Below are 57,671 nucleotides of genomic sequence, written 5' to 3' on the forward strand. Positions count from 1 at the left end.
CCATCAATACTGGACACTGAGTTAAGGGAGTTGAGCAACCCATACTTGCTTGAAGTGATTTGTTAATTTCTAATTTAGCAAAGTTGTTGACACATTATTGTCCAAAAATTTGTTACACACGTCCACAATGTATGTGATCACCAAGCGATTCTGTCGTACCTTAATTACTAGGTTCTGCTTATAGCAAATTGTGGTCGCTTCTGGTGTTATGTAACTTTCTTACACTTAACTCTAGTATTTTTGTTGAAGCTGATTGAAAGGACATCTTATGGTTTCAAGTTTGGACGTGTTATTGTTTTAGGTAGTATGTAACTTGTTGAAATTCAATTAGGTGGTTGGACGCCTTATGGTTTCAGCGACATTAAAAACGCCGCTTTTATTAGCGGCGTTTTGCTATCTAAATGTTATTAAATCAAAACTTTATCTCTATCAATAACGTAATTTCCTGCTTGGTACTAAAAGTTTGTACTAAAATACGTCATCTCTCATTAAAAACGGAAACTGGTATTTTCGTTATCAAATTCCCCAACAGTTCAGATATCTTTTTGCAATCACTTGCCAGCCTTTTGGTTTCCATTATCAATTTAATAATCGTAAGTGCCGAGATACCTCCCGACTTTAAGCGATAGGTCACAATGAACAGTCAACATTCTTCGAGATTAAATACTCCAGTCAGATCATCAAAACCGACTTCAGATAGCGATTCCAATAAAAACAGAGAGTGACATTTAATGAGCTCAACAGGCGCTTAGTTTTGGTTACTGAAAACAAATGAGCTTAAAGCTTTAGTATTACTTTTCTCCGTTCAGGTTCTCCAACACCACCACTTTTTCCTCATCACTGACCTTATCAATTGCACACGCTAACTCAGCGCTCAATTCACTCCTACAAAAAAAAGTAGTTTAGTGGCACATCTAACTCTTCAGCCATACGCTCAAGCGTACCAATATCAGGTACATGCCTGCCTTTCTCGTAATGATTCATGCGAGCGCTAGCAGAACTTTGCTCCATACCAATTTTCACCCCTAAATCTTTTTGGGTTATCTTGGCTTTTTTACGCGCAGCTTTGAGCCTCGCTGGGATTGGATTGTTTTTTTGCACTTACACATCTCTTTTCAATTTTTAGATAGCTTAGATTGTCTAAGTTTTACTGATGCCTTTACACTTAGCAATCCTAAGTTGGATTTAGATTATCTGATTTGGAGGTAATCATGATACGGCTAAGTTCTTTGGGTGATTAGTGGGAGCAGGGGAACCAACAAACTCATTATTATCAAGCTGGTAGTATGACGAGCTCCATGCACTTTCTAATCCGAGGCGTTTATCTACGTAGAACTGACTTAGAGCCAGATGATTTTTAACTGGAAAAATTAAAATCTGATTTTGATGGTGATATTTATTTAAGCATCAGAGGCTTATTCCGTTGTCCTCATTAGTTTCACCTTTAAGTTGGCTTGTACAAATTTAAAATAGCGCAGTGTTTACCTGCGCTATTTTATTATTTGATTAGCGACATCGGCTAAAGATTAGTGCTGATGTTCACTTTCTGTTGTACCCGCCCAAGTAATTAAGCCAGGAGCAAAACTCAGTTGATGAGTTTTCACTGTTGGTTGTTCGCCTAACTCAACTTCTACAACAACATTGTTAGTTGGATCGGTTACGTAGACATGCTTACTACGCTTATCGTAACTGATACTAAATTTTTGACCTTCAGCTAGGGTTGGTACGGTTTCCCATACTTGAACTTCAGCGCTCTGGGTGAAGTTAGTTGATGGGTCAAATACTTTCAATTTACCCGTTGTAGACAGTACTAAGAATGCAGACTCTGTACTTGCGTAAGTTAAGTATCCTTCCTCATTCGCCTCTTTCCACGAGATTTCTTCCAATGCGCCTTGGTTAAGCTGGAATGCTTGCAGTGTGCGGCTTACGAAAAGTAACTTATCAGCATTTTTGAAGCCTAAAACCTTACCAAAGCGTGAACCTGCCTCAAGAGATGCTGGATTAACAATTTTGGTGTACTGCGGTGCAACACCAGGATCATTGATCACTACGATGCCGTCATCACAAGCGAATGCCACTTGAGTTTCAGATTGTGCACTGCCATGCAATGAAGGGCAGGTGACATTCGCAACGGTTGGTCCGTGAAAGTGATCGCCATGCAGCTCAAGTGCAGCGACCTGATTCGGCAGCCCGGCTACCACAGGATCTTCTTTAATACCTGTAAAAACATGTTCACCAAAGATCTGTGCGGTACTGTGCATTGCGTAAGTGAATGAGTAGCTTGCGATTTGGCTCGCATTTGCGATGGTCGCGTCATCCAAAATCTTCAATTCTGCGTTTAAGCCCGCTTCAGCATTACCATCGAAAAATAGTGCGGTTTGATGGTCTGCCATATCGTAGTGTGTTGGTGCAGGGCTTGTGTATGTATCGGTGAGTAGCACTGGTTCATCAGCGTGTAAGTGGAAGTGATCCCCATGTGCTTCCGCATAAACACCACTGTCTATGATTTCTACTGTGTTTTGGCTGCGTTGAAGTGCTAAAGCGTAACGACCATCCGGGCTGGTTTTTAACCCTGAAGGTGCATTAAGTAAAGCAAACTGACCAATAGTTTCAAAGTTACTGGCATTTAAAACATACACATTATTGCTGCCAGATTCGCTAATGACTATTCGGCTGACATTCTCTTCCTGGTGATCCGGTTGGGTGTCTTGTGCCCCAGCCGCATCGTTTTCGCCATCTGAACAACCACTGACAAACGCAGCAATTGATAATGTTAGTAGTGTTTTTTTTCCTACTGAATTTGAAGCAAAGTGCATATAACTTCCTTTTATAAATCTATTAAAAGTTGAATGAGAAGTATTCATTCTATGATTGACTTTGTGAGATGTTATAACATAACATTATTTGTATTCAATATTTTTGTTAGTAATAATCATTTACAATTCAGAGGTCTAGGTGAAAAAATTCTCTTTAAATGCGTTTTATGGCGCTTCTCTCCTTAGTTTAATTTCGCCATTAGCGGTAGGTGCACCTGATATTGATTTAGGTGTTGTGCTAGATGGGGCTTACCAAAGTGAAGCTCGCCAGTGGGGAATGCGTGACAAAGGTTTTGGTCTTGGGCATTCAGAAATATTGCTGAGTAGTAACATTGACCAAAACTTTCGAGGTCAATTAATCACCGTCTTAGCCACTCATGGTGGTGCGACTGAATTTGAATTAGAAGAGGCATTTATTGAAACGCTAAGTATGCCTTTAGGTTTCAAAGTGAAAGCTGGTCGATTGCTGTCAAACGTCGGCTATCTCAATAGTAAACACCTGCACGAAGATGCCTTCAGTGACCGGCCAGCTGTCTATCGCGCTGTATTTGGCAGTCATTATTTTGATGATGGTGTGCAGGTTTCTTGGTTGGCACCAACCGAAACTTTTATAGCTGCTAGTTATGAAATGTTTAGCGGTAAAGGTTGGGATGTTGGCTACAGTGATCCGGCAACGGTTGGTGTGTATACCGCAAACCTTCAAATTGGTGATGATGTTGATGAATCGAATAGTTGGCGTGTTGGGTTGAGTACTATGTACAACGCTAATGGTGAAGGATTTGTTGCCCAAGAAACGTCTGGCGGCTCACACGATCATTCATCTCATGATCACGGCGACCATAGCCACTCTCATGGACCAAGCGTAACGGGTAAATGGATCCATGGTGTGGACATGACCTGGAAGTGGGCACCTCAAGGAAACTACAAGCAAGAGAATCTTCGAGCTACGGCTGAAGCATGGCTGATTGATGACCGCTACGATGAACAAATGGAATCGATCCCGAACGCTGATGACCAAGCTTATGGTTGGTACACTGAATTAGCTTATCAGTTCTCGCCAAATTGGACCGTGAGTGGTCGATATGGAGAAATGAATGCAGTGACGGGAGATGTCCATTGGCATGTTGATCATTACCATGGTGAATTGTCACAATCAGACATTCAAGAGACAGATATTGCACTAGATTGGCACGGCTCTCATTTTGGTCGAGTACGTACTCAGATTACTCACGAGCAGTTAACCGAAAAATCTCAAACCATTTTTACTGTTCAATACATCATGTCATTCGGAGCGCACCCAGCTCATGCTTTCTAAATTCGTTATCGCAAGTGGTTTGCTCGCGACCTCATTTTTTACAAATGCAAGCTTGAACGTATTTACGTGTCAGCCCGACTGGGCGGCTTTAGTTACGGAACATGCACCAAATGCAGAAGTGTTTTCGGCCACTACCGCAATGCAAGACCCCCATTATGTTCAAGCAAGACCATCTCTGATTTCAAAGATGCGAAAAGCTGATCTAGTGGTTTGTTCAGGGGCAGAGCTTGAGATTGGTTGGCTACCAGAATTGCAACGTCAGAGTCGTAATAGCAAAGTTCAAAATGGCAAAGATGGTCTATTTTGGACAACGGATTATGTGAATATGTTAGATACTCATGATCACGTAGATCGCTCTATGGGCGATGTGCATAGCCATGGAAATCCACATGTTCAGTTTGCAGTGGCAGATATACCGAATATCTCTAAGGCGCTGGTGGAGCGTTTGGCGAAAATAGATCCAGACAACCAAGCTTTATACAAAGGAAATGGGGTTAAGTTTCGTGCAGATTGGCGCAAGCATACAGCTCGATGGCAATCTCTAGGTGATAATCTGAAGGGAATGCAGCTTGTGGGATACCACGAAACACACCGTTACTTGTTCGCATGGCTCGGCGTTGAGCAAGTGGCAGATTTAGAGCCTAAACCGGGTTTGCCACCAACAGTTGCGCATTTGAATTCATTAAGTTCAATCAGCTCCGAAGATGCTGATGGTATTGTGTATTCCAGTCACCAACCAACAGACGCCGCGAAATGGTTATCAGAGCGAACAGCCTTACCTGTAGCAGAACTAGCACAAAGCGTAGGTGGTAGGCCAAATACAGAAACACTAGCCGCATTAATCGACGATAGCATTACGCAGCTACTCAACCTTCAAAGGAAATAAATGTGGCGTATTCTTGGATGGTTGCTCCTATTTTTGTTGGCTTATTTGCTCTTTTTGCGAACATTATTCTTGGTCGACAAGTGCTAAAGCGAGGTGTGATATTTATCGACTTAGCGATGGCGCAAATTGCTGCTCTTGGGGTCTTGATCATTCAGCTATCTGTTGGGCATGCTGATGTGGCGTTCAGCTCGAAATTGTTGGCTTCTTGGGTATTAACTGTGCCTGCTGCGATTCTCTTAGGCTGCCTTGAACGTAAAGTTGACCAGCATTTAGAAGCCTTAATTGGGTTACTTTATGTGTTAGCTGCGTGCTTGGCGGTAATATTGGTCAGTCACAATCCACATGGTAAAGAGATGATATCTTCTTTACTTAATGGTCGCTTACTTTGGAGTAGCCCAAGTGACGTGCTGCCAGTTTTTTGTGTAGCTGCTGCTTTATTTGCTATTCAAGTATGGCGTGGTAGCTGGTTAACAGGTAGGGGATTTTACATACTATTTGCCATCGCCATTCCACCTTTAGTGATGAGTCTTGGTGTGTATCTAGAGTTTGCTTGCTTGATCATTCCAGCTTTGTCAGTCGCTGCCATGAAGAATCGTGTTATGTGGTTAGGTGCTATTGGAGTTGGTGTAGCAGGGGGCGTTGGCGGTTTTTATACGTCTTTGATATGGGATTTTCCCGTAGGTCCTTGTGTGGTGTTAAGTATGGCTACGGCTGGTTTGGTTTACAGTGTGGCTTTATCAGCAGCGTCTAACATGTCTCATCAGAAGTCAGTCCCCTGATTCGTTCACTTAATATTTTAATGAAAGCCGCTTTTAAAAGCGGCTTTTTGTATCTGTAACTAATCCAAGTTTATCAGAGTGAGAATCATCACACCTTGTTAAACCATTGCGTTAATCGTAAATGCTGTATGAAAAGTATTTACTTGCAATCTTTTGGTGTTGACCATTATCGATAAGTCTCTGTATTCCATCATCAATTAGGTCTTTTAATTCGTTGTCTTGTTTTCTTACAGCCACTCCGATACCGCGACCAAACCACTTTTCTTCTGTGAATTTAGGGCCTGTAAAGTGATAGCCCTTACCTTGTTCGGTTTCAAGGAAGCCTGAGTTTAGCCCCATTGAGCCACCGAAAACGGTATCAAGACGCCCGTTGAGTAGATCTGTAAATGCTTCATCGAAAGTACCATAGCGGCGAATATCGACATTCGGGTAAATTTCAGAAAGGTATTTATCACCGATTGTTGCTCTTTGAACCCCAATAGTCAGGTCATTTAAGCTGTCGTCTTTCATATCGATCTCTCTATCATTTTTCATGACAAAGCGCGTCGGAACTTTTGCGTACGGGATAGTGAAGTTAACCTTTTTCTCTCGTTCATCAGTAATCGTCATTGCTGCAATGATCGCATCATTTTTACGACTTAAAAGAGAAGGGATAATACCGTCCCAATCTGTTTTTGAAATGATGCATTTTACTCCGAGTTCGACGCACAGCGCGTTTGCTAAATCGACCTCAAACCCTTCCAATTGACCATCTTGTGTTGTCCAGCTGAATGGTGGGTAAGCCCCTTCAACAGTAAAGCGAATCTGTTTCCAATCTTTTGCGTATGTGAATACAGAAAAAATACTGACGAATGCAACTAATATCCATTTCATTTGTTATTTCCTTATTTTAATAATGGATATCGATAATTAACTATTTGTTAACATTTATCAATGAGAATGCACATTGATGTGAACTTAGGCATAGATGGGTTTGGATTCAGATGAAAGAAGTTTGCAACTTTTCTTAAAGCAGAACTGGAATATAAAAAGGAAAGATAGCTGATTGGTTGGTACTAGCTAAACGAAAGCTAGTACCAATTAACTTTTTAATTAAATAGCAGGAACTACAACGGGCGACTCTTCTTCTGAGTCTTGGTTGTCATCTATTTTATCAGAGACCCAATCAACGGCTTTTGTAAAATAGAGCTTGTTTGTTTCGCGGTCACACCAACGTTTTGAGAGTCCTCTTCTATTAAACTCACTTCCAATTGCAGCCAGTGTTTGATTGCTTGAACGTCCGTAATACAAGGTATCGCACAATTGTAAGTTTGACATAGATTGAGGGTAGACATTGACTGCTGAACTGTTCGCACTCAAAGCTTTAGATTGGTTATGAGTGCACCCAGTGAGAATTAAGAAAAAGAACAGGCTTAAGATTATTTTCATTATATTTTGGTCTGTTACCGATGAGTTGAGATAAAGGAGACTGGATAGAGATTATGGGCATGAATACGGTAGTGTTTGTCAATTTCTTGCTAAGAGGATTAATAGCAGGACTTTAGTCTCATAAAGGGAGGCTATCTAGCTTGTCTTGTAAGAACGTTTAAAGCCTTTAATCCTCGAATCATTAAAACCGAATCATTAAAACCGAATCATTAAAACCGAATCATTAAAACCGAATCATTAAAACCGAACCCTAAATAAATAGTGATGGGTACTCAATTTAAATCTGAAATGAGCAATTTTGTACAAAAGTCATGGGAGTCTATAAAGTAGACTGATAGGTCGTTTGATAATTAACAGGCTTGGGGGGATAGTTATGGACAGCAAAAAACGCTCTAAAGAAAAGGCTGAATATAAGATCACTGAAGAGCTTGGCGGTCTTGAAATCCTCAATGCGGAATACGAAAAGCAGAACTTCTCTCGCCATAGTCATGAAGGCTACACAATAGGTGTGATTGAACAAGGTGCTCAGCGCTTTTATCGAACTGGCGGTCACCATATTGCACCGCAAGATACCATTATTTTAGTGAATGCGGATGAGGTTCATAGTGGGCACTCGGCATCGGAAGGTGGTTGGGCGTATAGAGCTATGTACCCAGTGCCAGAGCAGCTAGCTAAAATATCTAAAGACCTTAATTTACCAAGCTATGGGGCGCCTTATTTCCCGAATGCCGTGGTGGAAGACCCTGAATTAGCAAATCAAATTCGCCTTGTTTTCAATACTATTGACGCTTCTGACAACCGCTTACTCAGAGAAACTCTGATGTACGAAATGTTTGTTAAGTTAATCAGTAAGCATGGTAAGTCTACTCTTACTCCAAAATTAGAAGGTAAAGTTCAGAGACAACTTTTACTGGTTAAGGAGTTTCTAGATGACTTTCCACAAGCTGATGTGTCATTAGAAGAATTATCTAACCTTGCTGCATTAAGTCCTTATCATTTGGTGCGATCTTTTCAAAAAGAGTTTGGTTTACCGCCACACGCTTACCAAATTCAAGCTCGATTACGGTTTGCACGCCAATTATTAAAGCAAGGTCATACGATTTCTGAAACAGCGCAAGAGTGCGGTTTTCACGACCAAAGCCATTTTCATCGACACTTTAAAAGAGCCAATGGATACACGCCGGGTCAGTATATAAAGATGCTTGCTTAGCTTCAGTAGAGAAAGCCAGTTAAAAAAGAAACCAGAATAGAGCAAGTTTGTACAATCGCGGCAGTAGATGCTCTCTTACATTAAAGCATGTGATGAATAATAAGAATATATGGGTTACGCAAGAATGAACAAACGCACAGAGTTACGAAAAGGGTTTATTGCGGGAATGCCTTTAAGCATCGCAGTAATACCGTGGGGGATATTAGCGGGTTCCTATGCGATTGATGCCGGGCTCAATGTATACCAAGCTCAGGCAATGTCTGGAATCTTGTTTGCAGGCTCGGCCCAATTAGTCGCAGCTGGCATGTTTAAGGCCGGTATTGGGCTTGGCACTATGCTGTTAACCACTCTATTTATCACATCAAGGCATTTCCTCTACAGTATTTCAATGCGAGATAAGATCAGCCATTTACCTGCCCGTTGGCGCTTGTTATTGGGTTTTTGGTTAACGGACGAGTTATTCGCTATTTGTAATGGGCAGTCTCAGCAAGAATTCAATCGTTGGTATGCAGCCGGGGTTGGTGGCGGTTTTTATCTTATTTGGAACATTGCCAGTTTTGTTGGAATTATAGCTGGCAGCCAAATCCCTTCATTAAATGAAATTGGTCTAGATTTCGCCGTAGCGTCAACGTTTATCGCGCTGGTGTTCCCTCTAATTAAAACGCTACCTGTGGTGGTGTGCGTGGTAGTTTCTTTGGTTTTCTCGGTATTTCTAACGGTTAATCAAGTAGAAGGAGCGTTAATGATCGCTTCCATTTCGGGAATGGTAGCTGGGTTTATTAGTGAATCTTATGTCCAACGTGGGCATTCCAAAAGCATGACTGCCGAAGGAGAACAATTATGATTTGGTTATCCATCTTACTAATGACCGCTATTGTGTTTGCTAGCCGCTACATTTTTTTGGAACCTGCAATTCCACTAAGGCTTAATAATACTACGCGCCGTTTCCTTCGTTATTCAAGCCCTGCGGTATTAACCGCAATTTGGGGACCTATTGTATTTGCACCGGAACAAGAATTTTTCCCAAGTTTGGAGAACCCGTATTTGATTGGTGCCTTGGTCACGGGGTTACTAATTTGGAAGACGGGTAATGTATTACTGACGATAGGAGTTGGGATGGGAGTTTTTCTGTTTTACAACTTAGTTGCTATTGACCTCTTATTTAAGTAAGCCAATGTCTTGCCTGCGCATATAAATAATCCCTCATACGAGGGATTATTTACAGAATTTTACTTATAAAGTTTACACCTGCTCTAGCTTAAGCCTTACAGTAAACACGAGCCTCACGAGGTGTGTAGATACCGAAAGTAACCGTAGCAAGTAAACCATTAACGAATGTTTCTTGAACTTCTACTTTCGCTACTTTATCGATGCCACCACATACTTTCGCTGCGTCGATTTGTTTCTTTTGAGCAAGACCATTAATAAAGAAGTGGTGAGATTGCTCCGTCGTTACTTCAGTTTCTTGCGGTGCCATTACGAACGTTTGTTGTGCACAACCAGTAGCAACTAATGATAGGGCAGTAATAAGAATTAACTTTTTCATGGTATCTCCAAATAATATTCAATGATTTGGTCAGGAGTAACAAAGGTGTGCATCATGAAAAATGTTCTCGTGCATCTCCTAACCGATGTCGCATATTATTCCAGAGCTTTCATTCGGTTACTGTATAGGTTTGTCAGGCTATTCATTACATAACGGTAAAGTCATAATAAAAAGCGCACCATGCAATTTGGTACTACGTTCGATATTTATGGAGCCATTGTGCTGTTCGCAAATCTTTTTAACGATAGATAGCCCTAAGCCATGCCCACTTTTTGCCTTGTTTCGTGCTTTATTGCCGACATAGAAGGGTTCAAATAGATGAGCTTGATGTTCATCTTCAACACCGGGACCATCATCATGAATAGCAATCTGAAATTGATCATCGTGAGTGGTTAGTTCAATAAGAATTTGTGTTTCAGCATACTTAAAAGCGTTTCGCACTAAGTTATCTAGTGCGCGGCTTAGCAGCTTTTTGTCAGCTTCAAAAAATAGTGTTGAAGTACCGAGGTTTTGGGGAGGAGCAAAATGTATATCAAGCTTGGTTTCTTTGCTCCAGCGTTTGATTGCTTTATCAAAGAAGTCTGTGGGCTCTAGTTTCTCATACATTAACTCAAGGCAACTATTGTCGAGTTTTGCGTAATATAAAAGCTCATCGACCATTTGCTCCATTTCTTCTGTGTCTTCCACAATGCTTGCAATGGTGGCAAGTTGCTCATTCGACAGTGGGGTATCTTTTAATAATTCAGCTTGCCATTGGATGCGAAAAACAGGAGTGCGAAGCTCATGGGCGACGGCGTTAGTTAAAGAACGGTTACTTTCAATAAGATGAAAAATTCTGTCTGCCATAATGTTGAATGATTTGTTCAACGTACCAATTGAGCTTCCTCCTGAAGTATCAGCACGGGAAGATAAATCGCCTTCGGCAAAGCGTAAGGTTGCCTGTTCTAACTTATTGACTCGTCGGAAAATAATCAATAAATGACCTAAGCTGTACACAATAAAACTAGAGATGAAGAAAACCCAAAGTAACTTATCTTCGAGTTCAATTTTTTCACGAACTAAAGACTGATCATCAGGGTAGTAATGATAAATATGGTCGCTACCAGATAATCGAAACCATAGATCTCTATTGTCATCATGGAAGGTGTGTAAAGTAGGATTCTTTGCAAAAAAATCAGTCGCTAAATCAGGGATAGTATCACTTGGCTCGAAAACGGTTAGAACAAGCCTAGTGGTATTCGCGAACTCATTTATGGCTTTCTGAGCTGCATCTAACCCCTGATTTTTGGCAATATTATCTAATAGTTGTTGATGAGCGACCGCTTCATAATCTTGCAGTACGTATTCATAATCAGTATTGAGTTGGTAAACGCAGATTTCATAAGTGACCACCCCCGTTAAAAAACAAGCGATTAAGCCAAGTATGGATTCCAGATAAATACGTCGCATTAGCGTTCTCTTTTTATACGCTCAATTTGAGCGTCGTTAATTCCAAGCCGTTGAAACAAACAAGTAGCCTTTTCCTCTGATTGTTTGCACTTTTTCTGCTGAAGCATTGTCGTCACCAAGCAGTTTTCTTAATTTGACCACTTTGTTATCGATAGTTCGGTCTATGCCATCGTACTCGATACCTCGTAATGCTTGGGTAAGGTAATCACGGGATAAAGGTTCATCTGGGTTGCTTGCCAGTAACCAAAGCAAGTCGAATTCACTATCAGTTAGTGGCAGTAATTCACCAGCAAACTCACATTTCTTGTACTTGTTTTTAAGGACAAGCTTTCCAAAGTTAATGTGGTCTGAGTCTTCAATCGAAGTTGCAGAATTGTCTTGGCGACGAAGCAAAGACCGAACTCGGGCAAGCAAAACACGAGGCTTAATCGGTTTAGTGACATAGTCGTCTGCACCTGTTTCAAGCCCAGCAACGTGGTCAAAGTCATCGTCGCTTGCCGTTAGCATTAAAATCTTACCTTGATAGAGAGAACGTGTCTGTCGGCAGATTGTCAGCCCATCGGTTACAGGAAGCATCAAATCAAGTAGAACAATATCTGGTTGCTCATTGATGATCGTTTGTGCAGCGTTACTGCCATCATCTAAGGCTGTAACATTGAAGTTTTGCGTAATGAAGTAATCTTTCAGCATCTGCTGAAGCTTTAAGTCGTCTTCAATGATAAGCATCGTTGGGTGAGTCATTCAGTATCTGCCTTGTAGTACTTATACTTCGTAGTTCTTTAGTTAAGAACGCCTTTAATGGTTTGTATTCTAACGGGGTAAACGACATTTCCATACATAACCAAGACAGTAAATTACACTTTTAACTCATAAAATCCTCCCATAATCAAAACTGGGACAAACATATGAAATCTTATCGTACTCTTTTACTGGCTACTCCTCTTATTATCCTGGTTGGATGTAATTCAGGCTCACCAAGTAGTGCATCAAAAACGAAGCCAGCGGTTGTAGATAAACCTTTAGCTAATTACAAATTCACTGAAGAAGCTAAAAGAGAGGCTGTGGAAGAGCGCCAAGAAATCCTTGAAGCAATGCGTTTGTCTTATAATGGAACAATGTATTCAAACATGAAATTCGCTGAAGCGCTAGGTGGAGCGACACTCATTAAACTGTCGGACAATAAAGGTAAAAGTGTCGACCTTTACCTACAAAGTGCAGAGGATTCTGAGCCTTGTGTTATTTATCAAAACGCAGATGACTTTGATACCTTCCCCTGCAGTCAGTCTGTTCGTTCTGTTTCAAATGAAACCACAGTGGTCAGCACTACATCGGCAATGAAGCGACCGGTTCAGGTGGAGTTCTATACTGAAGCTGAAGAACATATCGGTAGCATAGGTTCAACTATACTGACCCCACAAATGAAAGATAACCAAGTCAATATCCAAACTTCATTTGCGTTCAATGATTTTTACAAAGATATTCTTGGAGATGATGGTAAAGGCGACAGAATTAACTCAACCTTGGGTTATACAACTTACTTGCAGCTTGATGAAATTGTAAAAGCGAACCAAGGAACCAATATGGAAGTGCGATTTAATAATCATATTGGAGGAAGTGCTGACGATGACATTAATATGTATACCGGACTTTTGATCAAAGATAACGATATGGATACGGTTGTCACAGCAACGGGTTCTGTTTTCTCTGGTGGTACCGACTTATTTGCAGCAGGTAAACAGCGTACTTTGATCCGTTCAAATACAGCAACAGCGATTGAGAAAAATGAACAAATAGGGGTTCATAGTTGGGGGCAGGGAGATAAGACGGCGAAAGACTTCCCATATACCGATGAAAGCCACCGCAAACAGGCGACCTATTTCAAAAAAATGATGGGTGATAAAGGTATCGACTTTTACTTGTTTACTTTGGATTCTGCACCTGCAAGCGGAGCACATTGGGTAACTAAGGCTGATTCTGATAAATATGGCTTTATTACCCAAATAAAATAACAACGCCCATTTAGCCAATTATTTTACTCGAAGTACGTACAAAAACACACTTAATAACGGCAGGTTGTTGCGAATTTTTCCGTAATAATCTGCCTATCCTCATTTGTAAAATCCCCCTCTCAATGTCTACAAAAACGCCTAAATTGGTTTGCTGTTTTTGCCAGTTTATACGTCATTTTTTTGCCTTACTATTTGCACAATTACTTGATGCGTTTCACTCAAAATTAGGAGTGTATACATCGACTCAAATTTTTCTTTTTTGAATGTTTTTTCGTGATTTTTTATAAACGAAAATCAGTGAAATAAGATTTTTTAAGTGCTCATTCAATAAAAAGATTAGAGATCTAATTAAATTATTTAGGTCCGAATTGCTATATTTTTGTGATTTAAGTCTCAATTTTAAGCTTAATTTACAGGTATTTTTGATTTTAGAGAGAGGTTCTGTGCCTAATAACGGCGAAATTTGCTTAGAGTACAAAGGAAATGTATTTACACATGATCACATCAGTACCTTGGATGATGTATCCCGATATAGAGCAAGATCCTGAAGAAAGTTGGATCTTTTCTGAGCCATCAGCAGAAGATGGTGATGACGTTTTCAGCCTCATTGCAGCATGCCCCCCTCTTGATGTTAATTCATCATATTGCAACTTCCTCCAGTCATCACATTTTAGCCGAACTTGTATCATCGCGAGATCGAACGGTGAAATCGCCGGTTTTATTTCTGGTTACCGAAAGCCAGACGATCCAAATACTTTATTCGTATGGCAAGTTGCAGTTTCTCCCCGTTTTCGAGGCAAAGGCTTAGCTTTTAAAATGCTCAGTGAATTACTCAATCGAGATCTTCTTAATACTGTTACGGCTGTTGAAACGACAATAACGGAAGACAATGCTGCCTCTTGGGCACTCTTCAAAAAGTTGGATGCACAGAATGATCAGCAGGGTGTAGTCAGTACATTTCTAGACGAAAAAACACATTTTAAAGGGAAGCACGATACGGAATATTTGTATCGCATCCCGTTAAACAATTCTAAAAAATAGGATACCAAACGGTCTCATCATGGATATTTTTAACAAGCAAGAATCAAAAGTACGTTCTTACTCAAATAGCTTCCCTGTCATTTTTACAAAAGCGAAAGGTTGCTGGCTAGAAACAGACAAAGGCGAACGTTACCTAGATTTTCTTGCTGGTGCAGGATCACTGAATTACGGACACAATAACCCTGAGTTGAAGCAGTCACTGCTGGACTACATTGAGATGGATGGCATTACTCACGGTCTAGACATGCATTCATCGGCGAAGGCTGGTTTCTTAACCGCGCTTCAACGTGACATTCTTCAGCCTAGAGGCTTGGACTATAAGGTTCAATTCACTGGTCCTACGGGAACCAACGCCGTAGAAGCAGCACTTAAGCTTGCTCGAAAAGTAAAAGGCCGCAGTTCAATTGTGGCGTTTACCAATGGTTTCCATGGTTGTACTGCTGGAGCATTAGCGGCTACTGGTAACCAACACCATCGTCAAGGCGCTGGTATGAGCTTAAACCAAGTGACGCGCATTCCATTTGAAGGTTATGCCGACATTGATGGTCTGAAATTATTTGAAACTATGCTTTCAGATAACTCAGCAGGAATGGATAAGCCAGCTGCTGTTCTACTTGAAACAGTGCAAGGTGAGGGCGGGCTGAACGTTGCGTCTAATGAGTGGTTACAGCGCCTAGATAAAATCTGTAAAGCGCATGATATTTTAATGATTGTCGATGACATTCAAGCTGGATGTGGTCGTACAGGCACATTCTTCAGTTTTGAACCATCAGGTATCAAACCCGATATGGTGACTTTGTCTAAGTCTATCGGTGGTTATGGCCTACCTATGGCCGTCGTTTTACTTGCCCCTGAACTGGATATTTGGAAAGCCGGTGAGCATAACGGTACTTTTCGTGGAAATAACCATGCATTCGTTACCGCTGCTAAAGCGATTGAACTGTACTGGTCTGATAATAAATTTGAAGCGCATATTGCTGCATGTTCATCGAAAATATCTGAAGTTATTCAGCGCAATGTAAAACGTCATCCTGATCTTTTTGCACAGCAGAAAGGTCGTGGAATGATGATCGGAATTGAATGTAATGACAGCGAGTATGCAAGTGCAATCGCGAAGACGTGTTTTGAAAATGGCATGATTATCGAAACGGCTGGGCCAAATGATGAAGTCGTGAAGTTTTTCTGCCCACTGACTATTACAGAATCTGAGCTAGAGCAAGGCTTGAGTATTTTTGAAAACGCAGTAGAGCTAGTAGTAGCGAAGCACTTTAAAAAAGCATCTTAAGAAGGATTAAAAAGATGATCGTAAGAACACTGGATGAGTGCCGCGATAGCGAGCGTAGAGTAGCGTCGGAAACATGGGAAAGTGTCCGTATGCTACTTAAAGATGACAATATGGGTTTTTCTTTTCACATAACAACGATTTATGAAAATACAGAAACGCATATTCATTACAAAAACCACTTAGAGTCTGTGTACTGCATGAGTGGGGAAGGTGAAATTGAAGTGGTGGGTGGTGAGACGTATCCAATTAAACCAGGAACGCTATACATTCTTGATAAACACGATGAGCATTTTCTTCGAGCGTTTAAAGACAAAGAAATGGTCATGGCATGTGTCTTTAACCCGCCAATTACGGGTAAAGAAACTCATGATGAAAATGGTGTTTACCCGTTAGTTGATTAGCTCTAGTTATTTCATCGTGAATTTACTAATAGCTCGTGGTAAGTAAGCCGTTATTAAACGGAACTCCACAATTTCAGTGAGGCGCAATGCCTCACTGAGTTTTTAAAAGCTATCGGTATTCAAAGCTATTGCACTAATTAGAGCGATTACAAGTAACTAACGTTTTTACAGTAATCAAAGCTATTAAAGCCATCAAAATTACCAACCTCATATACAAAGGTTCCCCTATGACTTATACCGTAGAGAAAATCGGCGGTACATCCATGACAGCATTTGATGCTGTTTTAGAAAATATAATGTTACGCCCAACCAACCGCTACAATCGCGTATTCGTGGTTTCAGCTTATAGCGGTATGACCGACGCGCTGCTTGAGTGCAAAAAAACCAGTAAGCCTGGTGTTTATCAGCTCATCGCGAAGCGTGATGATAACTGGGAAGAAGCCCTCAGTTATGTTGAACAGCGAATGCTTTTGACTAATGAACATATTTTTGCAGATCCAATGAGCCGCCTTCGCGCGGACAAATTCATTGGTTCTCGTATTTCAGAAGCTAAGCATTGTATCTCGAATATCTTGGAAACTTGCCAATATGGTCAATTTTCGTTGCGTCATTACTTGCCGCAAGTTCGTGAATTCTTATCTTCGATCGGTGAAGCGCATAGTGCATTTAATACAGCACTTAAGCTGAAAAATTTAGGTGTTAACGCTAAGTTTGTTGATTTGTGTGGCTGGAACTCTGAAAAGCCTAAAAGTCTTGATGACAATATTCGTGACGTATTCGCGGATATTGATGTCACGACAGAGCTTCCTATTGTTACTGGTTACGCTTCGTGTTCAGAAGGTTTGATGTCGACTTATGATCGCGGATACAGCGAGATGACTTTTAGTCGAATAGCATCTATTACTAAAGCTGATTTAGCGATCATTCATAAAGAATATCACTTGAGTTCAGCAGACCCGCGAGTCGTGGGTTCAGATAAAGTACTGCCAATTGGTCGTACGAATTATGATGTGGCGGATCAACTTGCAAACTTAGGTATGGAAGCTATCCACCCTAATGCAGCAGCAGGCTTGCGTGAAAGTAATATTGAGCTGCAAATTAAAAACACTTTTGAGCCAGAGCACGCAGGTACATTGATTTCGAGTGATCATCAACCCACGGCAAATAAAGTTGAAATTATTGCTGGAAAAGAAAAGGTTTTTGCTTTGCATTTATTCGATCAAACCATGGTTGGTCAGGTTGATAATGTGAGCTATGAATTGATGGAAATTATCGCGGACGCTCATGTTTGCCTTGTAGGTAAAGAGATGAATGCAAACTCGATTACCTATTATTTAGGCGGCAGTACTGAAAGCTTAAATAAAGTACTTTATAAAGCTGAAAAGCGATATCCAAAAGCGGAGATAAAAGGTCGAATGGTCGCTCTTATTTCTGTGATTGGATCTCAAATCGATACCAACAAAGCACTTACTCAGGGTGTTTTAGCCTTGATGAAGGAAGGGGTGACGCCTGTAGCATTACACTCTTCAATGCGTAATGTGAATGTTCAATTTGTAGTGGGTCATGAAGAATATGGCTCGGCAATTTGTGCGTTACATGGTGAATTTTTTAACTCTTCAGATAAAGACAACCTTTCAAGTAAAGTTGCTTAGTTATGAGTAGATTGATTTACTGAGTGGACTGAGTTACTTGGCTGTTTAGTCGAAATACTTTGTAGAATAAAAATGGCACATTCGATTGAATGTGCCATTTTTTTAGCTTCTTTAAACGGAACTCATTACTAAACCGTTAGAAGATAAACTGGTATAGGAAGCCTGCACTCATTGCCATGCTTAAGATTACGAATAAGAAAGCGGCAATCATTTGGTTTTTGAAGATAGATTTAAGCAAAATTACTTCTGTTAAACTTGCCCCTGCGCTACCAATAATCAGTGCCATTACTGCTCCAAGACCCATTCCTTTTGCAGCTAAAGCGGCGCTTAGTGGAATGACTGCTTCAGCTCTAATGTACAGTGGGATACCAATAACAGCGGCAACTGGAATAGCAAATGGGTTATCTTCACTTGCTACGCTCGCCACTAACTCTGTTGGCATGAAACCATAAATCATTGAACCTAAGGCAATACCACCAACCAAGTAAGGAAGAACTTTCTTAAAATCAGACCATGTGCTGTTCCAAATTTTAACCCATTTGTTCACAGGTGCTTTCTTCGAACCACATGATGAACCACAACCTTTCGATTCAGGTTCAATATAAGCCGATTCTTTTACGTATTTCTCAAAGCCTAGCTTTTCTAGTGTGTAACCAGCAATGACGGATACACCCATTGCAATAGCAAAGTAGAACGCAGTCACTTTAAGACCAAAGGTTACGGCAAATAAGCCAATAATAATTGGGTTTAAAAGTGGGCTAGCAAACAAAAATACCATCATAGTACCGAAGCCAGCTTTTGCTCGTAGTAAACCTTTTAAGAAAGGAATTGTTGAGCATGAGCAGAACGGAGTAATTGCTCCTAATAGCCCTGCAATAAAGTAACCCTTACCATTTTTTCCGCTAAGAATACTCTGAATTTTTGCTGGTGGAATGTATACCTGCAGCACACCAACAATGTAACTAATTAGTAAGAATAGAATAGTCAGTTCAACTGCTAGAAAGGCAAACATGCCCAAAGTGTCCATTACCATTTCTTGTGTAATATTAAACATAATCTCAATCGCTATATTTCTGGAATAGTCGAAATATACGCTCATCAAATTATGAGTTCAACCTTTATTTCGATAAAAATCGAAATGAAGTGCTCATTTTTAAAGTTAAATGATAATTTTTTTTTAAGAGTTTGATTCTTATTGATTTGTTGGTCGTGACTAGTTGGTGGGTATGTGTGGATTATTTCTGAGGATAAGAAAAGGTAAAGAACTAGAAGGGAAAAATAAAAAAGGCAGCGAATAGGCTGCCTTTGTTAATGTCAGTAGTGATTAAGCTAGCAACGAATTATGCTTTCTTAAGATCTTGAGCTGGGTAAGTCAGAGTCATACCATCAACCGTTACATGAATGTAGAAACCACCAGCGCTGATGCCAGTTACAGTCATTTCACCAAGATCGACACCTTTTGTCGCTACTACTACGTCATCAATTGAAAACATTTAAATACCCTAATAATAAAAAATAGAACAGGACAATTGTCTGAGCGCGATTAAAGCAGATAGTCTTGAGCTGACCTAATCAGGTTATTTATCGTCAGGATTAGCGTTATTTGTTTGTCGTGTGAGGGAAAGGTATCGCTGATTTAAGGAAAGGGCGCGATATGCCTAGTAATATAGAACGGTATCACTTGTAGCTAAATCGTTAAATTCATGAATAAATGCGTGTCTTATTGATAGGGATGCCGTTAGTATGAAATTTCAACTCGGTTACATGGACTGTTCGTTATGACATCTGCTATCTCAACCTCAATGAGCACTCGCTTGTGGGTAATGCTGGTACTACTTTCAATGCTTTGGGGTGGGTCTTTTTTCTTTGTTGGAATAGCCGTCAATGAATTACCGCCATTGACCATCGTTGCGTTAAGGGTTGGAATTGCAGCGATAACATTATGGTGTATCGCCTTGCTTCTTGGCTTGAAGCCACCGAAAGAGTTAAGCGTTTGGGGCGCATTTTTCAAAGTTGGCTTATTGAACAATGTCATCCCATTTGTGTTAATCGTTTGGGGGCAGACTCAAATTGCTTCTGGTTTAGCGTCTATCTTGAATGCGGCAACACCTATTTCTGCTGTGATTGTAGCGGGTTTATTGCTACCAGATGAACGACCAACACCTCTAAAAATTATGGGCGTAGGAATCGGCTTCATTGGTGTGGTGGTTATGATCGGTTTACCAGCCTTGAGTGGCGGTGGGAGTTTACTTGCACAGCTTGCAGTAATCACAGCAACTATCTGTTATGCGTTTGCTGGCGTGTATAGCCGCCGTTTTAAAACCATGGGTATTAGCCCTATTATTGTTGCCGCTGGTCAAGTGACGGCATCAACAATGATTCTATTGCCAATTTCATTATTGGTTGATGGTCCTTTAAATATCTCAAGTGTCAGCTCACATACTTGGTTTGCCATTATTGGCTTAGCTGTAGTATCTACGGCTCTTGCCTATGTTATGTATTTCAAAATAATTGAGTTAGCTGGTGCCACCAATGTGCTGCTTGTGACCTTATTGGTTCCTGTATCTGCAATACTACTTGGGTACATCTTTTTAAATGAAACCCTAGAACCTATACATTTTGTTGGCATGTCTTTAATTGCTTTAGGGCTTTCAGCTATTGATGGTCGTTTATGGAAAGGTATAGCGAATATTAAGCAGGTCAGTAAATAGCCTTATTCTGTTCTAGAAGATAAGATAAATGAAGCAGTGATCACTCACTGCTTTTTCATTTGTCTAAAGCTTAAAATAAACAGTAGTGAAAAATGTAGATCGCTAATTATTAGAACGATTACCGTTAATAAATAGAGCAACGCATTCTTTGATGTAATTTAGTCTATCTTCATCACTTTCTTGACTGTCTTGCCCGAAGAATCCCCAATAAGCTGACTTTCCGTGGAACATGAGCAACAACTGCATGGCTGCAATTCTCGGTGAACTCGAAACTGACAAGCTAAAGTCACTTGAATTGACTTTGTCTTTTAGATACTCAGCCAATAAGTTAGTCGTTTTTTGTGGACCAGACTGCAAGTAAACCGCGGCTATTTCAGGGTGAGTATTGGCTTGGCTGACGGCATTTTGAAAGGTTTGCCTTGCTTGCTCATCAAGCAGTAAATTTTGAAACTTCACTCCAAATTTAACCAGTTCTTCAGCAACAGGAGCATTCATATCAAATGCACTTGGGCTTAACTCTCTCTCGACACACTTAGTTTGCATGCAAGTTTCAAACAACTCATCTTTGTTTTTGAAATGAGAATAGACCGTTTGCTTAGAAACGTTGGCAGCTTTCGCTATTTGATCCATATTGATCTTGTAGCCATATTCTGAGAAAAGTTCACTGGCTGCGGTTAAGATCTGAGATCTTTTCTGTTCACTCTTGATGATTTTTGTCACGTGTTTGGTTCTCGTTACGCTGCTACTACTGGTTTGTGTTGAACTTTAATTTATACGCTCAAAGGCAGGGTAAGCATTATGCTTTCTGTGATAGTTTTATCAATCATTAAAGATGAAACTTATTTTTAACATAATCAAACTAGACAGTCTAGTTTGATTTAGTTAGTCTAAAAATAGAATATAAATGTGTACTGCATAGGAACAGTAATATGTATAAATTGATCAAGAGAAGTGCGGTTGCATTAGCGCTATCGACTTTTCTTATTGGGTGTGGCGAAACAACGCAAGCTGAAGCATCTGCTGATTCAGCACCTTCGACCGTATTAACTGTTGAAACGATCGCGCTGGAATTATCACCTTCTTATGCGGTACAGCGCGAATATGTTGGAATAGTGAAAGCAGGGCAGCAAGCCAATTTGGGCTTTGAATTAGCCGGAAAGGTGCAAGAAATCTATGTCGATGTGGGGGATGTCGTTACAAAAGGGCAACCACTTATTCGTTTAGATACCCAACTTCTAAAAACGGAATCCAGCCAGTTAAAAGCTCAAGCAGAAGAAGTGAAAGCTCAGTTAAGTTTAGTGGCAGCCAACCTGAAACGTCAGCGTTCGCTCAAAGCGAAAGGCTTCAGTGCTGAAGCTGAAATTGACACTCTCACCAGTGAGCAACGCGTACTGCAAGCCAACCTTTTGCGCATTGATGCTTCAGTGCAAGGGAATGATTTGAAATTGGTTAAGTCTACCGTTCTTGCGCCGTACTCAGGCACGATAGCAACACGTTTCGTTTCATTGGGTGATGTGGTGAATGTGGGTAATCCAACATTGACTCTACTTGCAACGGAAGGAAAAGAAGCGTTCATTGGTATTCCAGCTCATCAAATGCAAAAGGTCACTTCACTTGAAGCGCCGATGATACGCGTCGCCAATTCAAATTATTCCGTGAGTTTACTTAACCCAGGAGCCATGGTTGATACTCAATCTCGTAGTGTGGCATTGCGCTATTTGTTCCCAGAAAAGTCGCCGGTTTTGGAAGGGCAGCTTACCTACCTTCAATTTGATGAAACGATTGATGAACAAGGCTATTGGATTCCTTTAACAGGGCTAATCGATGGTCTACGTGGTGTGTGGAATATTTTCGTGATTGGCGAAGACAACAAGGTTGAGCGAAGAAGCGTTCAGGTTCTATTTGCTAACAATCAACAAGCTTATGTGACCGGTGCTTTGGCTGATGGCGAACAAGTTATTTCTAGTGGCTTGCATCGCCTTGTCCCTGGTCAAACAGTGAAGCCTGCAGAAGCGGCTGAGTAGGGAATAGCATGAAAATCATAGAGACTATTTCTAATACTCGATTGCTGATCTTAATGACGGCTTTACTGCTTGTGAGTGGTATTTCAGCTTTCATGACCTTGCCACGGGCTGAAGATCCAGTAATAGAAAACCGTTATGCAAACATTACCACGAGCTTTCCCGGAGCCAGTGCAGAGCGTGTTGAAACGCTGGTGACAGAAGTCATAGAGAATAAACTGCGAGAGCTAAGTGAAGTAAAATTAGTGACCTCGACTTCAAGACCGGGCGTGTCAATTGTGACGCTGGAATTGAATGATGACATTACCGAGCCTGAACCTGTTTGGTCGCAGGCTCGTGACAAGTTATCTGATGTTGAGGCGCTCTTGCCGTCTGGTACTCATTCCCCAGATCTAGATAGCGACCATACCTATGCATTCACTACTATTACTGCGCTTACATGGTCTGGAGTCGGTGAACCCGATAGGCTAACCCTTGGGCGCTATGCGAAAGAATTGGCTAAACGGTTAAGAACCTTATCAGGCACTGAGTTCGTTGATGAATACGGGATGCCTCAAGAAGAGATTCAAATCAGTTTGCGAACTGCAGATGCTGCGGCATTAGGGCGTTCAAGCGCGAATATTGCGGAATCACTTGAAGGGGCTGATGCCAAAAACTCTGCGGGTGAGTTAGTTAGTGCACATTCGCGTTTTGGGTTAGAAATTGAATCAGAGTTGGACTCGATTGAGCGTATTAAACAAGTGCCTATTGCGACCGATAGCAATGGGCATATCATCCGAATGGAAGATATTGCTTCTGTTCGCCGAGGGGAAAAAACGCCACAAAATCAAATCGCCATTATTGATGGTGAGCCAGGAGTGATTGTTGCTGCGCGAATGCATCCTGACTTGCGAGTGGACAATTGGACGACTAGAGCCAATGCCGTTATCGACAAGTTTGAGCAAGAGCTGCCGAGCAATGTTCAAGTAACAGTATTGTTTAATCAGCAAGGTTACACCGAGACCCGATTAGATGATTTAGGCAAAAGTTTAATGATTGGCTTTGTGCTGATCTTAATTGTCCTGTTCGTGACTTTAGGTGTTCGAGCTGCAATCTTAGTTGCTATTTCTCTGCCATTAACCTCATTACTCACACTTTCCATCATGAAGATGACAGGAGTGCCAATCAACCAGATGTCGGTGACGGGCTTGATAGTGGCACTCGGCATAATGGTGGACAATGCGGTCGTGATGGTGGATACAATTCAAGCTTATCGTTTGAAAGGTCAACAGCGTGCCGAAGCGACCATGAACGCACTCAAGCATTTGTGGGTACCGCTATTAGGTTCAACACTTACAACCGTTCTTGCTTTTGCACCAATCATCTTAATGCCAGGGGCTTCAGGTGAATTTGTGGGCGGCATTGCGATAACCGTTTCTTTCTCTCTGCTAGGTTCTTACTTAATCTCGCATACGCTGATAGCAGGTTTAGCAACTAAGCTGCTTCCTAAAAAGCTCAGTGATGTTGATAAAAAAGGTCAGCACCATTGGTACATCACAGGGCTTAGAATCCCTGCATTGACTCGCTGGTTTTCGTCATCAGTCCGCTTTGGTGTGACTCACCCAATAATTACGATTGCCCTAGTGTTGTTAGTGCCGTTTACTGGTTACTGGAGCATGTCTCAATTAACAGAGCAGTTCTTCCCACCTTCGGACAGAGATATGTTTGAGATTCAGGTTTACATGCCGCCTCAAGCAAGTATCTATGCGACCAAAGCCACTTCAGAAAAGATCGATGACATTATTCATCGATACCAAGAAGTGGAACGCATTGATTGGTTGGTAGGGGCGAACTTCCCGTCTTTCTATTACAACCTACAAGCAAGGCAAAATAACGCGCCTTATTTCTCACAAGCGATGGTGAAAACAGAGAACTTCGCACAAGCCAATGCTCTGATTCCAATGCTACAAGAAGTACTGGATGAAGAAGTACCAGAAGCGCAAATTCTGGTACGAAAGCTTAATCAGGGACCTCCATTTACTGCGCCTGTAGAATTACGTGTTTATGGCGAAAACTTAGATACCTTAAAAGCGATTGGTGAAGATGTACGTTTAATTCTTGCCAATATTCCCAATGTTACTCATACCCGAGAAACCTTGCAGCCAGGGACACCTAAAGTATGGCTTAAGGTCGATGAGGATACAGCCAAGCTTAATGGTATTTCACTCAATCAATTTGCAGGCATGCTACAAACCACATTAACGGGTCGTGAAAGCGGTTCAGTGATTGAGGGGAGTGAGTCAGTACCGATCAGAGTTCGTGTGGCGGATGATGCCCGCGAGAATTTATCGCACCTAAGTAATATCCGTTTACCGATAAGCTCTGAGGTGTACTCGACTGGAATCAATGTTTCAACGTTAGCGGAGTTAGAGCTTACGACCAGTCGCGGTTCGATTACACGACGTAACGGACAGCGAGTGAATACCATTGAGGGATACATCAAAGCTGGTGTATTACCTCAGACGGTACTGAATGAGTTCCAAAAGCGCTTAGAAAGTTATGAGATTCCATCGGGCTACACTATTGGGTTTGGTGGCGAATCGGCGGAACGAGATAACTCTGTAAATAGCTTAATCTCTAACGTAGCGGTTGTTGTCGTTTTGATGGTACTAGTAGTGGTGATGTCGTTTAACTCATTCAGAATGAGTAGCATCATCTTCATGGTGGCAGCGCTTGCGGGCGGTCTTGGTTTGTTGTCAGTGTGGATATTTGGCTACCCATTTGGCTTCACTGTAATCATCGCTATGTTGGGAATCGCTGGTTTAGCTATCAATGCTGCCATTGTGATATTGACTGAGCTTAAACTGGATGAGAGGGCTTCATCTGGCAATGTAGATGCTGTCGTGGAAGCGGTGATGTCGTGTACTCGCCATATTAGCTCAACAACCATTACAACGGTTGGCGGTTTTATGCCTTTGATTATCGCAGGCGGTGGCTTTTGGCCACCATTTGCGGTTGCCATAGTAGGCGGTACTGTATTAACCACATTGATTTCATTCTACTTTGTGCCTGTTGTGTTTCATTTGATGACACGTAGAAAAGGGCTGCACTCTCAGCGATTAGTCTCTGATTAAATGTAAGAGTGCAATGAATAGCTTAATAAGAAGCGCAGCTAAGGTTGTGCTTTTTTATGTCTGTCTCTGTGTTTATGAGAATAGAGAATAGAGAATAGAAAAACCGAAAGTCTGGTCTTCATTCTATATGAAAGACCGGGGGAAACTTATTTGGCCGAATGTCTCATTTTTATTTTTAGAACATATGATTCGATAATGAGTTAGTTACTATGAGGCTTCATAAGGATAACTAAATCAATAAGGAAATTTCAGTGGATATTTTGTCTCACTTGCATTCTCATCGTTCAATTCGTCAGTATAAATCTCAAGAAATCCCGCAAGAAGTGTTAGATGAAGTGCTACAAGCCGGTATTCGAGCTTCTTCATCGGGCAACATGCAGTCATATTCGATTATTGTCACGAAAGATCCTGCTATTCGTGAAAAACTTTATCAGCCACACATGGAACAGAATATGGTGGTTGATGCACCAGTATTAGTCACATTTTGTGCTGATTTTCGTCGAATGAAAAAGTGGTTAGAACTCAATGAAGCTAAGCCTAATTTCGACAACTTTATGAGTTTCATGATCGCGACAATTGATGCCACTTTAGTCTCGCAAAACGTTGCGACAGCTGCAGAAGCTAAAGGTTTAGGGCTATGTTATATGGGTTCAACGTTAGCTAACTGCGACCAGATCGGTGAGATACTTAATCTGCCTGAAGGTGTTGTGCCCGTGGTTGGCTATTCGCTTGGGTATGCTGATGAAGATCCAGAAGTGAGAGATCGTTTACCTGTAGAAGGGTTGGTTCATTATGAAACATATCAAGACCAAACGGATGAGCAGATTAACGCTATTTATAAGCAGCGAGAAACAGACGGTTGGAACCGTTATATGTCGTTCCCAGAGCTTAAAGCTAAGATTGAAGCATCTGATGTAAAGAACTTGGCTCAGCTATATACAACTCTTAAATATACGCGTGAGTCACACGTCGAGTTTTCACAAAGTGTTCTTCATTACATTGAAAAACAAGGCTTTATGAATCACAGTTTATAGTTGGAAAAGCTATACCTAGAGTAAACTATGCGTAGAGTAAAACATAGTTAGAACCTGCTATAGATAGAATCAGCGAGAGATCGGAGAAAGCCTTTGTCTCTCTAGTTAATCGAGCTAAAAAATGTGCCAGTCATGCTTTAGTTACAGTGTGATTGGCATTTTTGTATTGGGGAGGCACTTAGGGTTTATCGCTGGAAGCTGAATAATCAATTCAGGTTTCATTCACATTCAACATGTCATTCTAAAACTATCCCAGAATCTTCTTCGGTTTTATTATGACATTCAAACATTTCCCCTTAATTATCATTGGCTCCTTATTGTCGGTAGGCGTATGGTTTTTGCTTCCTGTTGATTTGGAACTAGCTCGAAAAATTCCGGCTTTCTTTGCCACTATCTCAATGATCAGTATGGCGTTAGCTATGGTGATCAGCTGCCGCCCTAAATGGATAGAGCCTTTAGTAGGGGGTATGGATAAAGCGTACATTTGGCATAAATGGCTGGGCATTTTCGGTTTACTCGGCGCAAGCTTTCACTGGATGTTAGTACCGGGACCCGCTGGCAATGCGCTTGACCCTCAGTTTGCTGAAATGGGGGAAGAAATCGGGCAATGGGCGATGTATGGATTGTTGTTGCTAGGCGGCGTGAGTATGGTTAAACAAATCCCATATCGAATCTGGTTTTATACTCATAAATTGATGGGACCTATCTTTCTTATCTCTATTTACCATACGTTTTTTTCTGATGTACCGTTTGAGTTATTCAGTTTAACCGGGGCAGCTTTGGTTGTGGTTTCACTTATTGGTTCAGTGAGTTGGGTTTACAAAACATTCATGAAGCCTAAGCAGTATTGTGCTTATCAAGTGACAGATGTGAACCCTATGGATGATGCTGTTGAAGTCGTCATGAAAGCGGAAGGTGAAGGCATTCAATATCATGCTGGTCAGTTTGCTTATCTCGACTTTGGCTTTGATCGTGTTGAACATTTTCACCCGTTCACCATTACATCAGCTCCTGAAATTTCTTCGACCTCTAATGTGGCGAGTGCTAAAAGCAAAGGCACTGGTCAAGAACTAAGCTTCGTCATTAGAGGGTTAGGTCGTCACACCAAAGAATTGCAAAGTAGACTTAACGTTGGTTTGAATGTCACGGTGGACGGCGGTTACGGTAGGCTACATGCGAAGAAGAAAGCCAATAAGCCTCAAGTTTGGATTGCTGGTGGCATAGGCATTACACCATTCCTTGCGTGGATTCGTAGCTGGAAAGAAAACGATCAACCCGTGCATTTGTTTTATGTGGGAAGAGGGTCGCTCTATTCGTTAATGCTTGAGAAAGTAGGGCAATTGATTGGTTCTAAACGAATCATACTGCATAAGCAAAGTGCTGAAAGTGAGCGATTAACGGCAGAAATTATGTGCTCAAAGTTAGATTTGGATATTAAACAGTATCAGTGGTTTGCTTGTGGACCAACCCCAATGCTGATGTCATTGAAATCTCAGCTAGTTGAGAAGGGGATGAAAACCAATCAGTGGCACAATGAAAACTTTAGCATGCGATAATCGCGTTAGTTTTCAGTAACTCATTTATTCGAATCCCATTTAAAGGCAGCGGCATCAAAAGATGTCGCTGAACCAAGCGTTTAACTGTTCACGTTTATCATCGGGTCCATTGATGACTACTAATCCCTGAAGGCTGGCTTGATCCCAAGAAATAGTACCTGTTGCCAATGCGTCGAATACATCGAGTTCAGTAATTAGTAATAGATCCTCTTTTGTTGGTAGGGTTTCTCGCCCAGAAACGTTCACCTCTTTTCCAATATTAATCTCACTATAATGACCTTTAATGGCTTCGAATAAGTTGAAGTCTGTTCTCAGCGAGTGTTCTTTAGCAAGCGCTGCTTTTATAGCAAACAATCGGAAGTGGTCTGGTTTATTAAGGTTGTTAAATTCATCGTCTTGACGGGCATTAATGATATTGCCAAAAACTTCCAGTGAACCTGGCTCTGTCACCAGGCTAAAGCCAGTTTCTTGGTGTAACCCACACGCAAAAACAAGCGAAGAACTTAATGAAAGAAGTAGAGCAATTCGTCTTAACATGGTGACCTCTCACTTTAAGTGGTAATTATGCCGGATGGCGCACTTTACCAGTAAATCAAACCTAAAGATAAAGGGACCACGAAGGTCCCTTTGGTTTATTGTTTTCTATCCTTTGAATCTATCAGCTATCGAACGATTAGCATGATTTCTTCAGGAGTCATTGGTTTATCGAAGTAGCTCATGAATTGACCGAAGCCTTTGATGTCGCCATTCGAGAATTTGAATGCGCCAGACTGTAGGTTTGTACCAATCACTTGTTGAGCGTTTGGACCTGCAATCAAGATTTGGTTCAGTACTTCACGAGTAGTGTCGATTTGTACATCAGCGCCTTTCACTGCTTGTTCGTGTAACTGAGCAATACCGTTACGAACTTCAATAGTGAATGATTCGTTAGTATCAGCAAAGTTGTACGTCAGCATCATGTTCACATCTAGCGTGTTTTCTGCAATGAGGGTAGAAGTCATCATGTCGAAGATTTGCTTACTTGGTAGGGCTGTTAGTACGTCCACAGAAGCAAAGCTAATCATGTTAGAGAAATCACGAGTGCCTTCTAGTTCAGCAGCAGCATTCAATGCCCAGTTGCGCCAGTTGATGTTCACTTGATCTGCAGACCATGCTTTGTAAGCTCTTGCTTTCAGTAAGCGAGCTTCCATGTCATCTTTGTTTACCGTGATTGGGTAAGAAAGAATCTCTGCTGCAAAGGTGTAGTTCTCTGCTTTCATCGCCGCTTTTGCCGTGTCGATGATGTTGTCGCGACCGCCCATGATCTCTACGAATGCTTTAGCACGTTGCTCGTAAGCCATTGGTTCTAACTGCCATGGATCCGCTTCGAAGAAACCGTTGTAACCAACGTAAATTTGACGAACCGCGTGTGCAACGGTGCCGTAGTGCTCACCTAACCAAGGGTGCTCTGCAAGGTGCTTAGGAAGTTTTACCACTTCAACTAGCTCATCTGGCGTCATACCTTTGTTCATGTAACGAATTGTTTGGTCATGCGTGTATTGAATCGCATCACGGTAAGCAGTAAGTACGTTAGCTACTGCTTCTTTACCTTCAACTGGACGACCATGAGAGTTAATCATGATTTCAGTGTCGAACTTACGCATTACGTCGATACCTTTGAACCACATTGATGGGTCACGGAATTTCGTACCACGAATAGTGTGAAGGTTCGGGAAGTTTTCACCTTGAAGTACTTCTGCTGCGTGCAGAATTTTCTGTTCTGGAAGGTAAACAACTAGCTCATCTTTAGTTTCAGAAGGTACGTTTTCGATGTGCATTTTAACACCCGAAATTTCAATCTCTAGGTGACCTTTGCTTGGCACAAGCACGTTTGGTTCAATGAACGAGATCGCGCCCTGCATGAAACGCGGACCTAGACCATCGTTTACTGTGCCATGCTCACCTTCTTCTACGTGCTTAGCACCTGTGTAAGAAGTTCGGTGACCAAATAGTGTGCCTAGGTTTGAAGACCAGTTAGCAACGGCTGCTGTTAGACCTTCTTCAGCGATGATTTTAACGTCGCCTGACGCCACTTCTTCGTCGGTCACCCACGCACGAACACCCGAAATGTGGTCGATATGATTATGAGAATAGATGATTGCTTTTACTGGTTTATCCGTGATTTGACGGAACTGCGCTTTAACAGATTCAGCCATTTCTACTGATTCACCTGGGTCAACGATGATAATGCCATCGTCACCTTCAATCATTACCGGAGTATCAAGACCGAAACCGTAACCAAGATAAACATTGTCATCTACCTTGATGATCGCTTGGTCCATTTTACGACCATGCTTGGTTAGAGTAGGATGAACATGGTCAGACTCAGCAGTGTAAGCTAGAGAATCGCCTGTTTTAGAAACAACTTGAATACGTTCGCCTTTACCCCAGAATAGGTTAGATTTATGTTCGAATAGAACCTCGCTCTTGTAACGTGAATCAAGATCGATGTTTTGGTATTGAGCTGCATTTGCAGTTTGAAGCTCTTGACCTATTTTCGATGTTGCTTCAACAACCGGAGTTGCAGAGGCAAAGCCAGAAGTAAAAAGAACACTTGCAATCGCAACGGGTAAAGCCATTTTCTTAAACGTATTAGTCATAATGTGACCTTTATTTTTAAAACAGGAATAGGATTTGATGGGGTAATCATAAAGAGGTAAGTAAGTGGTATCTACGAGGTAATTCGATTTCAATATATCGTTATTGCGATGGTTTGGTTTTAGTTGAATCGTTTAATCGATTTTATTGAGCTGGGTCAAACAAAGATTCGCGGCATGAATAGATATAAAAAAACACCTCAAGGTTGAGGTGTTTTTATCCAATAATGGAGCATAGAATCTTTCTATGAAGCTATGAAGCTATGAAGCTATGAAGCTATGAAGCTATGCGAATGAGAATATTACCAAGCACCCAGATAAGATTTGTAAGATTGAAGGCGAACTGTTGCAGCACCAATTACATCAATGAAGCCCCAAAATGGATGCGGTTTCTCTGCGGAAATCCAAGCTGAACCTGCTGCGCCTATTGGAATGTTGTAGCCTTCAGGTTCAAATATTTCGAGTACGATCGTTCGCCCTAAGCCATTACCGTTACGAACAACGTGTTGACCAACGCTTTGCGGTCCTTGAAGAGGTGAAATGCTCGATTCACCAGTACCAGCCGTAAAGCTGTGAACTTTTGCGCGGAACACGTGACCAGGGTAAGCGTCAACGAAGAACTCAGCAAAGTCGCCTACTTTTACATAACCGTAAGTTTGGTCTGAAATACGCATTTCAAGGAATTTTTTACTGGTGTTGTATAGGTGCATGTTACCCATCACCGAACCTTCAGCAATATTCACTATCGACACTTGACCATCAAACTCGGCGGTTATGGTTTTCTTTTCTTGTGCCCAGTTTACCTTCTGTAAATCGGCTTTTAGCGACGCTAATGCGGCATTCATAACACGAAGATCTGAATTGAATTTTTCTACGTCACGAGTATTGAAGATTTGAGGCGATGTTTCAGCGCGATCCAAATCGCGAGTCATCTGCTTAATCTCTTCTTCTTTTTGTACAATCGAAGATTCAATTTTTGCTTTATCTGCCGCCGAATTAATGTCGACTAATGTATAGATCACATCGCCTTTCTTAATTATTTGGTTGTGATCAACGAATACTTGGTCGATCTGTTGGCCGAAAACAGGAGACATTACAGCGTGTGGTGCTTTTACCGTTGTTGAATTAGTCATATCTACTGGCGCCCAAAGGCGAGATACGATAGCTAACAAACCTAAAATAACCGCACCTCCAATAGCTGCCCATGTGTAGTTTTTAAAGCTCTTTTTTAATGCGCCAGTCGCAAACAGAGACCATACAATCAGAATATATGGGATCATCATTTCTTTCATTATGCTGCCTCGTTTCCGGTTGCTGTCTGTTTAGTATTCGCTTGGTTGGTAAGCTCTTGGTCGTTTGAATTTTGGTTTTTTGAAGCAATTTCGTTTGAAGCAATTTCGCTCGAAGATCGGTCGCCTGAAATTTGATTATGTAAGGTTTGATCGCTCGTTGCTGCATCTTTAGGTTGAACACCACGGCGAATGACATCACTGATGGATTGACCTATATGTTTCCAGTTTGCTAGTGCGATAACCAGAGCGATAACCCAGAAGGTTTTGCTAATGAATAAGCCACAAAGGGAAAGAGCGAATACAATTTGAACATGCGCACTTTTGTGCTCTTTTGCTTTATGTACGCCGAGTTCATGGACTTGCCACATGCCGTATATAGCAGCAAACACCACAGCCATAGTTACGGAAAACAGATAACCTGAGAAATACTCTGTTTGAAAAAACGTCATCATCATTTCGTTTGGGTGGTTATTGAATTGGCTAAGGTCGATGTCTTTTGAATGTATTTTACCCATTGGTGCCAGCACCCAAGCGCCAGCAAACATCAGCACCATAAAAAGGATGAACTTAATAAAGACTAAGGCGACAACCCAAATCTTTTGGAAAACAATTTTAAGAAATTTCATATCTCTACCTACGTAAAATAAGAAGAGAGAACTTGTAGCCTAGAATACTTTTTAGCATCACCTGAGAAGTTAATGTCTACCGCGTTTTAGTCATACTACGCATAGACAAAAGGTGTCGATGAACTCTAAAAATAATGGCGCTATATCCAGACAACGGATTCTCTGTATTAGGCACAAATTGGCCCCTTAGTGAATCAACTTCATTGTCTCGTTCCACAAAATTACGAGTATTGGTCTTATCCGGTGTAACTCACCTAATATAAGGGGCTCTTCCATGATGCTTTACACTGACTTTGATAAAACATTCGTCATTCTGTTAGTTCGAGTGAACATTGATTTACTAGCAGGATAATAGGAAGAGAATTGGGTGGTATCTACCGTGTAATACGATTTCAATATATCGAATTTACGATGTATTTATCTAACACTAAATTGGTATCCCGATTATTTGAAAAGGCTCATATACATATCGAAAACTTTGTTCACTAACTTGGTCTGGATCATAGAAGTGGATGAAAAAAGATAGAAAGACCGGTCTAAAATCTTTGAGAACTTAGACTGGTCTGGAGGGATTTGAATCGTTTATTTGAATGGGTTCAATGTAACCGGAGCAATGAAGAATTTCAGGTTCCAATCTGGCGCATACGGAACATATTCTGATGGGTTAGTTGCGCCAACATTAGCATCTGGTTTCATTACATAATATTGAAGCTCAACACCCCAGCGAACGGGCATCGGTCCAATTTTAAACATATCGATATAGCCTAAGCCTACTGGAACCGTAAATTGGTCTGAGCCATCTTTTGTCCAATCAACTTGTATATTCGGTGTCATACCAATTAGGGCAGTGCTATTTAAGCGGTAGTTTAAAAAATACTGGATATCCGCTTGGCTTGTTGAGTCTGTGACGCTATCACTTCCTCCTACATCCCACCATTGTTGAGCTAAAAAACCAACGTTCCAGCTTTCAATACTTGTTGGGTTACCTGTTTCTTTACCAAGGCGAGCCACCATTGCAGCAGGACCTACCTGCCATTTATCTTGTGTTAAACCGTCAGTACCTGTGGGCATGATAACGGTTGGACCAACACCCCAAATCCAACCGTCGTCACGGTTAGGTGCTGCCATTGATAGAAAAACAGTATCGCCCATACCATTTGTACGACCTTCAAAGAAGTCACCGTCTTCACGATCTCCTGGAGCGCTATAATGGTTCGCCACCAGACGGTTAACTAGGTTCCACTCACCATCCATAATAGGGACTGGCATTACTGGTTGAAAGCTGAAGCGGTTTTGCATTTCATGGTGACCATCGTCCTTTTCTAGGACTGTGTAATCATTTTGAGTGATCAGCATCCAAACATCTGAAACAGGGTTTGCAGACTTTTTAGCGGCTTCTTGAACTGATAATTTTTCTTGTGCACTCACTGATGTAGAGAGTAATGCTGCTGCGGTGATTGCAACAGAAAGAAGATTCTTTTTAAGCATATCTATATCCTTAACCATAATTTTTAGGGAATTTTTCCAATTTCAATTTCAACTTCATAGTCATGAAGCGTTTATCCGTTGAAGGGGAATATAGAGGAAGTAAATAATATGAATCTACGTGATATTTCGCTTTGTAATTATCGTAAATCCGATAGTTACAGTTCTTTACTCTGAAAAAATACAGTTTAATGAAAATAATTGAGCGTCATTTGAGCAAGTGTAAATTTGTTTTCCAGGAAAATAGCGTGTAGATAAAGTGAGCGAAAAGTTTGCCACGCTAAGTACAGTAAGGGTTGGAGCTTATAACGCACGAAGATAAATAGGCTTATCTGAAAAGCGTATGTTGAGAAATGTGCAATGTTCAACGTGTACGGCAAAAAGATACAACGAGCTTTACTAAGTAATATAAAGTGAGGTATGAAACAGTGTCACAAAAAACGAGACAATAACCCCTTGTTTATCGCAGTTATTAGTTTAAAATTCAATACAAATCAAAACGGCATAGCAATGATTTGCGGATAAACGATCTGAAAGCGAAGGATTGAAAATCTAAAAATGTATATGAACAACATAAATAGAAAAAGCTTAACCAAGGCTAAGCTTAATATTCCGATAAGCGCAGGAAATAAGTACCAAATATTTGAGCTGAACTGATTATTATCCTAGTTGATTGCTACCAGAGCTGATCGTTACTTGAAGCGATAGTTAACTTGGAGACCGACATAATGAGCATGGCTTTCATAGGATCCTTTCATGTTACCAAGGTTAGGAAGTACATCGAGCGTATAATCGATCTCAGGTTTGCTTAAGTCGATGTAGTCGTAATAGCCTCGCATCTCCCAATTACGGTTGATTTTATACGTTGCACCTAGACCAAATCGCCAAATTTCACCTAAAGGCACATCCATGTAAATATTATTTGGATTGTCTTGAGGAGATGTTTCGTAACTTATTCCTGTTTCTAAACGTACTTTTCGGCTTAATTGGTAGTGAGTACCTATTGCGAAGTTCCAGACATCATCAAAGTTTCGAGTAACAATAGGGATAGGGCTATCATTGATATCCAGCGTTAAGTCAGTCCAAGTTGATAAATCGTACCAAGTGACGCTCCACAGCAGATCCCATTGATGAGCCACTGTGTGTACACCACTTGCCTGTAGGTGTGCTGGCATAATGAAATCTAAGCCGACATCTGCAGAACGGGCTGTGTCTAAAAATCCGGTATGGCTGGCTGTCACATCACCTTTACCATAGTGTGCAATTTCAGAACGGTAAATTAAGCCAAATCTATGGTCATTGTTTGGTTTATAAAACGCGCTTAAGGTATAGCCAATGTTAAAGTCGTCCGCTTCCGCTTCAAGCACACCAGCCCCAATGGTAGGAAGTGAACCGGGAAGTACATCAAGCTCGCCATTTGCCGTAAAGTATTCAAAGTTAGCAGACATACCAAGCGCGAATTCTTCATTAACTTTATAAGACAGAGCTGGCGCAACCTGCACGGTAACAAACTCGGCATTTTCTAATAAGCTTTGCCCGTGAAAGTTTTTCCCATAATCAACCCCTGATCCTCCTTGTGATGCAAGCGCAATTCCGCCGTGAAACTTGTCATTAATCGGAGTAGCGAAATAAAAACTGGCTGCGGGGGTTAGCGTCCCACCATCTGCATTTTCACCATTAGCGAATGCACCCGTTGAGCCTGCATCTGTATAATCAAATGTGGTATCAAGTAATGCAGCATTCATTGTTACATTCATTTCCTCTAACTGCGACATACCTGCTGGGTTTGTCCATGCTGTTAAAGCACTTTCTGCTAATGCTGCACTTCCAGCTCCAACTGTACTGACATTTAAAGAGCCTAATTCTGGAAGAAGTGGACCCGCTGCATATGCTTGGCTTACTACTGAAGTAATTGCCAAAGCTAAAAAGTGTTTTTTCATTTAACCAACCTATTGTGATGACTACCATAAACAGGCGGATACTAGATGGACTTCACAATGAGAAACATAAGCAAAATAATTATTTAATTATCGCTTTCACGATGATTCACTTTAGGTTGAGTGTAAAAGTAGGCTATATAAATGTGCTGCGCAGTAAAGGTATGAAACTGAGTAAATAAATCGTGAAGTGTGTGAATCAGTAATCACTGATACTCATGGCATTCTTATTCGGTCTAGTAGTAATGCTCAGAGTAATTGATTGTGGATAGTTAAGTTTCAGCTCACATATAGAAAGCAAGTAAATGGTAAACATTGAACCTATTACAAAAAACAAGTAAAAGATAAGCAAATTATCGTATTAACGATTGATAGGGGAAATGAATGAGTAATGACATTCCGAACTTTAACTTATTGGCTGTATTCTCTGCTGTGATGGAGCAGGGGAGTTTAAGCAAGGCGGCTGAGCATCTAAATACCAATCAGTCGACAATCAGTACCGCCCTGGGACGATTGAAAAATGATGTTGGTCAGGAGTTGTTTGTACGCAGTGGGCGAGGTGTAGTACCTACCGCATTTTCGCAGAGTTTGTATGAACAAGTGAAAGCACCAATACAAGAGCTTAATGGTGTATTCCAGGGAATGACATCATTCGATGAGGTTACATCCGAGCGTAAATTTGTAGTATCAGCCCCTGAGCATTTGCAATGGTTACTTCTCAACCGCTTTGCTCAGTTACCTAACCAAGGGATCACGTTGGAAGTGTATGATCAACCTGATACTGATGATCAAGTTCATGAAAATCTATTGACTCAAAAATTTGATGCCATGATTGATATTGTTTTGCCTGAACACCCAAACACAATGAATGAAAAGCTTTACGATGGTGAATTCGTGATTGCTTGTCGTGCCGGTCACCCAAGAATTAAAGGTGAGATCACTGAGGCGCAGTTTATGGATGAAAAACATGCAGTTTTGGATAGAACACGTCGGCAAGTAAGAAGCTTGAGCCATTACACGTCATTGGATTTAACACAACGTAAGATTGTTTTCCACGGCAGCTCTTTGTTCAGTAATCTACTGTTATGTAGCCAATCTGATTACATCACAGTTGTGCCACTTTCAATGGCTATGCAATTTCAAGAACGTTTAGATTTACAGCTATTCAAACCACCTTTTGATTACCTTCCTATCTCCCATTATTTGATTTGGCTAAAAAAACAAAATAACGATCCTGCTCACAGGTGGTTCCGCCAAGAGATTCTCAAGACTTCAGATGAAATGTCTAAGTCATTAAGCAATAGGCGAACGGTTTTCTAAATTGCACCGTTATGATTACAACTGATTAGATAATTTAAAGATAAAGATAAAGATAAAGATAAAGATAAAGATAAAGATAAAGATAAAGGGAGGCTTCGGTCTCCCTTTTTATGTCTATAAACTTATTATTAATGCGGGACTTTAATAACAAAATATTATCATAATGAGAATTTTTGATAATTTCATTAAATTGGACGGTTCTACTACTATACCCAACAACAGAGAAGCCAATCGCTTCCATTACAGACAAGTTAGCTTCATATATATGAAGTAAATAAGGGTGAAAATATGAAATTCTTGCATACGATGATTCGAGTGACTGACCTAGATAAATCCATTGAGTTTTATACGAAAGTACTGGGCATGAAGGAACTTGAGCGTCATGACAATGCAGAATATCGTTACACGCTGGTATTTGTTGGTTATGAGCAAGGTGGAACAACGATTGAGCTGACATACAACTGGGACACAAACGAATATGAGATGGGTAGCGCATTTGGTCACTTAGCTTTAGGTGTAGAAGATATCTACGCGTCATGTGAAAAGATTAAAGCATTAGGCGGAAATGTGACTCGAGAAGCAGGACCTGTAAAAGGGGGGACTACTCATATCGCATTCATCACAGACCCAGATGGCTACCAAATCGAACTGATTCAATTAGGTTAATTTTTTAGAGGATAACAGAATGACTAACGCACTATTTCAACCGATCCAACTTGGTAATATTACTCTAAAAAATCGCATTGTAATGCCGCCAATGACTCGCTCTCGCGCTACTCAACCAAGTAATGCTGCTAATGAAATAATGGCTGAATATTATGCACAACGTGCAACCGCAGGGCTTATCATTGCAGAAGGCACGCAAATTTCAGCTATGGGTCAGGGCTATGCTTGGACTCCAGGTATCTACTCTGAAGAACAAATCGCAGGTTGGAAAAAAGTTACTGATGCCGTGCATGAAAAAGACGGTGTAATCTTTGCGCAGCTTTGGCATGTGGGCCGTGTAACACACCCAGATAATATTGGTGGTGAGCAGCCAATTTCATCATCAGCAATGAAAGCTGAAAATGTAAAAGTATTTATTGATAACGGCACTGATGAACCGGGTTTTGTCGATGTTGTTGAACCACGTGAAATGACAAAAGATGATATCGCGATGGTCATTGAACAATATCGTCAAGCAGCTTTAAATGCTGTGGAAGCAGGGTTTGATGGCATTGAATTGCATGCAGCAAATGGATACTTGATAAACCAATTTATTGATTCAGAAGCGAACAATCGTACTGATGAATACGGCGGTTCAGTTGAAAACCGCTTACGTTTCTTAGGTGAAGTGGTAGAAGCAATGGTTGGTGCTATTGGCGCTGACAAAGTTGGTGTTCGTCTTGCTCCGTTTACATCACTCAATGGCACTGTAGATGCAACTCCTGTTGAAACTTACACAGCGGCAGCGGCACTGCTTAACCTATACAAAATCGTTTATTTACATATTGCAGAAGTGGATTGGGACGATGCGCCTGAAACACCAAAAGTATTTAAAGATGATGTGCGTAAGGCTTACGATGGCGTGCTGATTTATGCTGGTAAATACGACAGTGTTCGTGGCGAGCAAGCTCTGCAAGAAGGAGTGACAGATATGGTTGGTTTTGGTCGCCCATTTGTGGCAAACCCAGATCTACCATCACGCATTAAAAATGGTTACCCTCTTGCGCCTCACGATCCAAACACTCTATTTGGTGGTGCTGAAAAAGGTCTGACTGATTACCCTGTTTATGCTGGTTAGTCGTGCTGTATTTTGCTGTAAATAATTCAACTTATGCAGGTTAATAAACCTATTAAGTAAAAGAAGAATTACTTACCAAAAGCAACCATACACATGTATGGTTGCTTTTTTATTTTGCGAGCGAATAAACCCAATGAATGTAAAAACAATGAAAGGGGAGCTGTGTCTCTTATTCGCAACCATTTTAGCGGGCGTCGGTTGGATAGCCTCTAAACTAGTGGTATTAGAAATGCCAGGTCCTGTGTTTATTGGTGTGCGTTTTGTAGTGGCAAGCCTGATCCTATTGCCATTTTGTATTCACCACATACGCCAGCTGTCTTTTAAACAAATCCTGTCATTATGCGGCGTTGGCTTGCTGTTATCTGTCTCATTACAAGTATGGGTTTACGCAGTTTCTATCACTCAAACCCTATCTGAAGGGGCATTCATCATGAGTTTAGCGATGATTATTGCTCCCTTTGTTTCTTGGGTGATATTTCGAGTTAAGCCAAATCGTGCCTTCTGGATGTCATTTCCTATAGCAATTATAGGCATGTTACTGCTCACTCTAACTAATGGCTGGCATGTAGAACCGAGTCAGATATATTTCCTATTAGCGTCGATGCTACTTTCGATTCATTTTGTCATGAACAAGCGTGTAATCACGAACATTAAGCCTATAGCTTCTATTTGTGTTCAGCTTTTTGTGGTGGGGATTAGCGGGTTAGCGTTTGCTTCTTCAACGACTCAGCCTGATTTTGAAATAACGCAAAGTTTAATCTTTTGGTTCATTGTGTCTGCTGTGGTCGCAACGTCAATTCGTTATCTATTACAAACGCTTGGTCAGCACTCTGTGAATATGGAAGTGGCTGCTTTGATCATGATTTTAGAACCAGTATGGACATTATTACTTAGCGTGAGTGTATTGGATGAGAGTGTAGAATTGCAGAAGTTGCTCGGTGGAGCGGTGATTATTGCTTCACTGTTTTGTTATATCAAATGGTCGAGAAAAAAATAAAGCCTTCGAATGGGTCGAAGGCTTCGTTTTATTCTGCCGTTTTAGAGCTTAGAGCTTAGAGCTTAGAGCTTAGAGCTTAGAGCTTAGAGCTTAGAGTTTAGAGCTTAGAGCCAATTAGATATCAGCAACCATCTTCTTCAACAACTTGAGCATTTGCTGCTGCTCTTTTGAGTCTAAAGCACTCAGCAAATCCTCATTCAGTTTTACAGGAATAGGGATCAGCTCTGCTTCAAGCTCTTTGCCTTTTTCTGTTAGATATATACGAAAAGAGCGGCGGCTATTTGGATCTGGTCTGCGTTCAACGAGTGCCAGTTTTTCTAATTTATCTAACGTTCGGGTGGTTGTTGAATTCTCTACTTTTGATTTAGCGGCAATGTCACGCTGAGTGATGCCTTCTTCTTCCCATAGGCACATTAACGTTGGCCATAATGCAATGGTTAGGCCGTGTTTCTTCAATTCTATATCAAAGTCTTTACTTGCTTTGTTAGCAACGACATTGATCATCCAACCAAAGCTATTTTGTCTATCAAACTCTTCTGGCATTTGATTACACCTAGTTCTTACAATGATATTACAACTGTTGTTATCGTAACTAATGCCGGTGCAATAAGCACTATAAATACTTTTCGATTTAATGAAAAAATTAACTGCATAGCATTTTATAAGCCATGCTGACGGCGTTTGATACCACCTTCAATCAATAGTGAAATGGACTGGTATCAATACCATTAAGAGTGAGTGAAAAATATTTTTTGTCTTAGCTGTTACTCAGCGACTGTGACTTTTGTAATCACAATATCTTCACAAGGAACGTCTTCATGTCCCCAGCGAGTGGTAGTCGGAGCAGCTTCAATTTTTCTCACTACATCCATACCTGCGGATACCTTTCCAAACACAGCGTAACCCCAACCAGCATTGGTTGTTGAGGTGTGGTCAAGAAAGTCATTGTCATCTAAGTTAATGAAAAATTGAGCAGTAGCCGAATGAGGGGCATCTGTTCTAGCCATAGCAACAGAACCAATCACGTTTTTTAAACCTCGATTAGCTTCATTAACGATAGGCGCTCTTGTCGGTTTTTCTGTCATATCGATAGTATGACCGCCACCTTGGATCATGAAACCTTCAATCACTCTATGGAATGTTGTTCCCTCATAGAAGCCATCTTGGCAATATTTTAAGAAATTTTTAGCACTCACCGGAGCTTTGTCCAGGTTCAACTCAATTTCAATATCACCAAAGTTTGTCGTCAAAATAATCATAGTATTTACTGCCTTGAAAATAGTAGGGGGAGTATAAGGAAATTATCTTAAGAAGAGTAGAAGAGTAGAAGAGTAGAAGAGTAGAAGAGTAGAAGAGTAGAAGAGTAGAGCTAAGACAATGAATGAGCAGCTTAGTCTGAAAAGGCACATTACAAAAGAAAAAGGCTTAGCGATTAACTAAGCCTTTGAATGCTGATTCATTGAATCGTTGATTAGATTGACGACTATAGAGTCAGAAGGAAATTAACCAGTTGATTATATTCTTCATAGCTTTTGATGCTGCCTGGTTTCACGATGTACTTGTCATTGACTAATACACCCGGAACACCAGTTAATGTGCTTGCTTTGAACTGCTTGTCGAAACGCTTTTGCATCGAGTTAACTGCAAAACTGTTATAAGCCGCATCAAACTTTTTAGCGTCAATACCAGTATCTAAGAAGATTTGGCGTAGAGCTTCATCATTTCTTGGCGCTTGTTTTAGGTCATGTATTTGCTTAAACATTTCAGGAACCATTGTTTCCTCAGCGTCCAGCGCAATCATCGCAGCGTAAGATTTTGCCATCGGGACAGCCATGTTGCCTCCCATGAATGCTACGTGCACTTTTTCAAAACTTGCGTCTGTAGGTAAACTTTTCTTCATGTTTTCAACAACACCTTCGAACTGATAACAGTGCGGGCAGTAAAATGAGAAAAACTCAGTTACGGTCGAAGTCTTAGCTTTTTCTACATCCAGTACAGAGTAATGTGTGCCTTCTTCGAATTGAGCCGCTTGTGCTGATAGGCTGAGCATTAATGCACTAAAAAGAGTAAATAATTTTTTCATGATGATGTTATTTCCAATAATTAAATCGTCAGTTCTCACGCCATAAGTAGTGGCGTAAATATTTTATGTTGTAGTTGTATTGCTGAGACAAAAATTAGGAAATAGGAGGGCGCAGTAAAGTTTGGCTATTTAAAACAGGTTTTAGCTTAGGTTCACGCTCGATAAGCGCTAAAGATTGAGGCTGGTAGTTGATTGCGTTTGATGCCTTAAATGGTGGCATCTTTAGCTGGCAAACAGAACTACAATTTGTATGTTCGGCTTGCGTAATTTCAGTTTCAGAGTGGGAATCAGGGCAATCTAAGTGAAGTGATTCTGTGCTTGCTAGAGAAGTAACTTGCTGCTGACCATCAAAGAAGTGTGGGCTATCAATAGTGCTTGTGCTTTCAAACGAAACTTCAGGTACAAGCATGTTTTCAGTGCTATTTGATGCAGCAAAAGAGCTATTTGCTAACAACATAGCAAACAACATAAAAGCATGTATCCAAATTTTATTAAGCAATTTAGGCATGAATTTTCGCAATTTAATTAAACAACCACTCTATCTGTTTGCATCATACATCACCAAGGGCGACACGCCAATTGAGTTTATCTATTCAGCTAACTAAGCGTTACTCACCGTTTTCGTTAAACATATGTATGCTTCCACGTTCCATATTTTTTGCATAGAAAAGTGCTTTATCCGCAATAGCGATGAATTGCTCAATAGTGACGTTGCTGTGGATTATATTACGGTGCATGAGCCCAATGGTTATCGATAAAACATCACTAACCGTTGAATCAATATTAGGGATTTGTAGGGATTGAATTTTTGACAGTAAATCTTGAGCGTATGCTTGTGCTTCTTCTTTGCTTAGTTCAGGCATGAAAACGAGAAATTCATCGCCGCCAAAACGGAAGCATTCGCCTTTTCTGTTTTGTCCCCAGTTCTGAATGGCACTTGCGATGTTTTTTAAGGCTTGATCGCCTTGTAAATGTCCATACCGATCATTGAGATTTTTAAAACAATCGATATCTATCATGAACAAAGCCGCGCTTTTTTTGTTTTTAATGGTGGTATTAAGTGCGGTAGGAAGAAGTTTTTCAAGCGCAAATCGATTGTAGACTTGGGTTAAATGATCCGTATAGGTTTGTTTTTCTAAAGCCAGTTGCTGCTCGGCTAGTTGACATTGAGCCACTTTGTATTCAGTGATATTTCGAACTGTCCACAAGACATGATTTTGTGCAAGAGGGACTACAAACGCATTGAAGTACTGTAGACCAGAGGGACCATCCATGCCTTTGAAACATGGTAATTGTATAGGGTCTAATTCATATTCTAATTCGTAAGCTTGCTGAGTTCGTAGGACTTGCTGAACAATATCCTCAAACCAACAAGCTTTATCCAAAGGCAAAATTTCTCGAATGTGCATACCTATCACCAAGTTTGGACTATGGTGACGTGTGTGATCTGTTCCACCCCATGCTTCTACATAAAAGCCATCTTTGTTTATTAAAAAAGTTGGCTCTGGCAAAGCATCGAATACTTTGGGTATGACTTCTGGGTGGTTAGTTACGGCCCGGTAAAATACAGAGTTCAAGTTTTCGGGTTCCTGATAAATCCATTAATTAATATAGATATAGCTCATTTCCTCAATTTTAACCGGATATAGCCTGCATATTGATAATGAAGTCCAACTTTTAGGACAGTATTCGGTTATTAGAAAAAGAGTGGTATGAAGGAACAGCATTCTTTTTTGAGGCGTTTTAATTACGCCGTTTAATTCGGGTGGCTAATAGGGTAGATAAAGACTATTGCTTTGAATCGTGACCTACGTGTCATAGAATCAATACACCTATGGTTTATGTCGGTTCTCATATTCACCAGACTTGGATGGTCAGTGTGAATAGTTAGGAACGACATGTATTCATGATTGGTTAAGTGGCTTTGTTTAAAGCAAATCGATGATGTAGCCGAAGATTATATTGAAGAGTAGTGAGAATTAATGAGCAGTATTATAGAGTGTATTCGTACTGTTGGACGTGGAGAAAGAGGGCGTAAGCCTTTATCGTTCGACCAAGCTTATCGAGTCATGGATGAGTATTTAAGCGGGCAAGTTGGTGATGACCAAATGGCGATGCTACTCATGCTGATTCGCGTACAAAATGAAACTAATGAAGAAATTGCTGGGTTTGTTAAAGCCTTCCAATCACGAGTTCCAGATCTTGGTGCTGATATCGATTGGCCGTGTTACGCAGGTAAGCGAAATGACAAAAGTAGCGGTAAGCCATGGAATTTATTAGCGGCTAAAATCTTGTCTGAACAGGGCTATAAAATTCTAATGCACGGTTATATGGATAAGCCAAGCGGGCGAGAGCACGTTGAAACTTACCTTAAATCACTCAATGTACGAAGCGCTGAAAGCCCAGAAGATGCAAAAGCGATAATGGAAGCTGATAGCATTGCTTATCTACCCTTGGCTAACTTTGCACCTGAAGCAAGGACGATGATCAGCTGGAAAAATCGCTATGGTCTTCGTACTCCCATTAATACTGTAGTTCGAGCACTAAACCCTGGTGGCGGTCGTTTAGGGTTAAGAGGTAGCTTTCACCCTGGTTTTCCGCAATTACACGCTGAAGTGGAGCATGTGATTGGAAATAAATCGCACTCGGTTATCTCATTCAAAGGGCAATCAGGCGAGTCTGAATACAACCCTAAAGTGAGCCAAACAGTGTGGATGAGTACGCCTGAAAAAGTGGAATCATTCTATTGGGAAGGCTCAATGAATGTTGAGTTACCAACGCCTAAAGAATGTGTATTAGGCACGCCTGATGATGAAATAGAACTCATGGCAAACAGCGTTGTGGACACCATGACTGCGATTCTATTTGCAGAAAAGCATAATAAAGAAGAAGCCTATGCTTTGGCTCTACAGTACTGGAAGCAATACTGCGCAGCTTGATAGCTTGATAGCTTGATAGCTTGATAGCTTGATAGCTTGATAGCTTGATAGCTTGATAGCTTGATAGCTTGATAGCATGAGTTTGAAAATAGAATGCTCAGAGCTCTATATCCTGTATTTTGAATATGCACTAAAAAGGTCAGCAATTTTGCTGACCTTTTGTATTCTATAGCGAAACTATTTGCGCCAATATTTTTAGCTCGGCTTTGTCATACATACAAATCTTACCCCGCTAACTAATTATCGGTGACCTAAAAAATTATCGACGGTAGTAAAGAGAGATTCGGTTTCCGTCTATCTCCTGTACTTTGAATGGAATCTCATAGATTTCATTCAATACATCTTCTTGAATCACTTCCGCTACCGTGCCGCTTTTTATTACTTCACCAAACTTCATCGCAACAATATTATCTGAATAGCTAGAAGCAAAGTTAATGTCATGGATAACGATTACGACGGCTTTGTTGTGTTTATCAGCCAGCTTCTTCAATGTCGCCATAATATCGACAGAGTGCTTAATATCGAGGTTATTTAGCGGCTCATCTAGGAAAATGTAGTCAGTATCTTGCGCGACAACCATCGCGATAAATGCCATTTGTCTTTGACCACCAGAAAGTTGGTCAATGTAGCTGTCTTGTAATTCCGAGATGTCGAGATGGAAAAGAGCTCGGTCAATAATGCTGTTATCTTCGTTTGTGAGCCGCCCCTGAGAATAAGGGAAACGACCGAAAGCAACCAGTTCACGCACAGTAAACCGCATGTTGATGTTGTTTGACTGCCTCAACACCGACAAGCGTTTTGCCAGATCTGCACTGCTCCATTGCTCTAATGGTTTATTACCGATGATAACTTGCCCTGCATCACTTTCAGTTAACTGGCTTGCCATAGAAAGTAAGGTGCTTTTTCCGGCACCATTCGGGCCAATGATACTCGTTACTTTTCCTTGAGGAAAAAGCGCATCTGCGTTTTTAACCACATATTTATCATTGTATTTTTTGCTTAGTCCGCTAATTTCAATCACGAGAGTAGACCTTAATCAAATTTGTATTTCATCAGTAAAAATAGGAAGTAACCGCCACCAAGGAAGTTGATAATCACGCTGATAGTGGTATCGAAATCAAAAAGGTTCTCTACTATCCATTGTCCGCCTGCAAGCAAAACAATGGAAAGAATGGCACTCGCAAGAATTAAGAATCGATGATGGAAGTTGCTGAATAACTGGCGTGTTAGAGCCACAACAATAAGACCGAAGAACAAAACGGGTCCGATTAAAGCGGTGGATATGGAGATCATCACAGTGATAACGAACATGACTTGCATAGTTAATTTATGAGTATCAACGCCTAAGCTTTTTGCGTTATCAACCCCTAGCCACATCACATCAAGCTTATTGGCTAGTGTGAATAAGTAAGCACAGCAAGCAAGCAGCGGAATCGTACACCAGTAAACAAGCTCAGCATTGATATTATTGAAGCTGGCGAACATTGAACCTTGAATGTAAGTGAATTCATCTGGGTCAATGACCATAGTAAAGAAGCTAGTTACGCTGCTAAATAAACTGCTCAAAACCACTCCGATTAACAACAAGGTGAAGATATTTCGCTGTTTGCCTTTGAAGTAAAAGTGGAAGAGGGTCATAGCACATACGATCATGACGCTCGTTGCTAGCAGGAAGTTTACTTTCGTATCAATAATGATTGCGCTAAAGCCCCCGAACGCGGCGACTAATAGCACTTGGATCATCACATAAAGCGAGTCAAAACCTAATATCGAAGGGGTAAGAATTCGGTTTGTTGTAATCGTCTGGAAAATCAAAGACGACGATGCGATAGCCATGGCTGAGAGCACGATAGCCAAAACTTTAGGGATACGACGAGATAAGAAAAATTGGTAATTATCCGCAGTGAGCCCCTGACCTAGAAAGACCGCACAAATTACGAAAGCAACAATGCCTAGACAAATAAGTTTGTTTGAATCACGCATTCGACTTATCTCTCATGATTAAGTAAATGAACACGGCACCGCCTAAGATACTGATGATCATAGAAATAGGGATTTCGTAAGGGAAGATAATAATTCGACCTAATATATCGCAGGCTAAAACTAAAATGACGCCAGTGTAGGCGGTCCAAGGCAGGTTTCTACGCATATTGTCACCAATAAATAGGGAGACAATATTTGGCACAATTAAGCCTAAAAATGGAATCATACCCACAATCATCACAACCGATGAGGATAATACGGCGACTAAAATTACACCAATAAGCACGATGCGTTGATAATTCAAGCCAATGTTTTTAGCAAAACTTTCACCGACGCTAGCAGCGCTGAAGCGATTTGCGTAAGCGTAAGCCAACACTGAAGCGGGAAGGGCAATATAAAGAAACTCATAGTTACCGCGCAAAACAGAGGCAAAGTTTGCAACCGTCCAAGAACCTAGGGTTTGTACTAAATCGTACTTATAGGCGATGAATGTCGTCATTGAGGAAACAACGTTGCCATACATGATGCCAATTAGCGGCACCATAACGGTGCTTTTGAATTTTAAGCGTTGCAAAAAGCGTACGAATACAACAGTACCGAAAACGGAAAATGCAAATATGGTCAGTAAGTGAACCCAACTGCTCATTCCAGAGAAGGCAATTAAAGCAACGATGTAGCCCAACATAGCCCAATCAATGGTGCCTGTTGTTGAAGGTGCGGCAAATCGGTTTTGAACGATCTGCTGCATTATCAACCCAGCAATACTTAAACCTGCACCAGCAAGAATGATTGCCAGTAAACGAGGTAAACGGCTGGTGAATAAAATATTGATTGAGTGACTATCGCCAGAAAGGATTCCAGACAAAGAAACGTTGGCCGCGCCCACTAAAAGTGATCCGCAAGCGAGGACAAGCAAAGCTAAAAAAGCAAATAGGTGTGATAATTTCATGTGTTCTTAAATAACGGCAGCTTCCGCTTAGTGGTAGTTGTACGGTTTATAATGAAAAACTTGGCGACTGAGTAAGCTTCAATCGCCAAGTGTTTTGAATATTTGGAACTTTGAAAATAGTGTGTGGTTAAATCTCTATTTAATAGAGTTATTTAAATCATCCATCATCACTTTTAGAGATTGGTAGCCACCAGCCGCTAAGTACCAAGCTGCAGGGTCAAGGTAGGTAATACGCTCGTTTTTCGCAGCTGGCGTTGATGAAACAAGAGAATTATCAAACAATTGCTTAGCTTGACCACTTGCTTTACCAATCGCTTGGTCGCGGTCTAGGATAAATAGAACATCAGGCTTTGCATCGGCAATGTATTCAAAAGAAATTAGGTTACCGTGTGTGCGAGTTTCGCTTGCAACATTATCTGAACTTGATGTTTGCATGCCAGCTTCATTGTAAATGAAAGAGAAGCGGCTAATCGGACCAAACATAGTAATGTTGCTACCATTGCTCATTACCGTTAGTGCTTTAGGCTGATCTTCTTTTGTGCGTGCTGCTAGTGCATCAATCTCAGTTTGAATTTCAGAAATTAGAACTTCAGCGCGTTCTTCTTTATCAAAAATCTCACCTAATGTACGCCAGTGTTGTTCTGTCGTATCCCAGTAATTTTTTGAATCGATTTGGAACATATAAGTGGGAGCGATATCGGCAAGGTCTGGATAGAGTTTAGCCATGCGCCCTTCAGCAATGATCAAATCAGGTTTTAGTGTAAATAGTGTCTCGTAGTTGGCTTCTTGTAAGCTACCAGTATTGATGTACTTATCTGATTTGTATTTGCTTAACGTTTCAGGAAGTAAGTTCTTAGGCATAGCAATTGGGTCAACACCCAGAGCGTCTACAAAATCTAAGCTACCAAAACCTAATACCACTACACGTTGTGGCACATTATTGATTTCGATGGTTCCCATGCTGTGCTCGTAGGTTTTTGCAAATACAGAAGCAGAAGAAAGGGCGATTAAAGACGCAGTAAACGCCAATTTGTTAAAAATTTTAGTAAGCATTCAAGAACCTAAGCAGATGAAATTGATCTATATCAAATAAGAATAGTTATTAATTGCGTTTACGTTATCATAGGTTCACTATGCGTCAATTGCATTTCTGTAATAGTGGGTATTCTAAAAATGAATCCATCTCAGGTTGACTTAAATCTTTTAGTTATTCTTAAACATCTTCTGGAAGAGAAGCATGTATCCAACACAGCATTGGCACTTGATATTAGCCAGCCAACGGTTAGTCGAACATTGCAAAAATTACGCGGTGTATTCCGAGATGATTTATTAGTTAGAACAGCTTATGGCTATGAACTGACACCTAAAGCAGAATCGATAAAACAAGACTTAAATTCCGTGTTAGCGAGCCTTGAAAAGCTAGTCCATGGAGATAATTTCGAACCTTTAGAAAGCCAAAATACGGTTCGATTTTTTGGATTAGTGCCTCAGATTACTCATCTTATGCCTAAGATAGTGGAAAAGATAAGACATCAAGCACCAGGCATGATTGTGGATATTGACTCAATCCCTAAAAGACCTTTCGAAACATTGTTATCTGGTGATGCTCATTTTGTGCTCTCTACCCATGAACCACTTAGCTCTGAACAAAACTTATATAGGATGTTTGTGGTCAGCCGAGATTACCGTTTATTGATGAGTAAAGACCATCCTCTTGCGGATAAAGAAATCACGGTGAACGATTTATTAGTCAGCCCATTTGGTCAAATCTCTTTGCAGGGCGACAAAAAACTCTCAATAGAAGGGCGCTTTAAAAAGCTTGGGCTAATCGATAAAAACCAAACTTTGTCTGTGCCTATTCAGCTTTCGAATTTTAATGTTGCTCCTGCAATCGCTGAAACGACCAATGTTATTTTTCACCTTCCTACACCATTTGCAGAACAAGCCGCCGAACATAGAAATCTTGTATGTAAAAGAGTGCCGAAAGCGTTGCGTCACCCGTCTGAAGATGTATACCTTTATTGGCATAAACGATTTCATAATGATCCTATGTGCCAGTGGATCCGCACGTTGTTCAAAGAAACGTATTCATAATGTGAATAACAGTGAGTGAATATTAACAATAAAAATTATTCAAAAAGTGAATAGTGGTAATTACTTTTTGATATGAACATTTTATTGATATGACGGTTGGTTAAATATTTAATGCAAACCATTATCATTACCAACCTCATTAAGATTAAATTATGCCAAGGAATTCACAGTTCAACCGCAGCCCACTTTCTGTAGCTGTTGCAGTTATTTGCTCTACATTATCCTTTAGCGCTTTAGCTGAACAAAGTGAAGTTGTGACCGACGAGCAAATGGTCGTAACGGCAACGCGTACAGAAATGGCGCTTAAGCAAGCACCTACATCAATGTCTGTCATCACAGCGGAAGACATTGAAAATAGCCCAGGTATTACTCTGGCGGATATTGTTGGTGAAGCGACCAGTGTTGAATCTGATTTCGATAGCACTCGTGCTGGTCGTCAGATGATTTCTATCCGTGGTATGGATTCCGACTACACCTTGATTATGGTGAATGGTCGACGTTTGAGTTCGGCAAGTGCGATCATTCGAGGCAATGACTTTGATCTTTCTACCATCCCCGCTGAGTCTATTGAGCGTGTTGAGATCATTCGTGGTCCAATGTCAGCCCTTTACGGTTCAGATGGTATGGGCGGTACAATAAACATCATCACTAAAGCACCATCAAACGAGTGGCGTTCAACACTCAGCATGGACAACTCTACACCAGGTGATGGCAATGGTGGTCAAGAGTATTCAGTGGGCTTAACGTCTTCAGGCTCATTAATTGAAGATGAGCTTTTTGCACGCTTTTCTGTGAACCAAACAACGCGTGATGCATGGCAGCCATATACTGGTCAGCATAGTAATGGTTATGACCGTGAAGATGTAACGGCGCTAGAAGGGCGAGATACAATCAGCCTGTTCGGTACTTTATCTTGGAACGTAACTGACGACCAAACTATCGATTTGGACTTAGGGTACAGTGATGACCAACGTGATAGCGTGGCAGAACATGCAACGGGCGTTAATATCACCAACTCGAATGTTAAGCGTAATAGCCAAGCATTAACTCATAATGGCTTTTGGTCGTGGGGTGACACGCAAGTACGTTATTCTCGTGAAAATGTTGTCGACAAAAATGCGGCAGACGTAGGTAGCTCTACTCGTGACGTTGAAGAGTTAACTCAAATATTTGAAGCCTCAGCAACGGCTGATCTTGGTTCTTATCACACTCTGACGTTTGGTATGGACTACCAATTAAGTGAACTAACGAATGAAGAAAATATTCAAGGTGCACCAGCAGAAGCTTACCAAGGTGCGTTGTTCATTCAAGATCAATGGCTTATGACCGAGCAACTAACAGCAACATTGGGTGGTCGTTTAGACAAGCATGAGAAGTATGGTGAAGAGTTTAGCCCGCGAGTATACCTAGTACACCAAACGACGGATGACCTAATTATTAAAGGTGGTGTGGGCAAAGCATTTAAAGCCCCAACTTTGACTCAAAACCATGCTGATTACACCGTGTCTAGTTGTAAAGGCTGGTGTGACATTGTTGGTAATGAAGACTTAAACCCTGAAACAAGCTGGAACTATGAGTTAGCAGCCGCTTACAGCCAACAACGTTGGAATGTGGAAGGTGCAATCTTCAGAAACGAAGTTGAAAACTTAATTGACCGTGGTGACACTACGTGTGAGCTAGGCGGTACTTGGGGCGGCAATGGTGTAGGTTGTGTTGATAACAACGGCAACTTCATTAGTAACGGTAGCCGTACTTATGTGAATGTGGCTGAAGCTGTTATTCAAGGTGCTGAAATTGCTGGTCAAATCAGTATTACAGAACAATGGGACTTATCTGCAAACTACACGTACTTAGATACTGAAGATAAATCAACAGGTGAAGAGCTACTTGAAAGATACAAGCACTCTGGTCTAGTTAAAGTGAACTGGAATCCAACATATGAACTAAGCACATTCTTGAGCGCTCGATACCGTGGTGAACGTAAGATAGAAGATAATTTATATCAAGATGCTTACACGACTCTGGATTTCGGTACGGTTTATTACGTGAATGATTCAGTAAGATTACGTGCTGGTATCACCAACCTTACCGATGAAGCCGTTTCGCAAGAATTAGAAAATCTTGGTTATGTAGAAGCGCCACGTACTTACTATGTCGGTATGACTGCTGACTTCTAAGTCATAGAGTCTGTATTCTTCAATGTATGAATAGTCATTAACTGAATGTCTATGTCGTAAGTTGATATCTAAATCACTAAATAGCTAAATCGCCCATACGCTTGCAAAGTTATACTTTGGATTGTGTGGGCTTTTTTATGCTTGCTCGTAAATTTACAAGTTGGTTTAGCCAACAAATGCCGCAAAATCAATTTCTTGAATCTTCTGATATTTAGCGAGCTTAATCTTCTTATTATCATTAGCAGCGCAGTTTATGGCGATACTCGTCATACTCTCAATATCCGCAATGTTGTCAGACATTAAAGCCTTCTCTTCCCCATTGATATTAGCAGTCACGATACTGTCGACGCCGTTCTCACGTTCATAGATAAAAGCGTAAGTGATGTTGTGGTGTGGCATAAAAACCTAAAACATAAGCTAAATAATAATTGGCAGTAGGGTACCAAAATGAAGTTAGCCCGCTAGGGTTCGAAAGTAAGGCTATGTAAGAGCTTGCTATTAGAGCAACTCACTCAATTATTTACAAAGCTACAAAGCTACAAAGCTACAAAGCTACAAAGCTACAAAGAACGCAATTACCTGCAGGATGTCGAATTCTAGTGAGTGAAAGGCTTATCAAATGGTGTTGATGAACTGAATTTTGGCTTTTACCCGGTTTTTTGAAAGAGTTAGAGCGTACGTTTTTATTGATTAGTGAAGTGAAAATATGGCTCAAGACCTTTATTGCTCTAGCTTGTCGTGCTTGGAAGGTTTTACCTATTAATAAAATTGTTTAAATCCATTTAGTAAAATCAAGATTTTAGACAACAATTAACCTATAGGAAAAATTAAATTCAAAGAAAGTTTAGGGAGTAAGTTATGGAATCATTAAAAGTTAAAGACTATATGACTCAACAAGCCGTGACATTTAAAGCCAATATGCCATTAAGCTTAGCTTTGGACAAAGTGATGAAAAGTGCTCATATGGGTGGACCTGTTATCAATGAGAATGAAGAAGTCATCGGATTTTTGTCTGAGCAGGATCTGTTAGATAAGCTAGTAAAAGTGAGTTACTTTTGTCAAGACACGCACCTAGTTGGTGACTGTATGCACCCTGATGTGCTGTCGGTGTCACCAGACCTACCTATTATCGAACTCGCTGATCTAATGAAAGTCGGTAAACCTAAAGCTTATCCAGTTATTGATAATAAAAAGCTGGTGGGGATAATTACCCGAACAGACGTATTACGCGCAATTGGCAAAACACTAGATGATTGTTTTAAGCACCCAGTATAATACATTGTAACAAGTTGTGATTTTGACTATATTTCTCTGACGATAAAGGCGCATTAGCGCCTTTTTTATTTGATTTTTATAAATAAGTGTAAGTAAGGGGTACAAATGACGAATCAAACCGCCAAGTTTGTTGAAGGCTCGACAATGCGTCATATCTTAGTGATGTCGGGTGCTGGCTCTGTTGGTTTAATGGCGTTATTTGTAGTCGATCTATTAGACATGCTGTTTATCAGTATGTTGGGGCAAGTTGAATTAGCTGCAGCCGTCGGGTTCGCCGGTACCCTTACTTTCTTTTCTACTTCGGTATCCATCGGTACTTCAATTGCGATGGGAGCCTTGGTTTCTAAGGCTATTGGTGCTAAAGACCGTGAACACGCTCGGCACTTGAGCAGCAGCATATTGGTGACGGCTTTTGCCATTAGTGCAATGATCACTGCGGTTATGTATGCCCATATTCCTGAATTGCTTGCTGCGATTGGAGCTAAAGGCTTAGCGGCAGAACGGGCAGCAGCATATTTACAGATCTTATTACCGAGTGGCCCTTTTCTTGCTCTTGGTATGGCAGCTGGTGCTGGTTTAAGAGCAGCGGGTGACGCTAAGCGTTCAATGTGGGCAACTTTATCTGGCGGGATAGTCAACGCCATTCTTGATCCTTTATTCATTTTTGGTTTCGGCTGGAATATTGAAGGGGCGGCAATTGCATCCGTTATTGCTCGGTTTGCGGTTTTATTCTTTTCTATTTACCCATTAATTCGTGACCATGATCTGGTCGCTTCACCGACTTACCAAGCGTGGCGTAGCAACCTAAGAGTTATTTTAGCCATTGCTTTACCTGCCATTATTACTAATGCTGCGACTCCAATTGGCAATGCGATAGTGACTACCGGTATTGCTCAATATGGTGAAGATTTCGTCGCTGGTTTTGCGGTTATTGGGCGTCTAACGCCTGTTTGTTTTGCGGTTATTTTTGCCTTGTCTGGCGCCGTAGGACCGATCATTGGGCAAAATTTTGGAGCGGGCAGAACCGATAGGGTTAAAGAAACATTAAACAACTCATTATTGGTGACCACTGTCTATACGATCATCGTATGTACCATTCTATATTTCGTTCAAGACTACATTATTTTAGGTTTCAGCCTAGAAGGGGACGCAGCCATAATTGTTGGCGCATTTTGTACTTATATTGCGATTACCTTTATTTTCAACGGAGCGCTATTCGTTGCAAACACCTCTTTCAATAACTTAGGTAAACCTCTTTACTCGACGGCATTAAACTTAAGTAAGGCGACCTTAGGGACTTTGCCTTTTGTTTACTTTGGATCTGAGTGGTACGGGGCATTGGGTGTGGTATATGGACAAGCGATAGGGAATATTTTATTCGGTCTGATTGCTATCGTTGTATTACGACTCCACATTGCTGAACTGACAGCGGGCTCTAAAGTGGAGATAGAAGAAGAGGATGTTTCTATTGTGAGTTTAAACACACAACCTTTTTGTTCTCATGATGCGGTTTTAATTGATGATGTTTCAACAAACAGAGATGAAACCGCAGTAACCAAATAATTTTCATCATTTATCTATTGACCTTGGAGTTACCTCCAAGGTTTATACTTTCTGTATTCTTGTAAAGCTGTCGAATTGTTAAAAAACGACAGTCAGGGTATTTAATGTATTAAGGATAAATTTTATGTGCACAAAACATACAGCATGCCGCTCATCCAAAGTGAATGTTCAATCCGTTAGCCATAATCAATGTGCTAACCCTAAAATTCTTAGCATCAGTGCCGAAGGTGGACTTACTGGTAATTCTGAAGAGAGTTGTTGTGCAAGTTCATCATCTGGAGATTCTTGTTGTAGCTCCGACAGTGGAGAAGAAGACAGTCAGCTTTCAAGCCAATCAGTTGCCTCTAAATTTACTCAAAGCTGGAAAGTCAGCGGGATGGATTGCCCCGCTTGTGCTAAAAAAATTGAAACCGCAATTAATAAAATAAGCGGTGTAGCGCATGCAAAAGTTCTCTTTGCAACCGAAAAGTTAGTCGTTCAGTTTAACGATCAAGCCGTTTCAGAAATCATCGAACAAACCGCTTTAAAAACAGGCTTCCCACTAAGTGCTGTTGGTTCGAATTCATCCAATAAAGCGCCTGAGACTTTCTGGGCTGCTTATATTCAACCAAATTTTCAAATCATAGCGATAGCATTTTCCATGCTGGTTGCGGCTGTGATTAAAGGTTCGCTACCTGTCATTAGTGAAGGTCTATTTATATTAACTTGCCTCCTTGGCCTATACCCTGTTGCGAAAAAAGCCGTTCAATTAGCCCGTTCGGGTACTCCGTTTGCTATTGAAACCCTCATGAGCGTTGCAGCTTTAGGTGCGCTTTACCTTGGAGAAACGGTAGAAGCGGCAATGGTGCTGTTGCTGTTTTTGATTGGTGAGAGGCTAGAAGCTTTTGCGTCATCGAGAGCGCGTAGCGGTGTGCAGGCATTAATGGCTTTGGTCCCAGAAAATACTACCAAGATAGTGAATGGTGAACGTATTGATATTGCGGTAAGTGAGTTGGCTCCTGGTGATGTTATTGAAGTTGCTCCTGGCTCTCGTTTACCTGCAGATGGCGCACTAATCACGGATTCTGCTAGCTTTGATGAAAGTGCATTAACAGGTGAATCAGTCCCTGTTGAGCATCTTCAGGGAAATAGCGTGATGGCTGGCGCCGTGGTTGTAGACCAAGTGGTACGCTTAACTATCACTTCAAAACAAGGCGAAAATGCCATTGATCGAATTCTTCATTTGATTGAGGAAGCCGAGTCTCGTAAAGCACCTTTAGAGCGCTTCCTCGATAAGTTCAGCCGCTGGTATACACCGTTAATGATGTTTGTAGCGGTGCTTGTGATAACTATCCCTCCAATGCTTTTTGCTCAACCGTGGGAAACCTGGGTGTACCGAGGCTTAGCGTTACTGTTGATTGCATGCCCTTGTGCTCTTGTGATTTCAACGCCTGCTGCAATTACTTCAGGTTTGGCTGCAGCAGCAAGACGTGGAGCGCTTATTAAAGGTGGAGCCGCTCTAGAGCAGCTTGGAAAAATTGAAACCATTGCATTTGATAAAACAGGCACGCTAACTCAAGGTAAACCTCAAGTAACGAATGTCTATGCCTTTTCTAATTGGGAAGCAGCGGCAATGCTGCGCGTAGTTGGTGCTATTGAAATGGGGTCAACTCATCCACTGGCACAATCTTTAGTTAAAAAAGTTGAAGCCGACGGCATTATTATTCCTGAAGCAGAAGATAAAAAAGCGTTAATCGGAAGTGGCGTTGAAGGTTATGTAGAGGGCGTTAAATACCGTGTTATCTCACCTTCAAAAGTAGAATCAGATCTACCGGATAAAGTTGCTCATCTAGTTGACCAACTCGAGGGAGAAGGGAAAACGGTTGTCGTAGCCTTAGAAGGCGAAGCAAGTTTACTTAATACGATTGGTTTGATCGCATGGCAAGATACTTTAAGAACTGATGCAAAAGAGGCGATTGATAAACTCACAGCGTTAGGCATTGATTCGATAATGCTGACAGGGGATAACCCACGGAGTGCTGCAGCCATCAGTGAGAAAATTGGGATTCAGTTTAAAGCGAGTTTACTCCCTAGTGATAAAGTTTCTTATGTAGAAACGATATCGAAGCAATCACATGTTGCGATGGTAGGTGATGGAATCAATGATGCTCCTGCTATGAAGACGGCTAATGTTGGGATAGCAATGGGCGGAGGTACTGATGTTGCGCTTGAAACCGCCGATTCAGCATTAACGCATAATAGACTTACAGAGTTACCTGTGATGATAGAGCTGTCACGAGC

The 57,671-nt window shown here is 41.0% G+C and carries 51 protein-coding genes and 1 pseudogene (1 of these 52 running past the window's edge); 26 read left to right on the plus strand and 26 right to left on the minus strand.

What is annotated here, in order from left to right:
• Positions 1 to 791 precede the first annotated feature (791 nt).
• Positions 792 to 1,101: pseudogene (locus F0226_RS07635) on the minus strand (helix-turn-helix transcriptional regulator).
• A gap of 425 nt (positions 1,102 to 1,526) precedes the next feature.
• Positions 1,527 to 2,816, minus strand: coding sequence for a hypothetical protein (locus F0226_RS07640; RefSeq protein ID WP_171735087.1), 1,290 nt, complete (start codon positions 2,814 to 2,816; stop codon positions 1,527 to 1,529).
• Positions 2,817 to 2,955: 139 nt separating this feature from the next.
• Between F0226_RS07640 and F0226_RS07645 the strand changes: the two genes are divergently transcribed.
• Genes F0226_RS07645 through F0226_RS07655 form a run of 3 tightly spaced genes read left to right on the plus strand, consistent with a single transcriptional unit; the run spans position 2,956 to position 5,796 of the window.
• Entirely contained in the window at positions 2,956 to 4,131 is a 1,176-nt protein-coding gene (locus tag F0226_RS07645) for a TonB-dependent receptor (RefSeq protein WP_171735088.1), read from the plus strand.
• The gene (locus F0226_RS07650) at positions 4,121 to 5,017 is read left to right on the plus strand and encodes a zinc ABC transporter substrate-binding protein (protein WP_171735089.1); all 897 of its coding nucleotides are present in this window, start codon (positions 4,121 to 4,123) and stop codon (positions 5,015 to 5,017) included. Before F0226_RS07645 ends, F0226_RS07650 begins: the two co-directional genes overlap by 11 nt.
• Positions 5,018 to 5,019: 2 nt before the next feature.
• The gene (locus F0226_RS07655) at positions 5,020 to 5,796 is read left to right on the plus strand and encodes a metal ABC transporter permease (protein WP_171735090.1); all 777 of its coding nucleotides are present in this window, start codon (positions 5,020 to 5,022) and stop codon (positions 5,794 to 5,796) included.
• A gap of 111 nt (positions 5,797 to 5,907) precedes the next feature.
• Here the strand turns inward: F0226_RS07655 and F0226_RS07660 are convergent, their stop codons facing one another.
• Together F0226_RS07660 and F0226_RS07665 are read right to left on the minus strand one after the other, a co-directional pair.
• Entirely contained in the window at positions 5,908 to 6,669 is a 762-nt protein-coding gene (locus F0226_RS07660; RefSeq protein ID WP_171735091.1) for a transporter substrate-binding domain-containing protein, read from the minus strand.
• Between the two features lie 219 nt (positions 6,670 to 6,888).
• The gene (locus tag F0226_RS07665; protein WP_171735092.1) at positions 6,889 to 7,224 is read right to left on the minus strand and encodes a hypothetical protein; all 336 of its coding nucleotides are present in this window, start codon (positions 7,222 to 7,224) and stop codon (positions 6,889 to 6,891) included.
• A 373-nt stretch (positions 7,225 to 7,597) separates the two neighbouring features.
• Here F0226_RS07665 and F0226_RS07670 point away from each other — a divergent pair, with 373 nt between their 5' ends.
• From F0226_RS07670 to F0226_RS07680, 3 genes are all read left to right on the plus strand, one after another.
• Positions 7,598 to 8,434 (plus strand): AraC family transcriptional regulator, encoded by an 837-nt coding sequence (locus F0226_RS07670; RefSeq protein WP_171735093.1) that lies wholly within the window; start codon positions 7,598 to 7,600, stop codon positions 8,432 to 8,434.
• A 124-nt stretch (positions 8,435 to 8,558) separates the two neighbouring features.
• Positions 8,559 to 9,278: an AzlC family ABC transporter permease gene (locus F0226_RS07675; RefSeq protein WP_171735094.1), complete on the plus strand. Its 720-nt coding sequence runs from the start codon at positions 8,559 to 8,561 to the stop codon at positions 9,276 to 9,278.
• Complete coding sequence (locus F0226_RS07680; protein ID WP_171735095.1) at positions 9,275 to 9,604, plus strand: AzlD domain-containing protein; 330 nt, start codon at positions 9,275 to 9,277, stop codon at positions 9,602 to 9,604. Before F0226_RS07675 ends, F0226_RS07680 begins: the two co-directional genes overlap by 4 nt.
• An 88-nt stretch (positions 9,605 to 9,692) precedes the next feature.
• On the opposite strand, the gene F0226_RS07685 is transcribed toward F0226_RS07680, so the two are convergent.
• The 3 genes from F0226_RS07685 to F0226_RS07695 all read right to left on the minus strand — a co-directional run bounded on the left by F0226_RS07685 (position 9,693) and on the right by F0226_RS07695 (position 12,170).
• Complete coding sequence (locus F0226_RS07685) at positions 9,693 to 9,980, minus strand: Bor family protein (protein ID WP_137372883.1); 288 nt, start codon at positions 9,978 to 9,980, stop codon at positions 9,693 to 9,695.
• Positions 9,981 to 10,118: 138 nt separating this feature from the next.
• Complete coding sequence (locus tag F0226_RS07690; protein WP_171735096.1) at positions 10,119 to 11,429, minus strand: ATP-binding protein; 1,311 nt, start codon at positions 11,427 to 11,429, stop codon at positions 10,119 to 10,121.
• A gap of 36 nt (positions 11,430 to 11,465) precedes the next feature.
• Complete coding sequence (locus tag F0226_RS07695) at positions 11,466 to 12,170, minus strand: response regulator transcription factor (protein ID WP_171735097.1); 705 nt, start codon at positions 12,168 to 12,170, stop codon at positions 11,466 to 11,468.
• 164 nt (positions 12,171 to 12,334) lie between these two features.
• Between F0226_RS07695 and F0226_RS07700 the strand changes: the two genes are divergently transcribed.
• The 5 genes from F0226_RS07700 (at position 12,335) to F0226_RS07720 (ending at position 17,817) form a co-directional block, all read left to right on the plus strand.
• Positions 12,335 to 13,438, plus strand: coding sequence for an alpha/beta hydrolase (locus tag F0226_RS07700; protein ID WP_171735098.1), 1,104 nt, complete (start codon positions 12,335 to 12,337; stop codon positions 13,436 to 13,438).
• 495 nt (positions 13,439 to 13,933) lie between these two features.
• Positions 13,934 to 14,479, plus strand: coding sequence for a diaminobutyrate acetyltransferase (gene ectA, locus F0226_RS07705; RefSeq protein WP_171735099.1), 546 nt, complete (start codon positions 13,934 to 13,936; stop codon positions 14,477 to 14,479).
• A 19-nt stretch (positions 14,480 to 14,498) separates the two neighbouring features.
• The gene (ectB, locus tag F0226_RS07710) at positions 14,499 to 15,764 is read left to right on the plus strand and encodes a diaminobutyrate--2-oxoglutarate transaminase (protein WP_171735100.1); all 1,266 of its coding nucleotides are present in this window, start codon (positions 14,499 to 14,501) and stop codon (positions 15,762 to 15,764) included.
• 14 nt (positions 15,765 to 15,778) lie between these two features.
• Positions 15,779 to 16,165, plus strand: coding sequence for an ectoine synthase (locus F0226_RS07715; RefSeq protein WP_137372889.1), 387 nt, complete (start codon positions 15,779 to 15,781; stop codon positions 16,163 to 16,165).
• A 227-nt stretch (positions 16,166 to 16,392) separates the two neighbouring features.
• Positions 16,393 to 17,817, plus strand: a complete 1,425-nt coding sequence (locus F0226_RS07720; RefSeq protein WP_171735101.1) for an aspartate kinase — start codon at positions 16,393 to 16,395, stop codon at positions 17,815 to 17,817.
• Between the two features lie 136 nt (positions 17,818 to 17,953).
• Here F0226_RS07720 and F0226_RS07725 read toward each other — a convergent pair whose 3' ends face one another.
• Together F0226_RS07725 and F0226_RS07730 are read right to left on the minus strand one after the other, a co-directional pair.
• Complete coding sequence (locus F0226_RS07725; protein WP_171735102.1) at positions 17,954 to 18,871, minus strand: permease; 918 nt, start codon at positions 18,869 to 18,871, stop codon at positions 17,954 to 17,956.
• Between the two features lie 286 nt (positions 18,872 to 19,157).
• Positions 19,158 to 19,310, minus strand: coding sequence for a hypothetical protein (locus tag F0226_RS07730; protein ID WP_171735103.1), 153 nt, complete (start codon positions 19,308 to 19,310; stop codon positions 19,158 to 19,160).
• Between the two features lie 285 nt (positions 19,311 to 19,595).
• Here F0226_RS07730 and F0226_RS07735 point away from each other — a divergent pair, with 285 nt between their 5' ends.
• On the plus strand, positions 19,596 to 20,528 hold the full coding sequence (locus F0226_RS07735; RefSeq protein ID WP_171735104.1) for a DMT family transporter: 933 nt from the start codon (positions 19,596 to 19,598) through the stop codon (positions 20,526 to 20,528).
• A 102-nt stretch (positions 20,529 to 20,630) separates the two neighbouring features.
• Here F0226_RS07735 and F0226_RS07740 read toward each other — a convergent pair whose 3' ends face one another.
• On the minus strand, positions 20,631 to 21,248 hold the full coding sequence (locus tag F0226_RS07740; RefSeq protein WP_171735105.1) for a TetR family transcriptional regulator: 618 nt from the start codon (positions 21,246 to 21,248) through the stop codon (positions 20,631 to 20,633).
• 209 nt (positions 21,249 to 21,457) lie between these two features.
• Here F0226_RS07740 and F0226_RS07745 point away from each other — a divergent pair, with 209 nt between their 5' ends.
• The 4 genes from F0226_RS07745 (at position 21,458) to F0226_RS07760 (ending at position 28,252) form a co-directional block, all read left to right on the plus strand.
• Positions 21,458 to 22,552, plus strand: a complete 1,095-nt coding sequence (locus F0226_RS07745) for an efflux RND transporter periplasmic adaptor subunit (protein WP_171735106.1) — start codon at positions 21,458 to 21,460, stop codon at positions 22,550 to 22,552.
• An 8-nt stretch (positions 22,553 to 22,560) separates the two neighbouring features.
• Complete coding sequence (locus F0226_RS07750; RefSeq protein WP_171735107.1) at positions 22,561 to 25,662, plus strand: efflux RND transporter permease subunit; 3,102 nt, start codon at positions 22,561 to 22,563, stop codon at positions 25,660 to 25,662.
• 251 nt (positions 25,663 to 25,913) lie between these two features.
• The gene (locus tag F0226_RS07755) at positions 25,914 to 26,696 is read left to right on the plus strand and encodes a nitroreductase family protein (protein ID WP_171735108.1); all 783 of its coding nucleotides are present in this window, start codon (positions 25,914 to 25,916) and stop codon (positions 26,694 to 26,696) included.
• 275 nt (positions 26,697 to 26,971) lie between these two features.
• Positions 26,972 to 28,252, plus strand: coding sequence for a ferredoxin reductase family protein (locus tag F0226_RS07760; RefSeq protein WP_171735109.1), 1,281 nt, complete (start codon positions 26,972 to 26,974; stop codon positions 28,250 to 28,252).
• A 54-nt stretch (positions 28,253 to 28,306) separates the two neighbouring features.
• Here the strand turns inward: F0226_RS07760 and F0226_RS07765 are convergent, their stop codons facing one another.
• The 6 genes from F0226_RS07765 to F0226_RS07790 all read right to left on the minus strand — a co-directional run bounded on the left by F0226_RS07765 (position 28,307) and on the right by F0226_RS07790 (position 36,231).
• Positions 28,307 to 28,789 (minus strand): hypothetical protein, encoded by a 483-nt coding sequence (locus F0226_RS07765; RefSeq protein ID WP_171735110.1) that lies wholly within the window; start codon positions 28,787 to 28,789, stop codon positions 28,307 to 28,309.
• Positions 28,790 to 28,914: 125 nt separating this feature from the next.
• Entirely contained in the window at positions 28,915 to 30,891 is a 1,977-nt protein-coding gene (locus tag F0226_RS07770) for an alkyl sulfatase dimerization domain-containing protein (RefSeq protein ID WP_171735111.1), read from the minus strand.
• 299 nt (positions 30,892 to 31,190) lie between these two features.
• Positions 31,191 to 32,180 (minus strand): biotin/lipoyl-binding protein, encoded by a 990-nt coding sequence (locus F0226_RS07775; protein ID WP_171735112.1) that lies wholly within the window; start codon positions 32,178 to 32,180, stop codon positions 31,191 to 31,193.
• Positions 32,180 to 32,806: a magnesium transporter gene (locus F0226_RS07780; protein ID WP_171735113.1), complete on the minus strand. Its 627-nt coding sequence runs from the start codon at positions 32,804 to 32,806 to the stop codon at positions 32,180 to 32,182. Before F0226_RS07780 ends, F0226_RS07775 begins: the two co-directional genes overlap by 1 nt.
• A gap of 582 nt (positions 32,807 to 33,388) precedes the next feature.
• On the minus strand, positions 33,389 to 34,294 hold the full coding sequence (locus F0226_RS07785; protein ID WP_253820786.1) for a hypothetical protein: 906 nt from the start codon (positions 34,292 to 34,294) through the stop codon (positions 33,389 to 33,391).
• Between the two features lie 689 nt (positions 34,295 to 34,983).
• Complete coding sequence (locus F0226_RS07790) at positions 34,984 to 36,231, minus strand: outer membrane protein transport protein (protein ID WP_171735115.1); 1,248 nt, start codon at positions 36,229 to 36,231, stop codon at positions 34,984 to 34,986.
• Between the two features lie 381 nt (positions 36,232 to 36,612).
• On the opposite strand from F0226_RS07790, the gene F0226_RS07795 reads away from it, so the two are divergent.
• The 4 genes from F0226_RS07795 to F0226_RS07810 all read left to right on the plus strand — a co-directional run bounded on the left by F0226_RS07795 (position 36,613) and on the right by F0226_RS07810 (position 40,328).
• Positions 36,613 to 37,548, plus strand: coding sequence for a LysR family transcriptional regulator (locus tag F0226_RS07795; RefSeq protein ID WP_171735116.1), 936 nt, complete (start codon positions 36,613 to 36,615; stop codon positions 37,546 to 37,548).
• A gap of 288 nt (positions 37,549 to 37,836) precedes the next feature.
• Positions 37,837 to 38,214: a lactoylglutathione lyase gene (gene gloA, locus F0226_RS07800; protein ID WP_171735117.1), complete on the plus strand. Its 378-nt coding sequence runs from the start codon at positions 37,837 to 37,839 to the stop codon at positions 38,212 to 38,214.
• A gap of 19 nt (positions 38,215 to 38,233) precedes the next feature.
• Positions 38,234 to 39,331 carry an alkene reductase gene (locus tag F0226_RS07805; protein WP_171735118.1) on the plus strand — a complete coding sequence of 366 codons (1,098 nt, stop codon included), beginning with the start codon at positions 38,234 to 38,236 and terminating at the stop codon, positions 39,329 to 39,331.
• A gap of 133 nt (positions 39,332 to 39,464) precedes the next feature.
• Positions 39,465 to 40,328, plus strand: coding sequence for a DMT family transporter (locus tag F0226_RS07810; protein ID WP_171735119.1), 864 nt, complete (start codon positions 39,465 to 39,467; stop codon positions 40,326 to 40,328).
• Positions 40,329 to 40,442: 114 nt separating this feature from the next.
• Here the strand turns inward: F0226_RS07810 and F0226_RS07815 are convergent, their stop codons facing one another.
• From F0226_RS07815 to F0226_RS07835, 5 genes are all read right to left on the minus strand, one after another.
• The gene (locus tag F0226_RS07815) at positions 40,443 to 40,871 is read right to left on the minus strand and encodes a MarR family transcriptional regulator (protein WP_171735120.1); all 429 of its coding nucleotides are present in this window, start codon (positions 40,869 to 40,871) and stop codon (positions 40,443 to 40,445) included.
• 221 nt (positions 40,872 to 41,092) lie between these two features.
• Positions 41,093 to 41,587 carry a peptidylprolyl isomerase gene (locus F0226_RS07820; protein ID WP_171735121.1) on the minus strand — a complete coding sequence of 165 codons (495 nt, stop codon included), beginning with the start codon at positions 41,585 to 41,587 and terminating at the stop codon, positions 41,093 to 41,095.
• Between the two features lie 224 nt (positions 41,588 to 41,811).
• The gene (locus F0226_RS07825) at positions 41,812 to 42,411 is read right to left on the minus strand and encodes a thiol:disulfide interchange protein DsbA/DsbL (RefSeq protein ID WP_171735122.1); all 600 of its coding nucleotides are present in this window, start codon (positions 42,409 to 42,411) and stop codon (positions 41,812 to 41,814) included.
• A gap of 94 nt (positions 42,412 to 42,505) precedes the next feature.
• Positions 42,506 to 42,919 carry a hypothetical protein gene (locus F0226_RS07830; RefSeq protein WP_171735123.1) on the minus strand — a complete coding sequence of 138 codons (414 nt, stop codon included), beginning with the start codon at positions 42,917 to 42,919 and terminating at the stop codon, positions 42,506 to 42,508.
• A gap of 100 nt (positions 42,920 to 43,019) precedes the next feature.
• Positions 43,020 to 43,988 carry a sensor domain-containing diguanylate cyclase gene (locus F0226_RS07835; RefSeq protein WP_171735124.1) on the minus strand — a complete coding sequence of 323 codons (969 nt, stop codon included), beginning with the start codon at positions 43,986 to 43,988 and terminating at the stop codon, positions 43,020 to 43,022.
• Between the two features lie 405 nt (positions 43,989 to 44,393).
• Here F0226_RS07835 and F0226_RS07840 point away from each other — a divergent pair, with 405 nt between their 5' ends.
• Complete coding sequence (locus tag F0226_RS07840) at positions 44,394 to 45,350, plus strand: glycosyl transferase family protein (protein WP_171735125.1); 957 nt, start codon at positions 44,394 to 44,396, stop codon at positions 45,348 to 45,350.
• A 259-nt stretch (positions 45,351 to 45,609) separates the two neighbouring features.
• On the opposite strand, the gene F0226_RS07845 is transcribed toward F0226_RS07840, so the two are convergent.
• From F0226_RS07845 to F0226_RS07860, 4 genes are all read right to left on the minus strand, one after another.
• Positions 45,610 to 46,371, minus strand: coding sequence for an ATP-binding cassette domain-containing protein (locus F0226_RS07845; RefSeq protein WP_171735126.1), 762 nt, complete (start codon positions 46,369 to 46,371; stop codon positions 45,610 to 45,612).
• An 11-nt stretch (positions 46,372 to 46,382) separates the two neighbouring features.
• Entirely contained in the window at positions 46,383 to 47,333 is a 951-nt protein-coding gene (locus tag F0226_RS07850; protein WP_171735127.1) for an iron chelate uptake ABC transporter family permease subunit, read from the minus strand.
• The gene (locus tag F0226_RS07855) at positions 47,326 to 48,282 is read right to left on the minus strand and encodes an ABC transporter permease (RefSeq protein WP_171735128.1); all 957 of its coding nucleotides are present in this window, start codon (positions 48,280 to 48,282) and stop codon (positions 47,326 to 47,328) included. The genes F0226_RS07850 and F0226_RS07855 overlap by 8 nt, the downstream gene beginning before the upstream one ends.
• A 135-nt stretch (positions 48,283 to 48,417) precedes the next feature.
• Positions 48,418 to 49,335 (minus strand): ABC transporter substrate-binding protein, encoded by a 918-nt coding sequence (locus tag F0226_RS07860; RefSeq protein ID WP_171735129.1) that lies wholly within the window; start codon positions 49,333 to 49,335, stop codon positions 48,418 to 48,420.
• Between the two features lie 120 nt (positions 49,336 to 49,455).
• Between F0226_RS07860 and F0226_RS07865 the strand changes: the two genes are divergently transcribed.
• On the plus strand, positions 49,456 to 50,376 hold the full coding sequence (locus F0226_RS07865) for a LysR family transcriptional regulator (RefSeq protein ID WP_171735130.1): 921 nt from the start codon (positions 49,456 to 49,458) through the stop codon (positions 50,374 to 50,376).
• Between the two features lie 152 nt (positions 50,377 to 50,528).
• Positions 50,529 to 52,553, plus strand: a complete 2,025-nt coding sequence (locus tag F0226_RS07870) for a TonB-dependent receptor (RefSeq protein ID WP_171735131.1) — start codon at positions 50,529 to 50,531, stop codon at positions 52,551 to 52,553.
• A 165-nt stretch (positions 52,554 to 52,718) separates the two neighbouring features.
• Here F0226_RS07870 and F0226_RS07875 read toward each other — a convergent pair whose 3' ends face one another.
• Positions 52,719 to 52,952, minus strand: coding sequence for a hypothetical protein (locus F0226_RS07875; protein WP_171735132.1), 234 nt, complete (start codon positions 52,950 to 52,952; stop codon positions 52,719 to 52,721).
• A gap of 459 nt (positions 52,953 to 53,411) precedes the next feature.
• On the opposite strand from F0226_RS07875, the gene F0226_RS07880 reads away from it, so the two are divergent.
• The 3 genes from F0226_RS07880 to F0226_RS07890 all read left to right on the plus strand — a co-directional run.
• Entirely contained in the window at positions 53,412 to 53,828 is a 417-nt protein-coding gene (locus F0226_RS07880; RefSeq protein WP_171735133.1) for a CBS domain-containing protein, read from the plus strand.
• A 105-nt stretch (positions 53,829 to 53,933) separates the two neighbouring features.
• Positions 53,934 to 55,391: an MATE family efflux transporter gene (locus F0226_RS07885; protein WP_171735134.1), complete on the plus strand. Its 1,458-nt coding sequence runs from the start codon at positions 53,934 to 53,936 to the stop codon at positions 55,389 to 55,391.
• A gap of 124 nt (positions 55,392 to 55,515) precedes the next feature.
• A protein-coding gene (locus tag F0226_RS07890; protein WP_171735135.1) for a zinc/cadmium/mercury/lead-transporting ATPase crosses the window boundary here: on the plus strand, positions 55,516 to 57,671 show its 5' portion. 181 nt of this gene lie beyond the right edge of the window; 2,156 of the gene's 2,337 nt are visible here — the first part of the coding sequence; the start codon lies at positions 55,516 to 55,518; its stop codon lies off the right edge, out of view.

Source organism: Vibrio sp. 99-70-13A1 (genome assembly GCF_013114625.1).
GTDB lineage: Bacteria > Pseudomonadota > Gammaproteobacteria > Enterobacterales > Vibrionaceae > Vibrio.

What these genes read in the sequence shown, in the direction of transcription:
- F0226_RS07640 (WP_171735087.1), bottom strand. Translation starts at nt 2,816, where the DNA reads ATGCACTTTGCTTCAAATTCAGTAGGAAAAAAAACACTACTAACATTA.
- F0226_RS07650 (WP_171735089.1), top strand. Translation starts at nt 4,121, where the DNA reads ATGCTTTCTAAATTCGTTATCGCAAGTGGTTTGCTCGCGACCTCATTT.
- F0226_RS07660 (WP_171735091.1), bottom strand. Translation starts at nt 6,669, where the DNA reads ATGAAATGGATATTAGTTGCATTCGTCAGTATTTTTTCTGTATTCACA.
- F0226_RS07665 (WP_171735092.1), bottom strand. Translation starts at nt 7,224, where the DNA reads ATGAAAATAATCTTAAGCCTGTTCTTTTTCTTAATTCTCACTGGGTGC.
- F0226_RS07670 (WP_171735093.1), top strand. Translation starts at nt 7,598, where the DNA reads ATGGACAGCAAAAAACGCTCTAAAGAAAAGGCTGAATATAAGATCACT.
- F0226_RS07675 (WP_171735094.1), top strand. Translation starts at nt 8,559, where the DNA reads ATGAACAAACGCACAGAGTTACGAAAAGGGTTTATTGCGGGAATGCCT.
- F0226_RS07680 (WP_171735095.1), top strand. Translation starts at nt 9,275, where the DNA reads ATGATTTGGTTATCCATCTTACTAATGACCGCTATTGTGTTTGCTAGC.
- F0226_RS07685 (WP_137372883.1), bottom strand. Translation starts at nt 9,980, where the DNA reads ATGAAAAAGTTAATTCTTATTACTGCCCTATCATTAGTTGCTACTGGT.
- F0226_RS07690 (WP_171735096.1), bottom strand. Translation starts at nt 11,429, where the DNA reads ATGCGACGTATTTATCTGGAATCCATACTTGGCTTAATCGCTTGTTTT.
- F0226_RS07695 (WP_171735097.1), bottom strand. Translation starts at nt 12,170, where the DNA reads ATGACTCACCCAACGATGCTTATCATTGAAGACGACTTAAAGCTTCAG.
- F0226_RS07700 (WP_171735098.1), top strand. Translation starts at nt 12,335, where the DNA reads ATGAAATCTTATCGTACTCTTTTACTGGCTACTCCTCTTATTATCCTG.
- ectA (WP_171735099.1), top strand. Translation starts at nt 13,934, where the DNA reads ATGATCACATCAGTACCTTGGATGATGTATCCCGATATAGAGCAAGAT.
- ectB (WP_171735100.1), top strand. Translation starts at nt 14,499, where the DNA reads ATGGATATTTTTAACAAGCAAGAATCAAAAGTACGTTCTTACTCAAAT.
- F0226_RS07715 (WP_137372889.1), top strand. Translation starts at nt 15,779, where the DNA reads ATGATCGTAAGAACACTGGATGAGTGCCGCGATAGCGAGCGTAGAGTA.
- F0226_RS07720 (WP_171735101.1), top strand. Translation starts at nt 16,393, where the DNA reads ATGACTTATACCGTAGAGAAAATCGGCGGTACATCCATGACAGCATTT.
- F0226_RS07725 (WP_171735102.1), bottom strand. Translation starts at nt 18,871, where the DNA reads ATGTTTAATATTACACAAGAAATGGTAATGGACACTTTGGGCATGTTT.
- F0226_RS07730 (WP_171735103.1), bottom strand. Translation starts at nt 19,310, where the DNA reads ATGTTTTCAATTGATGACGTAGTAGTAGCGACAAAAGGTGTCGATCTT.
- F0226_RS07735 (WP_171735104.1), top strand. Translation starts at nt 19,596, where the DNA reads ATGACATCTGCTATCTCAACCTCAATGAGCACTCGCTTGTGGGTAATG.
- F0226_RS07745 (WP_171735106.1), top strand. Translation starts at nt 21,458, where the DNA reads ATGTATAAATTGATCAAGAGAAGTGCGGTTGCATTAGCGCTATCGACT.
- F0226_RS07750 (WP_171735107.1), top strand. Translation starts at nt 22,561, where the DNA reads ATGAAAATCATAGAGACTATTTCTAATACTCGATTGCTGATCTTAATG.
- F0226_RS07760 (WP_171735109.1), top strand. Translation starts at nt 26,972, where the DNA reads ATGACATTCAAACATTTCCCCTTAATTATCATTGGCTCCTTATTGTCG.
- F0226_RS07765 (WP_171735110.1), bottom strand. Translation starts at nt 28,789, where the DNA reads ATGTTAAGACGAATTGCTCTACTTCTTTCATTAAGTTCTTCGCTTGTT.
- F0226_RS07770 (WP_171735111.1), bottom strand. Translation starts at nt 30,891, where the DNA reads ATGACTAATACGTTTAAGAAAATGGCTTTACCCGTTGCGATTGCAAGT.
- F0226_RS07775 (WP_171735112.1), bottom strand. Translation starts at nt 32,180, where the DNA reads ATGAAAGAAATGATGATCCCATATATTCTGATTGTATGGTCTCTGTTT.
- F0226_RS07780 (WP_171735113.1), bottom strand. Translation starts at nt 32,806, where the DNA reads ATGAAATTTCTTAAAATTGTTTTCCAAAAGATTTGGGTTGTCGCCTTA.
- F0226_RS07785 (WP_253820786.1), bottom strand. Translation starts at nt 34,294, where the DNA reads ATGCTTAAAAAGAATCTTCTTTCTGTTGCAATCACCGCAGCAGCATTA.
- F0226_RS07790 (WP_171735115.1), bottom strand. Translation starts at nt 36,231, where the DNA reads ATGAAAAAACACTTTTTAGCTTTGGCAATTACTTCAGTAGTAAGCCAA.
- F0226_RS07795 (WP_171735116.1), top strand. Translation starts at nt 36,613, where the DNA reads ATGAGTAATGACATTCCGAACTTTAACTTATTGGCTGTATTCTCTGCT.
- gloA (WP_171735117.1), top strand. Translation starts at nt 37,837, where the DNA reads ATGAAATTCTTGCATACGATGATTCGAGTGACTGACCTAGATAAATCC.
- F0226_RS07805 (WP_171735118.1), top strand. Translation starts at nt 38,234, where the DNA reads ATGACTAACGCACTATTTCAACCGATCCAACTTGGTAATATTACTCTA.
- F0226_RS07810 (WP_171735119.1), top strand. Translation starts at nt 39,465, where the DNA reads ATGAATGTAAAAACAATGAAAGGGGAGCTGTGTCTCTTATTCGCAACC.
- F0226_RS07815 (WP_171735120.1), bottom strand. Translation starts at nt 40,871, where the DNA reads ATGCCAGAAGAGTTTGATAGACAAAATAGCTTTGGTTGGATGATCAAT.
- F0226_RS07820 (WP_171735121.1), bottom strand. Translation starts at nt 41,587, where the DNA reads ATGATTATTTTGACGACAAACTTTGGTGATATTGAAATTGAGTTGAAC.
- F0226_RS07825 (WP_171735122.1), bottom strand. Translation starts at nt 42,411, where the DNA reads ATGAAAAAATTATTTACTCTTTTTAGTGCATTAATGCTCAGCCTATCA.
- F0226_RS07830 (WP_171735123.1), bottom strand. Translation starts at nt 42,919, where the DNA reads ATGCCTAAATTGCTTAATAAAATTTGGATACATGCTTTTATGTTGTTT.
- F0226_RS07840 (WP_171735125.1), top strand. Translation starts at nt 44,394, where the DNA reads ATGAGCAGTATTATAGAGTGTATTCGTACTGTTGGACGTGGAGAAAGA.
- F0226_RS07850 (WP_171735127.1), bottom strand. Translation starts at nt 47,333, where the DNA reads ATGCGTGATTCAAACAAACTTATTTGTCTAGGCATTGTTGCTTTCGTA.
- F0226_RS07855 (WP_171735128.1), bottom strand. Translation starts at nt 48,282, where the DNA reads ATGAAATTATCACACCTATTTGCTTTTTTAGCTTTGCTTGTCCTCGCT.
- F0226_RS07860 (WP_171735129.1), bottom strand. Translation starts at nt 49,335, where the DNA reads ATGCTTACTAAAATTTTTAACAAATTGGCGTTTACTGCGTCTTTAATC.
- F0226_RS07865 (WP_171735130.1), top strand. Translation starts at nt 49,456, where the DNA reads ATGAATCCATCTCAGGTTGACTTAAATCTTTTAGTTATTCTTAAACAT.
- F0226_RS07870 (WP_171735131.1), top strand. Translation starts at nt 50,529, where the DNA reads ATGCCAAGGAATTCACAGTTCAACCGCAGCCCACTTTCTGTAGCTGTT.
- F0226_RS07875 (WP_171735132.1), bottom strand. Translation starts at nt 52,952, where the DNA reads ATGCCACACCACAACATCACTTACGCTTTTATCTATGAACGTGAGAAC.
- F0226_RS07880 (WP_171735133.1), top strand. Translation starts at nt 53,412, where the DNA reads ATGGAATCATTAAAAGTTAAAGACTATATGACTCAACAAGCCGTGACA.
- F0226_RS07885 (WP_171735134.1), top strand. Translation starts at nt 53,934, where the DNA reads ATGACGAATCAAACCGCCAAGTTTGTTGAAGGCTCGACAATGCGTCAT.